This is a genomic window from Cryobacterium sp. PH31-AA6 (assembly GCF_030063195.1).
Classification (GTDB): Bacteria; Actinomycetota; Actinomycetes; order Actinomycetales; family Microbacteriaceae; genus Cryobacterium.
Genome location: NZ_JASISS010000023.1, coordinates 1 through 52,935 on the forward strand (window position 1 = coordinate 1; position 52,935 = coordinate 52,935).

Sequence of the window (52,935 nt, forward strand, 5' to 3'; positions counted from 1 at the left end):
GAACTTTCGCGGGATAGCGGGGGCGGGTCAGCGCTTGAGTTCGGGGAACTGGTCGTCGCGCCACTCGTCGGGGAGGCGGGTGCGGGTCGCCGCCGCTGCGTCCTCACGCATCCTGAGTTCGACCCGGCGGATCTTGCCCGAGCTGGTCTTGGGCAGTTCGAAGAATTCGACCCGGCGCACGCGCATATAGGGAGGGAGCCCATTGCGGGCGTGGCGCAGAACCTCGAGGGCCGTCTGGCCGTTGGACTCCCAACCGGCGGCAAGGGCAATGTACGCCTTCGCGATGTTGAGCCGGGTGTCGTCCGGCGCGGGCACCACCGCGGCCTCCGCAACGGCCGGATGCTCCAGCAGCACGCTCTCGACCTCGAACGGTGACACCTTATAGTCGGACGACTTGAAGATGTCGTCGGTGCGCCCGATGAACGTGATGTAACCGTCGCTGTCGCGGCTGGCGACGTCGCCGGTGTGGAAGTAGCCGTCGCGCACGCCCTCGGCCGTGCGCTCCGGGTCTCCGTGGTAACCCGCCATCAGGTTGACGGCGGTCTCCGAGAGGTCGAGGCAGATCTCCCCCTCGTCCATCACCTCCCCCGTGATCGGGTCGACCAGGTTGATCCGGACGCCGGGAAGCGGCAGCCCCATCGAGCCGGCCTTGAGCCGGGATCCGGGGGCGTTTCCGACGATCGCGGTGGTCTCGGTCTGGCCGTAGCCGTCTCGAATTGTCAGGCCCCAGGCGCGCTGGATCTGGCTGATCACCTCGGGGTTCAAGGGTTCACCGGCCGAGAGGATTTCGCGCAGTCCCTCCGGCTTGGCGCCCAGATCGGACTGGATCAGCATCCGCCACACGGTCGGCGGCGCACAGAAAGTGGTGACCTTGGCGCGGTGCAGCTGGTCGGCGAGGGCGAACGGGTCGAACCGGGCGTAGTTGTACACGAACACGGTCGCCTCGGCGATCCACGGCGCGAAGAAGCTGCTCCAGGCGTGTTTTCCCCAGCCGGGCGAACTGATCGCCAGGTGCACGTCGTCGGGGCGCACCCCGATCCAGAACATGGTCGTGAGGTGGCCGACCGGGTAGGAGGTCTGCGTGTGCACCACCATCTTCGGCTTGCTGGTCGTGCCCGAGGTGAAGTAGATCAGTGACGGGTCGTCGGATGCCACGGTGACGGTGGTCTTGCCCGGTGCGACCAGGTCGACATCGGCGTAATGCGCCCAGCCGTCAACCGCCTCGCCAACGCAGATGCGCGAGTAGTCGCCCTCGACCTCGGCGAATTTGCCGGCGTCGCCAGTATTGGCGATCACGTGGTCGACTCCCCCGCGCCGCACCCGGTCGGCCAGGTCACCGGCGGCCAGTACCGTGGACGTCGGCAGGATGACGGCGCCGGCCTTCATGATGCCGAGCATCAGCTCCCACAGTTCCACCTGGTTGCCCAGCATCAGCATGACGTGGTCCCCCGGCTTGACACCGCGCGCGATCAACCAGAGCGCCACCTGGTCGGATCGGGTGGACATCTGGGCGAAACTGACCTTGAGTTCGCGACCGTCCTCTTCCACGATCCAGAGCGCGGTCTTGTCGTTGCCGTCCGCGATGACGTCGAACCAATCCGTTGCCCAGTTGAAGCTGGTGCCGACCTCGGGCCAGGCGAACTCGGCCGAAGCCCGTTCATGCCCTTCGCGCAGGCGCAGGAGTTGGTCCCGGGCGTCTCGAAAGCTGCTGGTGCTCGTAGGGATGGTCACGAATTCAATCTTCCTCAACTTCGAATGCCCGGAACTGCATGAATCGGGTTGAACTGCCGTCAGGCGTTCCATTCACTCTACGACTCGGGCGCCACCGGGTCGGCCGTGGCTGTTCGGGCCGGGCTCGACACGCGCGACCACGGGGTCGGCGACCACCGGGTCGGCCGGCGGGCGGGCGGGAGCCGTAAGCAGGCCGTAAGACCTGTTTGGAGCAGCGTCGAAGACAATAGGAATGGAAGCGCAGACTCAGAGCTCGGTGAGAGCCGTGACCGAAGGATACCGATGAACATGCACAAGACCATGGCCACGGTGGCCCTGACCATCGGGCTGATCGTGGCGGTGAGCGGATGCGCCGGCGGCCAGACGAACGCCCCAGGAGGCCCGGCCGCCTCCGCGGCCGACGAACCGGCCGCCACCGCCCCGGTCACCCCGGGAACGTCCGCCGGAGCCTACGTAGAGTACTCCGACGGAATCATTGCGAAGACCGCGGGCACCAAGGTGCTCTTCTTCCACGCCTCCTGGTGCCCGAATTGCCGGGCGCTGGAGAAGGACATCATTGCGGGGCCGATTCCGGCCGGCCTGACCATCATCAAGGTCGACTTCGACAACTCCACCGACCTCCGGCAGAAGTACGGAGTCACCCTGCAGACCACCGTGGTCTACGTCGACGACGACGGCGCCGAACTAGGCAAGAAGGTGCTCTCAGAGGACCCGAGCCTCGACGCACTCGTGGCGGCGGCCCCGTAGTGGATGGTCTGCTCCTGGTCAGCCTGGCCGCGGGTGTCCTGACCGTTGCGGCACCCTGCGTGCTCCCGCTCCTGCCCGTGATCGTCGGCGGATCCATTGTCAGCGAGGATGCCGACCCACGTCGGGCACGCCTGCGCCCTCTGGTCATCGCCGCCTCGCTCGCCCTCAGCGTGATCGCGTTCACGCTGATCCTGAAGGCGACCACCGCGCTGCTGGGCGTTCCGCCGCAGGTGTGGCAGGTGATCTCCGGAGGCATCGTGATGCTCCTCGGCCTCAACCTGCTCTTTCCGGCAGTGTGGGAGCGACTCTCGGGCGCCCTCCGGCTGCAGAACCGCAGCAACCGCGCTCTGGACGCCTCGATCGGGCGCCAGTCCCTGGGCGGGGACATCGTCACCGGCGCCGCGCTCGGGCCGGTGTTCAACAGTTGCAGCCCCACCTACGCGCTGATCGTCGCGACCGTGCTGCCGGTGTCCTTCGGCGAGGGGCTGCTCTACATCACGGTCTACGCCGCCGGTCTCGCGGGCACGCTGATGCTCGTGGCGTACCTCGGCCGGTCGTTCGCCACGCGCCTGGGCTGGCTCGCCAACCCGTCGGGATGGTTCCGGAGGACCATCGGGGTTGTCTTCATTGTTGTGGGGATCGGCGTGCTGTTCGGCCTGGACAAGGCCTTACAGACGCTCGTGCTCGACCTCGGCTGGTACGACCCGGTTGCCGGGCTCGAGGGGCTCCTGCATCCCTGAGCCGGTTAGGCCGGACTCCCGGCGATGTTGACCATCCAGCTCACGCCGAACCTGTCCACGCACATGCCGAAGCTGTCGCCCCACGGCGCCTCGTTCAGCGGTAGCGTGACGGTGCCGCCGGTGGAGAGCTTGTCCCAGAAGCCGCGCAGCTCGGACTCGTCCGCCGCGTCGCCGCTCAGGGACACGGCGTAGTTCGTGCCCGGCGTGTACTCCATTCCGCTCGGTGTGTCGGCGGCCATGAGCGTCAGGCCGCCCTCGGTCGACAGCATCGCGTGCATGGTCTTGTCCTGCTCGGCCGGGTCCTCGCTGACCTCGAACTCCGCGAAGGTGCTGCGAGTCAGGGTTCCGCCGAAAACCGACTGATAGAACTCCATGGCTTCCTTGGCCGTGTCACGAAAACTCAGGTACGGGTTCAGACGCGTCGTCATGATCTGCTCTCCTCGGTCGGTGAATTCCTGCAAGGATTATCGACCACGCGGGGCGGATGCGCGAGGGCAGACCTCACCCTCGGCCGGGAGCCGGCCCCTCGTCAGCGACCGGGCGTCTTCTCGTCCTGAGCGTGCGTCATCGCCGTGATCAGCGACGCGAACCGTGTATTGCCGGGTAGGTCGTCGATCAGGACGCTCTCCCCGTCGGGTCCGGCCAGGGGAATCCGCCAGTTGGGGTATTCGTTCATGGTTCCCGGCTGGTTCTGGGTTCGACGCTCGCCCACCGCGTCGACCAGGGCCACCCCCAGCAGCGACGACGGCGTCAGCGCGGTGAACGCGTAGAGCGCTTCCACCGTCTCCTGGATGCCGGCGTCCGTCCCGGCGGCAGGCAGCAGCCCCCGCTCGCGGACGAGGGCGAGCACGGCCTCCTTCTCCTCGGCGTCCGCGGCGCGTTCCTCCTCGACCGGGCGCCCCAGCAGGCCCAGGGATTCGCGCAAGGCAACATGGTCGCCGGCGAGGTACCCGGCCGTCGGGGGCAGGTCGTGGGTGTTCACGCTGGTCAGGCACTGCTGACGGTAGCTCTCGGGGGCGAACGGCACCCCGTCGTGGCGTTCGAACCAGAGAATGGAGGTGCCGAAGATGCACCGCTCGGCCAGGTACTCGCGCACCCAACCCTCGAAGACGCCGAGGTCCTCGCCGATCACGATCGCCCCGGCGCGCTGGGCCTCCAGCGCCAGGATCCCGATCAGCGCCTCGTGGTCGTAGTGCACATAGGTGCCGTCACCCGGACCGGCCCCTTCCGGGATCCACCACAGCCGGAAAAGCCCCAGGATGTGGTCGACCCGCACACCGCCGGCGTGACGGAGCACACTACGCAGCATGTCGCGATACGCGGCGTAGCCCGATTCGGCCAGCCGACCCGGGTGCCACGGCGGCTGGGACCAGTTCTGGCCGATCTGGTTGAACATGTCCGGCGGAGCGCCGACGGTCATCCCCTGTGCCAGCACATCACGCAGGGTCCAGGCGTCGGAGCCGTGACGCTGCACCCCGACGGCGAGGTCGTGCACGATGCCGATGCCCATACCGGCATCCGTTGCCGCCCGTTGCGCGGTCTCGAGCTGATGGTCGCACACCCATTGCAGCCAGCAGTGGAACGTCACCCGATCGGCGAGCTCCTCCCGGTGCTTGCCGGCGAACGAACCCCGCGGGCCGGTCGGCTCGGTCAGCCACTCGGCTGAGTCCGCCGGGAATCGTTCGGTCAGCGCGCACCACAGAGCGAAGTCCTCGAGCCCCTGGCCCTGATCCCGGCGGTAGAGCGCGAACTGCTCTTCCCTGGCCGGGCTGCGCCGCACGAGATGGATGAGCTCGAGGGCGATCAGCTTGGCCTCGTACGACGAATCCCGGTCGAGCCGGTCGGTGGCCAGGTTCGCCGGTTGCAGGAGTGCGGCGAGGTCCTCGACGACCGTGCGGGAGTCCGCGGGCAGGTACGCGTATTCGGGGACGTCCTCGACCCGGATGTAGAGCGGGTGGAAGAACCGCCGGGTGGACGGCAGGTATGGGGACGGTTCCACCGGCGGGGCAGGCTCCGAGGCGTGCAGCGGGTTGACCAGCACAAAATCGGCGCCGTACTGGGCGCCGGAGATCGCGGCCAGGTCGGCGAGGTCGGCGAAGTCACCGATCCCCCAGGACCGGGTAGACCGCACGGAATACAGCTGGGCCATCAGACCCCAGTCCTGCTGTCCGGCGAGCGCCTGGGTGGTCTGCAGGCGCTCGGGGGTGACCACGAGGGTGCTCCTGGCCGTCTCCGCGTCGTGTTCGGCCACCAGGGTGTGCCAGCCGAGGGGAAGGGTGTCCGGCACGACGAAGGTCGACCGGCTGATCTGGCGTCCGTCAACGTCACGAGCTGCGCTCCACCCGCCGCGTTGCGCCACCGGATGCCGAGAGCCGTCCTCGGCGAGAACCGTCACCGTGACCGCCGTGCCGGCGCCGGCGTGCACCGGGACCTCGAGTTCACTGCCCTCGCGGGCGACGAGAGTGGGAGGCAGCAGCCGACGCCACGGTGCGCTCCGTTGCTCAGCCAGCGACGACTCGATCTCCTTCGGCGTGCCGACGGGAACACCCAGCGCCGTGAGCACACCGAGCAGTGTCTGCTCGGCAACGGTCCGTTCCACACCGTCCCAACCCCGGAACGAGGTGTCCACCCCGTGTGCCTGTGCCAGTTCCAGCAACGCTGATGTCTGTCCGTCGGTCTGAGCGCGCTTCATGGCCCCACTCTACGGCCCAGCGTGCGCAGCCGCGGATGCCGCCGCCGCTGCCGCTCAGTCGGGGACGGTGCCCCGAACCGCCCAAGCCCGGGCCGACAGCGGAATCGAGCCGTCCGCTTCGATCGGGAGACGCGCGCGGAGTATTTCCCGCAGGTAGTCCCGTCGATGCTCGTCGAGGGACATCAGGTAGGCGGGAGCCGCGCCCTGGCCGCCGAGGAACGGCCCCCAGTAGCCGTCGAAGTCGGCAAACGGGGTGTCGATGTCGATGGACCTCACCTCCACGTCGGCCAGCCCGGCGGAAGCGAAGAGTTCCCGCAGCCCCTCCGGCCGACACCACGGGAATCTGGTGCCCTCGTGCAACCGTTCGCCCGCCTGGTCCAACAAGGCTGCGGTGTCCCAGAAATACCGGAGCAGCTCCATCCGGTCGGAATAGTCCCACACGTATGCCGCGACGGTGCCGCCCGGCGTCGCGACCCGGCACATCTCGGCGAGCGCGGACCGCGGATCGGGGACGAAGTTGAGCACCAGGCCGGATACGACCACGTCCGCCGCCTGGTCGGGCAGAGGGATGGCCTCGGCCAGGCCGTGGAGCAGGAGAGCCCGGCCGGCGAGGTTCTCCCGTGCTGCGGCGAGGAACGGTTCCGACGGTTCGACACCCGTCACCTGGGCCGGAGACCACCGGTCGAAGATCTCGCGGCACAGGGTCCCTGTGCCGCAGCCCACGTCGAGCCAGCGTCGACCCGGTGGGAGTCCGAGCCAGTCGAGGAACTCGGGGGCGACCAGGCGACTCCAGCGGCCGACAAACCGGTCGTAGGCACCGCCCTCTTCCCACCGTTCCAGCACCGGGCCCGATTCCAGTTCCGATTCCAGTTCCGATTCCAGTTCCGGATCCATGGTCTCTTCCTTCCGCCACGCCGCTGTGACCCGGTGCGGTTCTACCCGCCGCCCTGACCGGGTCAGCCATCCGCCACCGATTGATCACAAACTACAACCGTTCCGAGCGAATGCGACAGGGACTCTACGCTGGGGTGATGGAAGCCTCAAGGCCAGCAATGGTCCAGCCGATCCTCACTCTCACGGTCAACCCGGCCCTGGACGTGAGTACGTCCACCGAACGGGTGATGAGCGAACACAAGATGCGCTGTGGTGCGTCGCGTCTCGACCCGGGTGGCGGCGGCGTCAACGTGGCACGGGTGGTGCAACGGCTGGGCGGTCGCGCTCAGGCCATCTATACGGCGGGAGGACCCACCGGCCAGGCGTACCGGCATCTGATCGAGGCCGAGCACGTTTCAACGCTTGTGGTGCCGATCCAGGGCAGCACCCGCGAGAGTTTCACCGTCGACGAGACCGGTACCGGCAATCAGTTCCGGTTCGTGCTGCAGGGCCCGGAGTTGAGCGAGCCGGAATGGCGCGCCTGCCTCGCCCTCGTCGCCGAGGCGATGCCGGCCGGCGGGTACGTGGTGGCCAGCGGCAGCCTGCCGCCCGGGGTACCGGATGACTTCTACGCCAGGGTTGCCCGGATCGCGCGCGAGCACGGCACCCGCTGCATTATTGACGCCTCGGGCCCGGCACTCGCGGCGGCGCTCGCCGAGGGCGTGTTCCTGGTCAAACCGAGCCGGAGCGAACTCGCGGCACATGTCGGGTCGGCACTCGACACCGAGCAGAGCCAGGTCGATGCGGTCGCCGCCCTCGTCGCCGAGGGTGCGGCGGAGTTCGTGGCACTGACGCTCGGCGAAGCCGGTGCCGTGCTCGCCTCGGCCGCCGGCGTCATCCGTCTGCCGGTGCCTCAGGTCACCGTGCTGAGCGCCGTCGGGGCCGGCGACAGCTTTCTCGGGGCGTTCGTGTTGCGGATGGCGCAGGGCCTGGATGCCCGAGCGGCCTTCCGCGCGGCCGTCGCCGCCGGGAGCGCGACGGCGATGACCCCGGCGACGGAGTTGTGCCGACGCGTGGACATGGAGCGACTGGAGGCCCAGTTGGCCGCACTGCCGGACTGACCCGGCGTCGGGCGGGTCACGGTTCGCGGCGCGCCCGACTCGGCTGCACCCGGGGCGGCTCCCCCGGCATCTTCGGGAATTCGGGCGGGAACGGCAGCTCGCCCAGGCCCGCCTCCCGGTCCCTGCCCCACCAGCCCAGCAGCACGTCGATCGTTCCCGGCCGGTCGTGCATCCGCTGCCAGGGGTCGCCTACGGTGCGAAGCCGCCCGGGGACCGTTGCGATGGTGTGCTCTCGCGGGTCGGCGTCGTCGAGCTCGGCCCAGTCGAGCGGGCAGGACACGGGTGCGTGGGCGAGCGGCCGCGGGCTGTAGGCGCCCGCCATCGTTCGGTCGCGGTTGGCCTGGTTGTAGTCGACGAACACCCGCTCTCCGCGCTCCTCCTTCCACCAGTTCGTCGTGACCCGGTCGGGCATCCGCCGTTCGAGTTCCCGCGCCGCCGCGATCACGGCGTGCCTCACGTCCAGGAATTCGTGGGTCGGCTCGATCGGGGCGAAGACGTGCAGCCCGCGATTCCCGGAGGTCTTCACGAACGCGGTCAGTCCCGCCTCCTCGAGCACCGATCGTAGGGCGATCGCGGCGGAGACGGCATCGGCGAAGTCGGTTCCGGGTTGCGGGTCGAGGTCGATCCGCAACTGGTCGGGGTTGTCCGGGAGGTCGGCGCGCGAGGCCCAGGGGTGGAAGACGACCGTGTTCATCTGCACCGCCCAGACGGCCGCGGCCGGCTCTTCGAGGACGAGTTGCGGATGCGATCGCCCACTCGGGAAGACGACCGTCACCGAGCGCACGTAGTCGGGGGCACCCCGCGGCGGGTTCTTCGAGAAGTAGTGTTCCCCGTCGACACCGTCGGGGAACCGTTGCAGGGTCACCGGCCGTCCACCGTTGGCCAGGATGAAGGCCGGGCCGACGTCGATGATGTAGCGGGCGAGGTCGAGCTTGGTGGTCCCGCTCTCGGGCCAGAGCACCCGACCGGGGCTGGACAGGCGCACCTCCCGTTCGACATCTCCGGGCACGGTGAGGACGATGGCTTCGCTTCCCATGCGGACAACCTAGTCAGAAACACCAGGGTCGGCATCGGCAAGCGGTCCGTCACCCTCACCGAGTTCCAGCGAGCCAAGCGGTCAGTACCAGCCGACGTTCTCGGAGTGCGCCCACGCCCCACAGGGCGCGCCGTACCGGGCCGCGATATAGCCCAGGCCCCAGTTGATCTGCGTCGCGGCGTTGGTGCGCCAGTCGCCGCCCGCCGAGGCCATCTTGCTGCCGGGAAGGGACTGTGGAATGCCGTATGCCCCGCTGCCGGCGTTGTAGGCATCGACTCGCCAGCCCGACTCCCGGTTCCAGAGCGACACCAGACAGCTGTACTCGCCCTGCCCCCAGCCGCGTGCGGACACCGCGGACGACGCGTAGGCGCGGGCACCGGCCGGATCGACGACGACTCCCGGGACCGGCGCGGTGGCGGAACCGGTGGCGGGAGCGGCGACCGATCCTCCGGACCCGGAGCCCTGCCCTGCTGCTGCGGCTGCGGCTGCCTGTGCGGCAGCGGCTTGGGCGGCTCGCGCTGCCGCCGCGGCCCGCTCGGCCTGCGCCTGTTGCTGCTTGTACGCCTCATCGGCGGCGACACCGGCCAGGTACGACCGTTCGGTCTCCGCGGTGGAGTTCTTCAGGCTGGCGAGCTGGGCGACCAGCACATCGGACGTCGCGGTCTGCGCGGCCAGTTGATCGTCGGCGGCTTGCCGGGCTGTCGCGGCGGCGGTCGCCCTGGCCGTCGCCGTCCTGGCCAGCCGATCCCGCTCGGTGGCGGCCGCGGCGGCCTGCTTCTCCATGCTCTGCACGGCATTGGCCTGCGTCAGCGCGCGCTGCTGGATGCCGGCGGTCGCCTCGCCGAGGCGGGTGGTCACGCCCAGCTGGTAGAGCAGGTCGGTGCCACCGTCGGCGGAGAAGAAGAGCCGGGTGACGATCCCGGTGGCCCCGGCCCGGTAGAGCTGCGCCCCGAGCAGTCCCAGCTGGGCATTCGCCGCGGACGCCTTCTCGGTGGCCACGGTCAGCCTCGAGGCGAGCAGGGCCGCCTGAGCGGTGGCCGTGCCGGATGCCGCCTGGGCCTCCGCGGCCGCGCCGTTGGCGACGACGGCCGCGTCGCCGAGCTCGGCGGCGGTGGCTTCCAGTCCCGACAAGAGCCCGGTGATTCGCACGACCGCGGCCTCGGTCGTCGCCGTGGTGCTCCGTGCCGCCTCGACGTCGGCCCAGCTCGGATAGGTCTCGTCGGCCCGGGCCGGAAGTGACACGGCTGCGATACAGAGGGCGAGCACGGAGGCCGCGCCCAGCATCCGCAGTGTCGTGCGCACGCGTCTCCCCCGGTTGTCGTCGAGCGGTCTTCGAGTCGAGTCTAGTTCGGCGCCGGGGCGGCGGACTGCTGCCCCGGCGCCACCCGTTACCCGACGAGCTCCATCGGTCGTTCGACCCGGAGGCCCTCGCCGTCGACGGAGACCATGACCGCGCCACCGGATTCCAGCTCGTTGGCGACCAGCAGGTCGGCGACCCGGTCGTCGAGCTCGCGCTGGATGACCCGCCGCAGGGGCCGGGCGCCGTATTCCGGCTGGTAGCCGTGGGTGGCAATCCAGTCGACGGCCTCGTCGGTCACCGTGATGACGATGCCCTGGGCCCGGAGACGATCCTCCGTCTTGCCGAGCAGCAGCCGGACGATCCGGCGCAGCTGGGTCTGGTCGAGCTTGCGGAAGAGCACGATCTCGTCGATCCGGTTGAGGAACTCCGGCCGCATGGCCTCACGGAGCTTGCTCATCACCCGGTCACGCAGCGCCTTCTCCGAGCCGAAGCCGTTGCCGGCGCCGTCGCCGTCGCCGTCGGCGGTGAATCCCAGAGCTCCGCTGCGGCTGGCGAGGAACTCCGAACCGAGGTTCGACGTCATGATCACGACCGTATTGCGGAAGTCCACCGTGCGGCCCTGGGAGTCCGTGAGGTGACCGTCATCGAGCACCTGCAGCAACAGGTTGAACACGTCGGGGTGCGCCTTCTCGATTTCGTCGAGCAGCACCACCGAGTAGGGGTTGCGTCGAACGCGCTCGGTCAGCTGGCCGGCCTCGTCGTAGCCGACATAGCCGGGAGGAGCCCCGACGAGCCGACTCACGGTGTGTCGTTCGCTGAACTCACTCATGTCGAAGCGCAGCATGGCGTTCTCGTCGCCGAAGAGAGACTCCGCGAGCGCCTTGGCCAGCTCGGTCTTGCCGACACCGGTCGGCCCGAGGAACAGAAAGCTGCCGACCGGCCGCCGGGCGTCACCCATGCCGGTGCGATTGCGCCGCACCGCCTTCGCGATCACGGTCACCGCGTCATCCTGACCGACCACCCGCTGGTGCAGGTCGTCCTCGAGCCTGGCCAGGAGTTCACGGTCGCCGGCGGTGAGTCGGCTGGCCGGGATGCCCGTGGCTCTGGCGATGATCTCGGCGATCTCGGCCTCGTCCACGACCGCCTCGTCCCCGACCGTGGCGGAGGCCCGGCCGTCGTGGGCGTTCGAGTCGATCAAGCCCTGCAGGGCTTCCGCCTCGTCTCGCAACGTCGATGCCTCCTCGTAGTGTTCGGCCGCAACGGCCTCCGCCTTGGCTGCCTCCAGGGCCGTGAGCCGCTCGGACAACCGGGCCGGATCGGGCCGGGAGCCCAGCTTCAGGCGCAGCCGCGCGCCGGCCTGGTCGATCAGGTCGATGGCCTTGTCGGGCAGGAAGCGATCGGTGATGTAGCGCGCCGACATCTCCACGGCGCTGCGGATCGCGGCCGGGGTATAGCGCACCCCGTGGTGCTCCTCATATCGGCCCTGCAGACCGGCGAGAATCTGCACGGCATCGTCGATGTTCGGTTCCCCGACGCGCACGGGCTGGAAGCGTCGCTCGAGCGCCGGGTCCTTCTCGACCGTGCGGTACTCCTTCAGGGTCGTCGCGCCGACGACGTGCAGTTCACCGCGGGCCAGGCGTGGCTTCAGGATGTTGCCGGCGTCCATCGCGCCATCGCCGGCACCGCCCGCTCCGACCACCGTGTGCAGTTCGTCGATGAACACGATCAGTTCGTCGGTGCGCGCGCTGATCTCCTCCATCGTCTTGGTCAGGCGTTCCTCGAAGTCGCCGCGGTACCGGGTTCCGGCAAGCATGCCCGGCAGGTCGAGGGCGATCACGCGCTTCTCCCTGAGCTGCTCGGGGACCGTACCGTCGACGATTGCCTGGGCCAGCCCCTCGACGATCGCGGTCTTGCCCACGCCTGCCTCGCCGATCAGCACCGGGTTGTTCTTGGTGCGACGGGAGAGGATCTCGATCGTCTGCTCGATTTCGTCGGACCGGCCGATGACCGGGTCCAGCTTTCCGTCGCGGGCGCGCTGGGTCAGGTCGGTGCCGTAGGTGTCCAACATCGGGGTGTCTGATTCCACGGCCGTCTGGGGCTGGCTTCCGGAGGTCGGGCCGGCCTCTGCCGTGCCCGCACCGGACTGGAGGGACTCCTGGGTCACCCCGGCTGCGGCGAGCACCTGACCGGCCGGTGAATCCTGGTTGACCACGAACGCGAAGAACAGGTGCTCGGGGTCGATGTAGGTCGACCCGAAGGCACGGGCCACCTGGTAGGCATCGAGCAGGGCCCGTTGAGCCGACGGCGTCAACGAGGGATCGACCTCGGCCGGCGACTCGGACTTCTCCGGAAGACGCTGCTCGGCGGCCTTCGCAATCGAGGCGGGGTCGGACCCCGCCCGGCGGATGGCGCCGGCCGCCGGTTCCTGCTCGGTCATGACCCGCAGAATGTGCAGCACGTCGACGTCGGAGTGACCGTGGTCGACCGCGAATCGGGCGGCCTGCGCGAGCACCTCGTGAGTGCGACGGCTGAGCAACCGGGTGATGTCGATGGGACGCGCGGACTGGGCGGCGCGCTGACCCTGCAGGTAGCGGGCAATGAACTCGTCGAACGACCCGCTGTCCGGCCCTGCGGGACCAAAGAATGTAGGCATGGAACCTCCTGATGGTGAAACTTGAGTGGCCTTGACTCAAGTTAACGTTGGCCTTCTGATTTCATTCCCCGGGTTTCCTCTGAATCCGTCGTGATGCCCGGGCGCGATCCCGGCGTCGGAAGAGTGTGGTGGACTGGGCACACCTGCTCGACATCGGAGAACGAGGGACACGATGAAGCTCACCGACATCCAACCGCCCGCACGGAGCTTTTCGCGCTGGCTGACCGAGGAAGAGATCGGCCAGGTGCTCGCCAGCGACCGAGGCTGGCGACTCGCGCCCGACGGCAGCGTGATCGCCGGCAAGCTTCGCAAGAGCGTCATCGCCGCCTCTCTGACCGAGCTCGGTGCCGCGGCCCTCGCCAACCGGTGGACGAGCCGGGCGGCTGCGCCGGGCAGCGACGGCAGCGGCCCGACCCACATCATGTGGGGCGTGTTCAACGCCCGCACCGACGCCGAGGTCGCCACCGCAATCGCCGGGCGGTCCTGAACGATGACCCGGCAGACCGCCGACGGTGGGCGCACCCGAACCACACTCCCCCGAACAATCGCCCGGTGGACTCTGGGCGGATTCCTGCTCCTGGCCGGGATCAGCCACCTGAGCTGGAACCGGGAGGCGTTCCTGGCGCAGGTGCCGCCGTGGCTGCCCCTCGACGGCGATTTCGTCGTCGTCGCCTCCGGCGTGGTCGAGATCCTGCTCGGGGCGGCCCTGATCGCCCTGGCCCGGCGGCGCGTGCTCGTGGGCTGGATCGTCGCCGCGTTCTTTGTCGCCGTCTTCCCCGGCAACATCTCCCAGTTCGCAACCGGCACCGATTCGTTCGGGCTCAACTCCGACCTGAGCCGGGGTATCCGCCTCGCCTTCCAGCCGCTCCTGGTGCTCTGGGCGCTCTGGTCCACCGGGGCCTGGCGCGACTGGCGGGCCCGGCGGGCGACTCCCCCGCGCTGAAATCGACATTCCCACCCGGATGTCAGGAATCCACATACCCCATGGGGTATCGTGAGGTGACAACTGAACGAGAGGGAGCATCGGATGTGCCGACAAGTGACGTGTAAGAAGTGCGGTAAGACAACGTGGGCCGGGTGCGGTCAGCACGTCAATGAGGTGATGCGGGGCGTCTCCAGCGCCCAGCGCTGCCGCGGGCACGAAAACGATGAACCGGCCAAGGGCGGGTTCTTCTCCCGGCTGTTCTCCGGCCGCTGAGCCGGCCCTGGACCGGCGTCAGAGCCAGCCTCAGACCGGCGTCAGAGCCAGCCTCAGACCGGCCTCAGACAGAGCCGGTCTCAGACAGAGTCGGCCGCGGCGTTCCCACGAGCGCCGCGGCCGGGTCAGTAGTCGCTGTCCGCCGAGCCGGTCTTCTCCTCGTGCCTGAGCCTGAGCACGGCCAGGTCGATGCTCACGAACACCTCGGTGCGGGCGGCCCGCCGGTCCTGGTATTCCGGGTCCCGGCCGTCGATGGCGAGCCTGAGCAGCTTCGCCGACACCGCCTGGCGAATCTCATCGCTGGCGGCGCGCTGCGCCCGCTCGACGAGGCGGGCGACGTGCCGATCGTCCTCGGCCACGGCCCGGAGTGCGACCGAGAGCTTCTCGTGCACCCGCCGCCGCAGCCGGAGCTGGTTGATGTCGGCGTGCTGGTCCTCGGTCAGGTCCGTGGTCCATCTGGACCGGGTGAGCGCCTTACGGAGGCGGCGCACCCGCCTGGCATAGGAGTCGTTCTGGCGAATCAACACGGCCAGTTCGCTGCGGGCCGCGTCCGCATACGTCTCGGAATCGTAGTCGGCGTGCTCCCGGAGAACACCGATGATGATCTCGTTCTTCACCGCCATGCGCACGGCGGACAGCGCGATGAAGAGGCCCTCGTCGACCATCGCCGCAACCTTCGACACGTCACTTCCTCATCAGATCAAATCGAGCCTACTGGCACCGCGGACGACAGCGGGGTGATGTAGGAGTACCCGGTGCTGTTGTTCTTGGTCATCGACAGCACGAGTTCCATGTGCGGTTCCAGCGCGGTGACCTTGTCCAACGGCGAGCCGACGATGAGCTGGAAACCCAGCCCCTTCCACGCGGCGACGGCCCGGCCCGCGAACTCCGAGTCGGACTTGACGAAGCCCTCGTCGAGGAAGACCGGCGCGAACCTCGGCCGGGTGCGGCTTTCGTCGCCGAGCTGGAAGCGCAGCGCGGCCCCGACCACGAACGCGACCAGCTCCTGCGACTCGCCACCGCTCTTGCCGCCCAGTGAGGAGTAGGTGCTGACCTCGACGCCATCCGGCGTCATCCGAACAGCGGTGATCTCAACGTGCTTTCGCACGTCCAGCAGCAGGTCACGCTGGGACTCGGCGCGGGAACCGTCTTCCGGTCGGCGGATCCGGCCCATGAAGGCCTGTAGCCGGGAGAACCGGCTCTCGGTCTGCTCGTCCGTGAACTCCTCCGTTGAACCGGAGGAGAGCAGCTTGAGCTCGGTGCGGAACGCCGTCGCATCGTCGCGGTGCAGGCGACGCAGGGAGATCTTCAGGCGGTCCCGACCTGCGCCGAACGGCAGGGTGGTGAGGATCTCGTTGATCGGCTGCAGCCGGTCCTCGATTTCCTCGATCGCGGTGTTGAACGCGCCGATGAGGGGCACCAGGTCCTGGCCGCTCCAGGCGGAGAGCCGTCGCTTCCACTCCTGCCGCCGTTCGTGCAGCCCCAGGGTGTAAACGGCGTCGAGGATGTCGCGGTAACTCGTGTAGGAGTCGAGGGACACGCCGATGTTCGGGTCCGGCCAGCGGCTCTGGAAGGTCTCGAAGATGCGTAGCAGGGAATCCCTGGCGCTCGCGGCAGTGCTTCGGTCCTGCGCGCTCTGCTCGGTGAGTCTCTCCCGCAGGCGCTTGACCGCGCCGTCGAACGCGGCGAGGTCGCCGTGGTCTCCGACCGCGGCGAACTGGGCATCGAGGTGAGCGGCGTGCTCATCCGTGAGGGTGACGGATTCCGCGGCCCCGATCCGGTCGAGCTGGTCGCTGACGGCATCCTGCCGGTCGACGATCTCGGTCTGTTCGGTGCGGAGCGTCTGGGCCCTGGCATCGGCCGCGTGCTTCTGTTTCTGCGCCGCTTCGAGTTCGAGGCTGAGGCGTTTCTCTTCGTCGCCGAGCGCGCGGAGAACGTCGCTGTCGGCGAGGACCCGGTCCGATTCGGCTTCTTTGTCCCGGATCCGGGACTCGGCGGTGGCCAGGTCGATGTCCGGCCAGGCGGTGTCGAGGATGAACTGGTGCGCGGTGCGAAGGGCGCGGTGGGTGGCCAGGCGGTCGGCCAGGGCGGCTGCCTCGGCGGCGAAGGCGTCAGCGGTTGCCGTCAAGCGGCCGAGCTCAGTCGTGATCTCGTCGAGCCGGACGCGGCTAGTGAAGCCGATGATGGGCTTCTGGTCGGCGTTCCAACCGTGAGAACCGCGCTTGCCATTGCGGTTCTGGCCGCTCATCGTGACCCGTGGTCCGTCGCCGGCCAGTTCGGCGGGGTCGGCGACGCACAGGGCGTCGAGGTTGGAGGCCCGCGCCCTGCCCTGTACAAAACCGCTGAACGGTGACTCCTTGTAGACGAGTTTGCCGGAGACGTAGCGGGCGTTACCGTCCACGTCCCGGTGGTCCTGCAGTGCCACCCCCTCGAACTGGATCCGGACCGGGATCCGCAAGGGGTCGATGGCTTCCCCGAGCGCACGGAGGCGTCTCTCGTCGACGAGCATCACCCGCACGACGGAGGCCAGGGTCACCTCGGCGGCCTGTCGCCAGGCCTCTTCGCCCGGGGCGATGTCGATGAGTTCGGCCACAAATGGCAGCTCGGCTGCCGGGATGCCGGCGGCCTCGGCGATCATCAGGCGCGCGTTGTGCAGGTGCTGGGGGACGAGGCTCTCGCGCCCGGTCAGGAAGTCGCGTTCCTGCTTCACCGCTCGGATCTGTTCCTCGACGGGGTAGGACCGGCGCTGAAGGGCGAGCCGTTCGGTGTCAAGCTCCTTCTCCCCCGCGGTGAAGCGGGCCAGGAAGTGCTCCGCAGCACCTTGCGCCCGGCTGAAGTCATCCTGGCTCTCGATTTCCGGGACCAGAGCCTGGCTGCGCTGGTCGAATTTGGCGCGGGCCGCGGCCACATCGTCTCGTTTGTCGCGGAGCAGGCCGAGGTCGTTGCGCAGGTTCACGAGCACGTCGCCGCCGTTTTCCCGCTGCTGGTGCTGGAGGCCGGCGACCCGGGCCTTGAGGAGCGTCTCGGTGTCCCTGGCCTGGGTCAGCGCCGCCTGGTTGTCGCGGCGCCTGGCGCCGTTAGCGTCGGCCGCGCCCTCGAGCAGGCCACGTTCGGTCTGGAGCTGCCAGAGCACGAACGGGCTGTCCCCGGTGCGGTGGACCCCGAATGTGTCGACGAGGTCGGCCTTTTCGGTCGAGGTTTCGTAGGTTTGGTGCAGGTCGGGCAGTCGTTCGAGCACCCGTGCCTTCTGCGCCTCGGTGACCATGGCCCCGTATGACCGTTCGAGGTCCTCGAAGTGGTCGACGGCCTTGTCGGCCGCGGCGAAGGTGGCGGGTTCCTCCAGCACCATGGATTTGTAGAGGCCGTCGACGGTCTTGACCTGCTGCCCGGCCTGGATCCGAGCGAGCAGGCGGAGGGCCTTGCCTCCCTCTCCGTTGGCGCCGATGCCGAGCCGCGTGTAGAGGGTTTGGGCGAACGCCGCGTAGGTGTCGAACACGGCCAGCTCGGGGAACCTGGCCTTCATGGCCCGTTTGTCGAATCGGGATTCGGTGACCTCAGCCAGGTCTCGCAGGTCGAGTGCGCCGTCGGTGGTGGCCATCTTCATCGTGATGTCCGCGAATTTGTTCGCGCCGCGGGGCACGAAGTAGGCCCGCAGCACGGTGAAACGGCGTTGGTTGTCGTCGACGAAGGTCATCGCCACCGCGCCCCAGGTGGACGCGTCCGCGCCGCGCAGCACCTGGTCCTGCAGCGCTCCGGTGCCGGCGATCCGGTTGGAGTCGGTCTTGCCGCGCAGGTAGGTCATCAGGTTGCGCTGGTCGACGCTGCGCGCCCGGCCGGACCCGGCATCATTGGAGGCCCCGTTGAAGGGGGTGTCCGACGGCATCATCAGCGCGAGGTACGCGTCGAGCAGGCTGCTCTTGCCGGTGCCGGACGCGCCGGAAACCAGGGTGGCTTCCCTGGCGAAGGCCACCTCGTGGTGGCCGTGGAAGCCACCCCAGTTGACCATCTGGAAGGACTCGGCGCGCCACTGGGTCGTGCCCTCGGTGAGCCCGTCGACGTAGAACAGGGGGGAATCGTTCATGAGACGGCCTCCAGGCTGGACTCGGCAACCTCGGCAGGCTCGACGGCCTCGACGGCCTCGACGGGGTCCTCGCCGTTCCGGTCGGCCAGCCACTTCAGCAGCTCGCCCAGCCGCTCGACGGGCAGGAGCACCTCGATCACCGCGGAGATGCGGAACCGGTCCGGGTCGCTGGTTTTCAGCAGCACCCGGGCCTTGGCGAGGCTCTCCACCGCGGCGGCGGCCCTCCGGGCGTCGCCGGAGCGATCGGTGGCCTGCTCCGGGCGGAAGTGGGCCACGTTGTCGACGAGGTTGTCCCTGTCCACGATCACGATCTCGTGGCCGTTCGCCCGTTCGCTGCGGAAGCGCTGGCGCAGCAGCACGAGCAGGATCGTCTCCTCCCTGGTGTACGAGACGTCGTGCAGGAGGGTCGGGAACCGGTCGCCGCCCTCGGCCACGGCCTGACGCTTGAACGCCACCTCGTAGTGCAGGTCGACGTGCAGATCGAGGAAGACATCGTTCAGGCGCGACCGCAGCAGGCCCTGCGACTCGAGCAGGATGCGCCACTCCACCGGTTGGAGCGCCGCGGAGATGTACCGATGCTTGAGCAGCAGCACGAGGGTCCTTCGCTGGCCAAGGGTGAGTCCGCCCTCGTCTCCTTCGAACAGGGAGAAGCTGTGCACGTCGCCCTCAGGCAGCGGCTCTTCTTCGGCGGCGCGGTCGTCGGTCCAGGCGTCAGTCATCTTCGGGTCCATAGTTCAGGGCGGACAGCGCCGCGGTTTCGTCGTCGCTCAGGGTGATGCGGGGCACCTGGAAGAGGCGGCGGGAGCCGTCGGGGCGCACCGTCTCGAAGCTCTCGACCGTGTCGGCCCGGTTCACCGCGTCAAGCTGGGTCGCGATCTGCAGCATGCCCAGGATCTCCACCGGGCGGCGGCGGCTGGCCGCGAGCCTGTTGAAGGCGTCGCCGACGGATGCCGCGCCCTCGTGACCGAAGGCGCTCACCAGGGTGTCGCGCATCTCGCCGAGCAACGGTCCGCCCTGCCGCCGCATCTCGTCGAGGCTCGGCGGCTCCGGTGCATCGAGCGAGACGTCCTCGAGGGCCGGCGGCGGCCGGTGGGCGACCGGGTCGTAGAAACGCTCGCGGAGGTGCTCGACCTCCAGGGTTCCCGGCATGAGTTCGGCGGTGACGGTGGCCCGCGGTCCGGCGGTCTGCATCCAGGTCGCGAGTTCCTTGTTGATCTCGCGGAGCAGCCGTTCGAGTTCACGGTCCTTCACGACGTCGTGGTTGACGATGTGCTCGCGCAGCGTGGTGGTGAGCCCGTTTCGCTGGGTCAGCACGTCGTCGATGCCCGTGCGGATCAGTCCGACGGTGCCCATCAGGCCGCGGCGCTCGGCCGGGCTGAGCTCGAGGGCGAACGGGTGCAGCAGGATGGTTTCGAGGTCGTTCTTGAGCTCGGCGAGCAGCTCATCGTCGCGCAGCAGGGTGAAGGCACCCTCGAAAGCGCGACCTTCCGCGGTCGAGGACATCAGCGCATCCGTCTTCGACAGGTATTCGTCGAGCACCTCGGCGATCGGGCGATCCTCGCTGCGGAAGTCGTTGACGATCTGCCGATGCATCCCGGCGACGGACTCCTCGACGCGTTTGAAGTCGCTCGGCAGCGCGGTGATCAGGTCGATGAGGTTGGCGTACCCCTCGTGCATGGCCGCGTTCGAAACCGGCGCGATCTCCCCGCCGGCGGCGAGCCGGTCGCGTTCGCTGCGCTTCTCGGCGATCTCCTGGTCCAGCCGGCGGATGCGTTCGGCCCGGTCCGGGTTGGCCTGGGTGGCGCGGTGACGCACCGTATCCACGATCGTGGTGAGGCGGGACTCGCTGATCAGGGCGCGGTCCCGAGACAGGCTCTCCACCAGCAGCAGCGCCTCGAGGGCGTGCGAGGTGAGCGAGTACTGCTCCTCGTCGCCCTCACCCGTCTCGCGGTAGAGCCACTGGTCGTTCATCCACTGCACGCAGAGGGCGCGCCCGCTCTTGCCCGGCACCTCGCTGCCGACCGAACGCAGGTCGGCCTGGTAGGCGTCGACCTGGGCGTGCAATCGGTCCGCCTGCACGCTGGTCCGGTCGCGACTGAACGCGCACCGGAACACGGCCAACACGAAGGGGGCCCACTTGCGGTCCAGCAGTCGGAGGGTGGGTTTGTCGAACGCTTCGCGCACCCGCGCCAATTCACCCGCAATTTCACTCATCCTGTGGATGATTATCCCATCCTTCGCTGCGGCCTCGAGGACGGCCGTTCCGCCGGGCGGGGTCTGCGCCGTTGCGCGGGTGGCGCGCCCCCCGCGCAACGGCGTGCCGCCCGCGCGGGGCTCGGACGCGGGGCGTCACAGTGGCACTGGCATGCCGCCTGATCGGTATTCTGGGGGCATGAAGATGCCAGCGCTCGCCGCCCTCACCCTGCTGGGGGCGTTGGCCCTGAGCGGCTGCGCCGCCGGAACGACCACGCCATCCGGCACAACCGTGCCCTCGAGCACCGCAACGGCCGCCGCCACCGACGCGAGCGCGAGCGCGGGCGAGAGCTGCGCCGGGGTGAGCGTCGTCGTCGACTTCGGCCCGCTCGACGAGCCCACCATCACGGACTGTGCGGCCACCGGCGACGCGAAGACCGTCCCGGCGAGCACTGTCGTCGCCGACGCCGGGGCGACCACCGAGGGCACGGCGCAGTACGGCGACCAGGTGGTCTGCCGGGTCAACGGCCGTCCGGCCGCCGACGAGACGATCACGGTCGACGGCACGGCTCCGTTCACCGAAGCGTGCCAGGGAATGCCGGCCGCGGCCGCCTATTGGGCGCTCTGGATCAGGCCCTCCGCCGACGCGGACTGGGAATACGCCCAGGAGGGCCTGGGTTCCCTGAAACTGGAGCCCGGCCAGTCCATCGGCCTCGTCTTCACGACCGGCACCGAAACGCCGACGCCCGGCGAATAGTGTTCCGCTTCCGCCTGGCTCCCCTGCGCGCCGCGGCGTTTTTCGCCGTGGGCTTCGTGGTGCTCAGGGTCGGCTACCGGGTGCTTTTTGACGGGGCATCCGGTGCTGGTTTCCCGCTGCTCGAGCTGCCCCGGATCCCGCTGGCGGGGCCGTTCAGCCACATCATCCTGCTCGGGCCGGTGACCACGGGAGGCCTGACGAATGCCGCCGTGAGCGCCCTCCCCGTCGCGGCGCTGATCCTCCTCTTCGGGGCGCTCAACGCCGTGGTTGATGTGAGCCGGCTCTTCGCCCGCGGTGCCGGGCGCGGTCCGCTGCGCGCCGTCTCCCGCGCCCTCGTGATCGCCTGGGCCACGTTCCCGGCGCTGCTCGACTCGGTGCGGCGCGTGCGCGTGGCCGGCCGGCTGCGCGGCGAGCGGTCCATTCCGGCGCTGCTCGTTCCCGTGTTCGAACAGACCGTCGAGCGCGCACTGGCGCTCGCCGCGTCGATGGAGGCCCGAGGGTTCGCCGCCACCCGCGTCGTCGACGGCGTCTGCGAGCGGCCGGTCGTGCTCAAGGATGCCGCGCTCGGCTTCGGCGACGCCACGGACTGGCATCTCGACCACGTCGATCTCGAGCTCCTCCCCGGAACCCTCACCGTGATCACCGGGTCGACCGGATCGGGCAAGTCCAGCCTGCTGTACAGCCTGAGCGGCCTGTTCCAGCACTTCATCGAGGGCGACCAGGCCGGACTGATCGAGGTAGGCGGGGCCGACCGCGCCGTGACTCCCCCGCGCGACACGGCCGGCTTCGTCGGCGTGGTGAGCCAGAACGTGCGGCTCTCCTTCGTGGCGGAGACGGTCAGGGACGAGATCGGGTTCGCGCTCTCCGTACGGGGCGTCGCCGCCGTCATCGTGGACCAGCGCGCGCGCGAGGTCGCCGGGCGACTGGGAATCGACCACCTGCTCGACCGCGGCGTGCAGGCCCTCTCCGCCGGGGAGGCCAGCCTCGTGGCCATCGGCGCCGCCCTCATCTCCCGGCCGATCCTGCTTCTCGTCGACGAGCCGCTGGCAGATCTGGACGGACCGGCCCGGCTCCGGGTCTGCGGCCTGCTCGAGCGGCTGGCACACGAGTCGGGGGTCTGCGTGGTTGTCGCCGAGCACAACACCCGGGAGTGGGCGAGGGCGGCGGATGCCTGGCTCGAGCTGCGCGGCAACCGGGTGCATCTGCTCGGGCCGGGAGAGGTTCCCGGCCCGGTGCGGTCCGGGTCAGGTCACGCCGCCACGCCGCCGGGAGCGACCGCCGGGGCAGCGCTGGCGAGCATCCGCCACCTGACCGTTCGTCGCCGAGCCGAGGTCGTGGTCGACGACGTCTCCCTCGACATCGCGGCCGGTGACATCATCGCCCTCGAGGGGCCAAATGGTGCCGGCAAGTCCAGCCTGCTCGGGGCGTTGGCGCTGGGCGCCGATCCCGGCACCGTGATCGTCGCCGGGCGGGACGTGGCCGAACTCGGCCACCGTGATCGTCGCGCGGCGGTGACGCTGGTGCCCGAGAACGTCGACGACCTGCTCTTTTCGACGACCGTCGCCGAGGAGTGCCGCCGCGCCGACCGGGCGCTGCGACACACGCCGACCGGCATTGCCGGGCCGGCCACCGCGGTGCGGTTCGCGGGCCTGCTCGGGCTCGAGGTCGACGCTGCGGGTCATCTCCTGCGTCGGCACCCGCGCGATCTCTCCGCCGGTGAACGCCTGTGCCTGGTGATGGCGATCCAGCTCGGGGCGGCGCCCGCCCTGCTGCTGGTCGACGAGCCGACCCGCGGGCTCGATCCGGTGGCCAGGACGCTCGTGGCCTCCGCGCTCCGCCGTGCGAGCGGCACGGCCTCGGCGGTGGTGTTCGCCACCCACGACCGCGAGTTCGCCCGCGACCTGGCGACGCGCACGCTCTCGATGGACGCCGCCCGCATCGCGGCCGACCCGCTGGTGGGCACCCCGTGAGCCGCACGCAGGGCCGCTGGACGGCCGGAATACTGGTGGCCGGCAGCATCCTGGCCGCCGCCGGGTTCGCCTGGCCGCTCTTTGTCGCCGCCGTGCCGCGGGATGCCCAGGCCGCCGTTCCGATCGTGGCGTTCGCCCTCGTCCCGGCGCTGGTCGTGGCGCTGGCCGTGACCCTCGACCGGGAAATGTACACCGCGAAGACCGTTGCCCTGCTCGGCGTGCTCTCGGCCGTCGGCGCCGCGGTGCGCATTGCCGGCACCGGGGTCGGCGGCGTCGAGGCCGTGTTCGTGTTGCTGGTGCTGGCCGGCCGGGTCTACGGCGCCCGGTTCGGCTTCCTGCTCGGGCTGCTGACCATCGCGGTGTCCTCGATGCTCTGGGGCGGTTTCGGCCCGTGGACGCCGTTCCAGATGTTCGCCTGCGGCTGGGTGGGGGCCGGTGCCGGCCTGCTGCCGGGCCTCGGCCGTCTCGGAACGCGCGGGGAACCGGCGAGCCGGCTGGCGGCACGCCTCGAGATCGCGCTGCTCGCCGGCTACGGCATCGCCGCGTCGTACCTGTTCGGGCTGGTGATGAACCTGTGGTTCTGGCCGTTCGCGGTGGGCAGCGGCACCGGGATCTCCTACGCCGCGGATGCCTCGCCAGGCGACAACGTCGCCTCCTTCGCCCTGTACACGCTCGTGACCTCGACCCTCACCTGGGACACCGTCAGGGCGGTCACCACGACGCTCGGCATCGTGCTGGTCGGCCCGGCCGCTCTCTCCGCGCTGCGCCGGGCCAGGCTGCCGAGGCCGGCAGCGGCCCGGCGGAGGAACGTTAGACCGAGAAGTACTTCGCTTCGGGGTGGTGAAACACGAACGCGTCCGTCGACTGCTCAGGGTGCAGCTGCAGTTCCTCAGACAGGACCACACCCATCCGCTCCGGCCTGAGCAGGTCGACCACCTTGCGGCGGTCCTCCATCTCGGGGCAGGCCGGGTAGCCGAGCGAGAAACGAGCACCGCGGTATTCGAGTTTGAACATGCCGGCGATATCCTTCGGGTCCTCGGCGCCGAGGCCGAGTTCGCCCCGCACCCTGGCGTGCCAGTACTCGGCGAGGGCCTCGGTCAGCTGCATGGTCAGGCCGTTGAGTTCCATGTAGTCGCGGTACTTGTTCTCGGCGAAGAGCTTCGCCGTGACGGAGTCGACGTTCGCCCCGGCCGTGACCAGCTGGAGGGCGACGACATCCGTCTGCCCGGATTCGCGCGGGCGCACGAAGTCGGCCAGGCACAGGTGCCGGTCGCGGCGCTGCCGCGGGAAGGAGAAGCGCAGGCGCTCGGCGCCGACGCTTCCGCCGGAGCCGCCGTCGGGCGCGAGCAGCCCCTTCACGCCCAGCACACCGGCCGGGTCGTCGCCGTGGTGCAGGATGACGAGGTCGTTTCCCTCGCTGTAGGCGGGGAAGTAGCCGTAGGCGACGGAGGCGTCGAGGATCCCCTCGGCGAGAATCCGGTCGAGCCAGTAGCGCAGCCGGGGCCGCCCCTCGGTGTCGACGAGCTCCTGGTAGCTCGCGCCGTCCTCGGCGCGGCTGGGCTTGAGCCCCCACTGGCCCATGAAGGTGGCGCGTTCATCGAGGAAAGCGGAGTACTCGGCCAGGGCGACGCCCTTGACGATCCGGGTTCCCCAGAACGGCGGCACCGGCACCGGGTTGTCGCCGGCCACGTCGGAGCGCGCGGGCATGGCCTCCGGTTCGGTGACCGTGAGCAGGTTGCGCTTGTGGATGCGTTTCTTCAGCGGCGGGAGCCCCACGGATGCCGGGTCGGCGCCGCGGGCGACGGCCACCAGCGGTTCCATCAGGGCCAGGCCCTCGAAAGCGTCGCGCGCGTAGCGGACCTGCCCGTCGAACAGAGCGGCCAGGTCTTCCTCGACGTAGGCCCTGGTGAGCGCTGCCCCGCCGAGGATCACCGGCCACTTCGTTGCCAGTCCGCGGGCGTTCAGCTCGAGCAGGTTCTCCTTCATCACGACCGTGGACTTGACCAGCAGCCCGCTCATCCCGATGACGTCGGCGTTGTGTTCGTCGGCGGCGGCGATGATCTCATTGATCGTTTTCTTGATCCCGATGTTGATCACGTCGTAGCCGTTGTTGGTGAGGATGATGTCGACGAGGTTCTTGCCGATGTCGTGCACGTCGCCGCGCACGGTGGCCAGCACCATGGTGCCCTTGCCTGCCGCCGTCGACTTTTCCATGTGTGGTTCGAGCAGAGCGACCGCGGCCTTCATCACCTCGGCAGATTGCAGCACGAACGGCAGTTGCATCTCGCCGCTGCCGAATCGGGCGCCGACGATCTGCATGCCGGCGAGCAGGTGAACGTTGACGATGTCCAGCGCGCTCATCCCGCCGGACCGGGCCAGGTCGAGGTCACCCTCGAGTCCCTTGGCCTCCCCGTCGATGATGCGGCGTTCGAGCCGCTCGCCCACGGGCAGGGCGGCGAGCTCCGCGGCGCGTTCGTCCTTCAGCGCGGCCGAGTCGACCCCGGCGAACAGGTCGAGCAGTGCGGCGAGGGGGTCATAGCTGAGGTTGCCCTCGGCGTCGTACTCCCGGCGGTCCCAGACGAGGTCGAGCGCGACCTTGCGTCGGTCGGCGGGCACGGAGGCCAGGGGGACGATCTTGGCCGAGTTGACGATCGCGGAGTCGAGACCGGCCTCGGTGGCCTCGTGCAGGAAGACCGAGTTGAGCACCGACCTGGCCGCGGGGTTCAGGCCGAAGGAGACGTTGGAGACGCCGAGGGTGGTGTGGATGCCCGGGTACCTGGCCTTGATCTGCCGGATCGCCTCGATCGTCTCGATCCCGTCCCTGCGGGTCTCCTCCTGGCCGGTGGCGATGGGGAAGGTGAGGGCGTCGACGATGATGTCCTCGACCCGCATGTCCCACTCGTTGACCAGGGTGTCGACGAGCCGGCTGGCGATGCGCACCTTGTGCTCCGCGGTGCGGGCCTGGCCCTCCTCGTCGATGGTCAGGGCGATGACTGCGGCGCCGTGCTCCTTGACCAGCGGCATGATCCGGCCGAACCGGGACTCGGGGCCCTCGCCGTCCTCGAAGTTCACGGAGTTGACGACCGGGCGACCCCCGATGAGTTCCATGCCGGCCTGCAACACGGCCGGTTCGGTCGAGTCGACGACGAGCGGGAGGGTGGAGGCGCTGGCGAGCCGGGAGACGACCTGGCGGATGTCCTCCACGCCGTCACGTCCCACGTAGTCGATGCACACGTCGAGCAGATGGGCGCCGTCACGCACCTGCGCTCGGGCGATGTCGACGCAGTCGTCCCACCGTTCCTCGAGCATGGCGTCGCGGAAGGCACGCGACCCGTTGGCGTTCGTGCGCTCGCCGATCGCGAGGAACGCGCTGTCCTGGTCGAAACTGACGTGCTGGTACAGGCTGGCGACGCCGGCGTCTTCCTCGATGGCGCGCGGCGTGACGGGCGTGCCCCGCAACCGGTCGACGACGGCCTTCATGTGTGCGGGAGTGGTGCCGCAGCACCCGCCAACGAGGCCGAGCCCGAATTCCTTGACGAACTGTTCGTGCGCGGTGGCCAGCTGGTCGGGGGTGAGCGGGTAGCTGGCGCCCGTTGCGGTGAGCATCGGCAGGCCGGCGTTGGGCATGCAGAGCACCGGAACGTGCGAGAACTTGGAGAGGTGCCGGAGGTGCTCGCTCATCTCCGTCGGCCCGGTCGCGCAGTTGAGTCCGATCGCGTCGATGCCGAGCGGTTCGAGCGCGGTCAGCGCCGCCCCGATCTCGCTGCCCATCAGCATGGTTCCGGTGGTCTCGACCGTCACCTCCACGAAGATCGGCAGCCGGATACCGGACTCGGCGATCGCCTGCTTGCACCCGTTGACGGCGGATTTGGTCTGCAGGAGGTCCTGCGAGGTCTCGATCAGGAACGCGTCCGCGCCGCCGCGGATGAGGCCGGTCGCCTGCTCGGCGAACGTCGCCTTGAGGTGCGCGTAGGTGGTGTGGCCGAGGCTCGGCAGCTTGGTTCCCGGCCCCATCGAGCCGAGCACCCAGCGCATCCGGCCATCGCGGGCCTCGTAGTCCTCGACACTCTTGCGGGCGATGGCCGCGCCGGTGCGCGCCAGTTCCTCGATCCGGTCCTCGATGTTGTAGTCGGAGAGGTTCGACCAGTTCGCCCCGAAAGTATTGCTCTCCACCGCGTCAATGCCGGTGTCGAGGTAGGCCCCGTGGATCGCCTCGATCATGTCGGGGCGGCTCACGTTCAGGATCTCATTGCAGCCCTCGAGCTGCTGGTAGTCGTCGAGGCTGGGGTTGTACTCCTGCAGCATCGTGCCCATGGCGCCGTCGGCGATGACGACCCGTTCCGACAGCGCACCGAGCAGCGCCCGGGCCCTGGCCGGGAGCACGGCCTCCGCGAAGGAGCGTGGCCGCTCGTCGGCAAGGTCACGGGTTTGCGTCATCCGGCCAGTTTAACGTCGGCTGCGCCCACCCGATTCCTTCATTACGCCGGGGGTCCCCATCGAAAGCGGACCGGGTCAATACCAGCCGGCGGACTGCGAGTGGTCCCAGGCGCCACACGGTGTGCCGTAGCGTCCCGCGATGTAACCGAGACCCCAGGTGATCTGAGTGGCCGGGTTGGTCTGCCAGTCGGCGCCGGCCGAGGCCATCTTGCTTCCGGGCACCGCCTGCGGAATACCGGTGGCCCCGCTTGAGGAGTTGTAGGCGTTCACGTTCCAGCCGGACTCCCTGTTCCAGAGGCTGACCAGGCAGCCGAACTGGTCGCCGCCCCAGCCGTACTGCGCCAACATCAGGTCCCGGGCGATCGCCTGGGCACCGCTGGGATTGCTCGGTGCGGACGGCCGGGAGGGCGCGGCGGGCGCGGCGGCGGCACTGGCGGCCTCGGCCGCTGCCGCTGCCGCTGCCGCCGCCTTCGCCGCCTCGGCCTCGGCGGCAGCCTGAGCCGCGGCGGCCGCGGCGGCCTGTTCTGCGGCGACCCGGTCGGCCTCGGACGTCGAGGCCTGCACGCTCGCCGATTCGGCTTTCGTCTGGTCGACCAGTTCAAAGATCCGTTCTGGAGCCAGGAGCGTGTAATTGGTCAGGGAGGCCACCGAGGACGCGAGCGCCGTCGCATCCGTCTTCCCCTCCGCGGCGGCCATGACGACGACCGCTTCGTGCAGGGCACCGGTCGCCCTGGCCGCGGCATGAGCCGGCATGACGTTGTCGTACGCGGCCAGTTGCTCGGGGTGCGGGCCGGAGCTCTGCGCGAGGTCGGTCGTGGCCTCGATCCGCAATTCCTCCGCCGCCGTGGTCGACTGCAGCACGAGGCCCGTTCCGACGAGGGCGGACGCGACGAAGAAGGCCCCGGTGGCAAGAATCCGTTTTCGGTCTCGACGACGTTGCGTTTCCAGGTGGCGGCTGAGGCCGTTTTCCGAAGCACTGGCGAACAGGTGGGCGAGGGTTTTGTTGATCCGGGGCATGACTTTCTCAGGGCGAATCGTTCGTGCGCAGGCACCAACGGTTCTGATTCGATGGTCCTCGGGCGGGGGTCGCCCGGGCGAAGCTGCAAGAATGCCCGCGCTTACTGGAAGAATCCTCATTTTCAACTGGCAAAGTGCTGACAACCGGTGGCGTTGGAGCCACACCCGATCGCGCCGTCGGCATCCTCGGCGTGGTGCAATGGGGTGATGTCATCCCGCACCGCGCCCCCGCACCGTTTCGTCTATTCCCCCGACGGCATGCAGATCGCTACCTACGAATTCGGCGACCCGGTCGGCCCCACGGTTGTCGTCGTGCACGGTTTCGCGTCCAGCGCTGTGGCGAACTGGCATCTGACCGGTTGGACCAGGGATCTGACCCGGGCCGGCTTCCACGTGGTCGCCATCGACCAGCGCGGGCACGGTGCCAGCGACAAACCGCATTCTCCGGCCGCGTACACCATGGAGATTCTCGTCGCGGATGTGCAGCGGGTGCTGGACGCGTATGTGCTCGATGAGGTGAACTACGTCGGCTATTCGCTCGGGGCGCGGGTCGGCTGGCAGGCCGCCCGTGAGCTGGAGGGGCGCATTGTTCGGGCGGTGCTCGGCGGCATCCCCGACGGTGACCCGCTGCGGCGATTCAAGGTTGAGGACGCCCGCGCCCACATCGAGCACGGCACCGAGGTTGACGATCGGCTCACCGGGGCCTACCTGACCATGGCTCGAGCATTGCCGGGCAATGACCTGCGGGCGCTCGTCGGCCTGGTCGAGGGGATGCGCGGCGGCTCCCAGCCTGGCCCGGAGAACGCGCCGCGGCAACCACTGCTGTTCGCCACCGGGAGCGAGGACCGCATCATCGAGGCGTCCCGGGCACTCGCCCAGGCCGCCCCGGATGCGGCGTTCTTCGAGATTCCCGGCCGGAACCACTTCAACGCGCCGACGGCGCGGGCGTTCAGGGAGGCCGCAATCGGTTTCCTCACCGCGCACGGCACGACCGCGTCGTCCTGAAGGCGCCGGGGCTCAGTACCAGCCGACGGACTGCGACTTGTCCCAGGCTGCGCACGGCGTGCCATAGCTGCCGGCGATGTAGCCGAGGCCCCAGGTGATCTGGGTGGCCGGGTTGGTCTGCCAGTCGGCGCCGGCCGAGGCCATCTTGATTCCGGGCAGCGCCTGCGGGATGCCGGTGGCTCCGCTCGAGGCGTTGTAGGCGTTGACGTTCCAACCGGATTCCTTGTTCCAGAGGCTGACGAGGCAGCCGAACTGGTCATCGCCCCAGCCGTACTGGGACAGCATCAGGTCCCGGGCGATCGCCTGGGCGCCGCTGGGATCGGTCGGCGCGGACGGGCGTGATGAGGTGCTGGTCGACGCTACGGTGGCCTGGGCCTTGGCCGCTTCCGCGGCAGCGGCGGCCTCTGCGGCGGCCGCCTGCTCGGCGGCGACCCGGTCTACCTCTGCCGTTGAGGCCTGCACGACGGCGACCTGGGATCGCGTCTCGTCGACAAGGTCGAACACGCGGTCGGGGGCGAGGAGCGTGTAGTGGGTGAGCGAGGCGACCGAGACCGTCAGAGCCGAGGCATCCGACTTGCCCTCGGCGGCCGCGATGACGACGTTGGCACCGTCGAGGGTGCCCTTCGCGGCCTGGGCCGCCTGCGCCTTGGCGATGCCGGAATAGGCACCCAGCTGCTCGTGCTGGCGGCCGGTGCTGTCCGCGAGTGCGGCCGTGGCCTCGACGCGGTCGCTGGCCGCCGATGCGGACTGGACGACCAGCCCGGTTCCGATCGTCGCTCCGACGGCGACGATCGCACCGATCAGGAGGGCGCGACTGCGGCGAGGTCGACGCTTGCGCGGCCGGGTCGAACCGGGGCCGGTGGTGTGGGTGGACGTGGGTGTATCAAGCGAGGAGGAAATAGGCAATCCCTTTGCAACACGAATCGTCTGGGCACCGGCGCGTCATCAGGCGGGTGCAGAGCCGTTCTTGTTCGGCAGCCACGGGCGGGGTGCGCGCGGGCGAAGTTCCCAGTGTGCACCCCGCGTCTGGACAAAACCTCACTTTTTGCTGGCAATGTCATGGCAACGCGCAGAGGCCCGGCCGGTGTTCCCGCCTCGATCAGACCGCGGCGGCCGAACCCACGACCACGGAGCGACGGTCCAGGTGGATGCCTGCGACCATGCATCGCACCGAGCCGCCCGCGAGTTCGATCGTCGGCACGGAGAGCGGCACAATCTCGCAACTGCGCTCGATGATCCGCCGCTGGGGTGCGGTCAGGCTCGCCAGGGCACGCTCGGAGAGCGCCAGGATCCGGCCGTTTTTTCCGTGCAATTCGATGGCGTTCCCGGCGAAGTCACGGATCTGCCCCTGGTCAAGGTCGATCACCTCTCGGTCCTGCGAGGAGAGCCGCTCGACGACCTGGCCACGCCGGGCGGACGACTGGATCAGCCCCAGCCCGACGAGGGCGAAATCGGTGGCGATGCACATCATCACATTGGTGTGGTAGATGGCGGTTCCGCCGTCGTCGACGGCGTCGAAGACCATCGGCTCGTAGCCGAAGTTGGTACAGAATCGCTCGAGTGCGATCGGGTCCGCGCGCCTGGACCGGGCGACGTAGGCGATGCGCGCCCCGTGGTCGAGCACCATCGCCCCGGTGCCCTCGAGGAAGACGTCGTCGAGTTCGAGCCCCGAGTAGTCGACGACGTCCTGCACACGGTAGGTCTGCTTGAGCATCTCGACGATGTCTCCGCGGCGTTCCGTGCGACGGTTCGGTGTGTGCATGGGGTAAAGCCCCACGTGTCCCCCGGCGTGGGTGGAGATCCAGTTGTTGGGAAACACACTGTCGGGGCGGCCGGGGCCGTCGTCGTCGAAGAGGTGAACGGTGATCCCGTGCGCGTCCAGCGTCGCGGCGACCTCGGACACCTCGGCGTACGCGGCCGCGGCCAGCGCATCCGCATCGTCGCCGACCGCACGCGACTGGAACGCGTTGTCGAGTGCCGTCTCAGGGTTGGGCGTGAAGAACCGCGGCCTGATCAGGAGAGCGGCCGACGGCGCCTGAACCGACACCTGGCTAGACGAGCGCGGGCGAGCCCGCGGTGACGAGGCCGAACAGGTCTTTGGGGTCGTCGGGATCGGCCACGAGGTCGATGTCGGTATAGAAGGAGGTGCGGTCGACGGCATCCTGCAGGAAGCGGAGGGCGGAGAAATCCTCGATCGCGAAACCGACCGAGTCGAAGATGGTGATCTGGCGCTCATCCTGACGTCCGACGGCCTGGCCGGCGAGCACCTGCCAGATCTCCGTGACCGGGAAGTCGGGATCCATCTGCTGGATCTCGCCCTCGATCCGGGTCTGCGGCGTGAACTCAACGAAGACGTCGCCGCGAAGGAGGATGGCGGCGGCCAGTTCGGTCTTGCCGGGGCAGTCTCCGCCGATCGCGTTGATATGGACGCCGGGCTGGACCATCTCGTCGGTGAGTACGGTCGCGTTCGCCTTGTCGGCGGTGCAGGTGGTGATGATGTCGGCTCCGGCTACGGCATCAGCCGCGCTCGTCGCGACGACGATCTCGAAGCCGAGAGGCGCCAGGTTGCGCAGGAACTTGTCCATGGCCGCCGGGTCGGTGTCCCAGACCCGGAGCCGCTCGATCCCGAGCAGCCCGCGGAAGGCCAGGGCCTGGAACTCGGACTGAGTGCCGGTGCCGAGCATCGCCATGGTGTGTGAGGCGGGACGGGCCAGCGCCCTGGCGACCATGGCGCTGGTCGCGGCGGTGCGGAGCGCGGTGAGTACGGTCATTTCCGACCAAAAGGTGGGGTAGCCGCTCTGCACGTCGGCGAGAACGCCGAACGCGGTGACGGTCTGCAGGCCGCGGGACGGGTTGGAGGGGTGGCCGTTGACGTACTTGAAGCCGTAGGTTTCACCGTCACTGGTGGGCATCAACTCGATCACGCCGAGCGGGGAGTGACTGGCCACCCGGGGCGCCTTGTCGAAGGAGGGCCAGCGCCGGAAGTCACGCTCGATGTACTCGACCATGTCGGTGAGGATGCGCTCGACCCCGGTTTCGGTGGCCCAGCGGTTGATGTTTCCCACGTCTACAAATCGCACCATGTGCGTCTCCCTTCGATCAGGATCCAACCGTACGAGGGATCGTTGTGAGCCCGCCATTCCCTATCCGCGTCATTCTGCCCAGACAATCCCACAATCTGCACAGTCCTGAGCTACACTCTGTCTAATGGCTCTTCTTGACGACCTCGACCGACGCCTTCTCGCCGCGCTCCGCGTGAACGGGCGGGAACCCGTGGCCAGCCTGGCCAGAGAACTCGGGGTCACCCGATCCACGATCAACAGCCGACTCAATCGACTGACCAGCTCCGGCACGATCGTCGGCTTCGGCGTGCGGGTCCGCGAGGACCGGGACCCGAACGAGATCCGGGCGATCACATTGATCGAGGTGGAGGGCCGGGCGACCGATCGGGTAATCCACTCCCTCCGTGGTTTCCCCGAGGTGGAGGCCCTGCATTCCACGAACGGCGGCTGGGACCTGGTTGCCGAGCTCCGCACGGACAGCCTGGCCGACTTCGACCGATTGCTCGGGCAGGTGCGCTCGGTCGAGGGCGTGGTGAACAGCGAGACCAGCCTCCTGCTCAGCTCGGTCGCCCACGACGACCTCCCGACGACTCCGCCGCGCCCACCGCGTCCCTGACCCGGCACCCCCAGCCAACCCGAGGCCGGCCCGCCCTAAGCTGGAACGAATATGCGACTCTTCCTGATCCGCCACGGCCAGACTCCCGGCAACGTTCTCGGCCAGTTGGACACGGCCCACCCCGGGCCCGGCCTGACCGATCTCGGCAGCCGACAGGCCGCCGTGCTCCCGGACGCCCTCCGGCACGAACCGATAGACGCCATCTTCGCGTCGACCCTGGTACGCACCCAGCTCACCGCCCTGCCGCTGGCCGAGGACCGCGGACTCGAGGTCCAGGTCTCCGGCGGACTGCACGAAATTGAGGCCGGTTCCCTCGAGGGACGCAGCGACCGGGCATCCATTCACTCCTACCTCAGGACGGTCTTCGCCTGGGGTGCCGGCGACCTCGGCGCTGTCATGCCCGGGGCCTCGGACGGGCACGCCTTCTTCAGTCGTTTCGACGCCGACATCGAAGCGGCAACAGCGGGAACGGACGCGGTCGCCGTATTCAGCCACGGCGCGGCGATCCGGGTCTGGACCGCGGCCAGGGCCCAGAACGTGACTTCGGTCTTCGCCGGCACCACCGAACTCGCCAACACGGGCATGGTCGAGCTGACCGGTTCGGCAACGGACGGCTGGACGCTCGTTTCCTGGGCCGGGCTCCCGGCCGGCGGCTCCCCGCTGCTCGGCGTCTCGGCCGACGACCCGATGGGCGAGGCGCTTGGCCAGGTGCTGGGCGGAACCGGCGGCGCTTCCTAGCCGGCCTGGGCCGTCGCGGCGGCGCGGCCGATGGGGCTCCGGGTGCATCCCCGTGTTATGTTCAGCCTCTACTAAAGGAGTGCTGTGTTCACAGCTTCGTCTTCCCCTGTTGCAGCAGGCACCCCGCGTTACCCGGCCTCGATCGTACGGACCCTGGCCCTGACGGCGTCGCTGGCCATCGCGGTTCTCGCCCTCACCTTCGGTCCGGCCGGTGCCAACGCGTTCGCGGCGACGCAGGACCTGACCCAGTGCAACGGCCTCCTGGGCGGCGGCGGCCAGGAACTCGACTGCACCATCGATGTCGTCAACAACCTGGACCTCGCGACCGGCACGGAAAGCTCGACGGTGACGACCACGGTCTGCCAGGGGCCGAACAGCGCCCCCATCTGCGGCCAGCCGGTGACCACGTCGTACAACCTGCTCACCAAGTCGGTCGACCAGTGCAACGGCTCCGTGAACGGCGGCGGTTCCACCCTGACCTGCCGCGTGACTGTGGTCAACAACATCACGGGCGCCCCCGAAAACTCGGGCACGACCGGCGCAACGGTGAACCAGTGCAACTACGCCGGCACCGGCGGCGGCACCGCCCCGACCCTGAACTGCGATCCCTTCCCCGCCTCCGTGTCCGGCGCGACGATCACGCAGTGCAACTACTCCGTCAACGGCGGCGGAGCCCCCGACCGAGTCACCTGCACCGTGGTCGACCCGTCCACGGTGAGCGCGCTGCTGCCCGTGACGGTCAACCAGTGCAACGACTCCGCCAACGGCGGCGGGTCCCTCGTGACCTGCAGTGTGAAGCTGACCAACACCATCACCACCGTCGCCGCGAGCACGACGCCGACCCCGGTGGCGACCACCCCCGCGAAGAACGTGCTGCACGACTCCAAGACCGATGGGTTCGACCTGGTTGCCGCGCACGACGCAGGCACCTTCGGCGGAACGGCATTCCTCGGCGCCGGTATCCTCGTTCTGCTGGCCTCCGGCCTGCTGACCCTGGGCATCGCAACCCGCAAGGCAGACGCCCGTCGCTAGGATAAAGCTGCTCATCGGGGCCGCCGTTCTGCTCAGTCTGAGCGCCGGCGGCCTCATTGCAGTCGCTGTAGCCGGCTCGGATTCCGGTCCCCCGGCTACCCTCCAGCGCACCCCGGATGCGGCTGCCTCGGTGCCGTCCCCGATCGCGCCGTCGCCGGAGCCGCTCGCCCACGTCGTCGTCGCGGCCTCGGCACCGCTCCGCCTCCGGATCCCGGCGATCTCCCTCGACGGCGCGGTGTCCGAGTACGACCAGCAGATGATCGACGATCGAGGCGGATTCGATCCGCCCGCCCTGACGACCATTGCCTGGGACACCACCATCCTGGGCGGGCTGGCCGGCACCGACTCGACCAACACGGTCTACCTGTACGGTCATTCCTGGGTCGACGACGCGGTCTTCAACGGCCTCAAGGAAATGCGATCCGGCGACCTGGCGGCCGTCGACACCGCAAACGGCACTCTCTGCTACACGGCCCAGAAGACACTCAAGCTCGACAAGGCGGAGTACAAGACCAACGACGAGCTGACGAACGCGATCCCCAACCGTCTGGTCCTGGTCAGCTGCTATCGACCGGTCGGCTACGATCCGGACTCGGCCACGGTCAAGAACATCGTCGTGGTGCTGCAACTCGACCAGGGAGCCACCGACTCCGGCTGTTGACCGAGCGCGGTCACTGGGCTCCGGCCCGCGGCACCCTCGGCCGGACGAGCGCGTGGCTGTCCCTGAGCAATTGCTCGACCAGCGCGTCCTCGACCTGCCCGTCCAGAACGACCGTGATCCAGTGTTTCTTGTTCAGGTGGTAGCCCGGCGTGATCCGGTCAGGGAACTCCTCGCGGAGCGCACGGCTCTCCTCGGGGTCGCATTTCAGCGACACGGTCAGCGGGTCGCCGGCCAGGGCGCTGAGCGCGAAGATCTTCCCGTTGCCCTGGGTCTTGAACACGCTCGTCTCTGCACCGAACGGGAACGTCTCCACCGCCTGGGGCAGGCTGAGGCAGAACTCAACGAGGGCATCCGGGGTCATGGGTTGAGACTAGACCGTCACCGCGTTCATCGCTCCGGCCGTCAGGGCGACCGAGCGCAGCCGGTCGGTGATGTCGCGCGACGCGTGCGCGATGATGAGCTCGTCGGCCTGGGTGGCCGCGGCGAAGTCCTCAAGGAACTCACGCACGACGTCGGGCGTACCGACGGCGGAGTACCGCATCATGTTGGCGATCTGGCGACCCTCGTTCGTCGTGAGGAAGGCGTCGATCTGCGCGTCGGAGTAGTCGGGTGCGGCCGGGCCACGGGCGATCATGCCGCGCACCCTGGCGCGGCGGGTCGTCTCGAACTGGAGCGTCGCATCCGCCTGGTCGTCGGCTGCGATCACGTTGACCCCGACGATCACGTGCGGAGCGGCGAGCTGGCGTGAGGGGACGAAGTCACGCCGGTAGCTGGCGACGGCGTCGAAGAGGGAGTCCGGCGCGAAGTGCGAAGCGAACGCATACGGCAGACCGAGCCTGGCCGCCAGTTGGGCTCCGAAGAGCGACGAACCGAGGATGTAGAGGGGCACGTCGGTGCCGGCGCCGGGCACGGCCTGCACGCCGGGGATGACGGACTCGCCGCGCAGGTAGGCCTGCAGCTCCACCACGTCCTGCGGGAACTGGTCGGAGGCCCTCGGGTCCCGGCGCATCGCCCGCGCGGTGGTCTGATCACTGCCGGGCGCGCGGCCGAGGCCCAGGTCGATCCGGCCGGGGTAGAGCTCCGCGAGGGTGCCGTACTGTTCCGCGATCGTGAGCGGTGAATGATTGGGCAACATGACCCCACCGGCGCCCAGCCGGATCGCCCGGGTGTGTTCCGCGACGTGACCGATCAGAATGCCCGTCGCCGACGACGCGATCGTCGGCATGTTGTGGTGCTCGGCATACCAGACCCTCGTGTAGCCGTGCTCTTCGGCGGTCTGGGCGAGCGCGACGCTGCCCGCGAAGCTCTCCCTCGCGGTCTGTCCGGGTGCGATGGGGGCGAGGTCGAGAATGGAGAGCGGAATCGTCATACTCACGGCAACGGGATTCACCTCCGATTCGTTACCGGGTTCCCGGAAATCAGATCGGCGCGGGTTCAGGCGGGCGGACGCAACCTGCCGATCCCCGGCAGGAAGCGACCCACCCGGGCGCCGTAGCCGGCGTAGTCCGGATGCTCGGCCAGCAGCATCCGTTCCTCCCAGCGAGCCTTCCCGGCCAGCAGCAACACCAGGGCCAGCCAGACGACGCCGTGCCAGAGGGATCCGCCGAACAACGCGAGCCCCAACCCGCCGGTCATCAGGCCGGTGTAGATCGGGCTGCGCACGAGTCCGAACACTCCGGTGGTGACCAGGGGCGCGTGCTCCCGCGGGATCGGGCTCGCCGTCAGCGCCGGCCCCAGGCCCGCAACGCCGAGCACCGCGAGGAGCGCCCCGCCGACGCCGAGAACGATCGCGGCGGCCAGCACGGCCGCGTTGACGGTCCACAGTGCCCCGTGGGGAAGCACCGCCAGCGCTGCGAGCAGCACGAATTGCGCGGAGACCAGGCCGAACGCGAGCGCACGTTTCATGACTCGAGGCTACGCCCGCGTCGGCAGTGCAGACGAGCACCCCGCGCCGCAGACCTTGACCGCAGGGTCCGACTGTCACACACTGAGACCTCCGGCACCGGCTGGACGAGAAAGGACAGACCGATGGAAAACGACGGCTCATTCCTGGTCGTGGTCGGCGTCGATGGCTCCCCCGAGTCCATCTCGGCACTTCGCTGGGCCATCGAGGAGGCGCGGCTCCGTCACGGCCGGGTGCGCCTGATCACATCCTGGTCGTATCCGCCGCGCACGACCCAGCTGGACGGTGAGTTCATCGACGAACGGTCGGAGCGGGGCGCGGAGCGGATCCAGGCCATCGCATTGGACGCCGTTCCCTCGGAGGGGGTTGAGGTATCCGGCCGTCTGGTCCAGGGACCGCCGGCGTCCGTTCTGCTCGACGCCGCCACCGGTGCGGACCTGCTCGTCGTCGGATCCCGCGGGCTCGGCGGTTTCAGCGGCCTGCTCCTCGGCTCGGTTTCCAGCCAGCTCGTGCACCACGCTGCGTGCCCGGTGTTGATCATTCGGGCGTAGCTCGAACCGGTCGCGTCCTCGAGCGCGCGGGCGTGATCGACAAGCACCGGGCGACCTGCCCGATCGGTCAGCCGATCGATCCACCGGCGATCTCGTAGGACCACAGTTCGCTGCTGACTCCGACGGGGCGCGCGGCGGGCTCGCCGTCCTTGGGTGCCTCGCTGCGGTGACCGTGTCCGAAGGCCGGCGAGTTCAGCCAGGCCTGGAACGACTCGTCGTCGGCCCAGCGGGTGACGACGAGCCAGGTCTTGCGGTCGTCGGTGGGCTTGAGCAGCTCGAAACCCTCAAAGCCCGGGCGGTCGTCGACCGCACCGGCCCGGGCGGCGAACCGGCGGGCCAGCTCGTCGCCACCATCGTCGGGAACGGTGATCGCGTTGATCTTGATGATCGTCATCGGGTCTTCTTCCTGTCGTGACTGCCGAGGCTCCCCATGCTGGCACGACCGGCTGGGCCGAAGCTGCGCGGGCGCCGGGTCACCTCGGTTGGGAGAATGATGCCATGAGCGAGCCCGCCGACTTCGTGGACAGGACCCTGCGATACGAGGGCGACCCCGGCCGGGCGAGCGCCGAGCGAGCAAGGACGCGCAGCGAGCTGCGTTTCTACGGCGCGTCCGTCGGCGCGGTTCGAGGGACTATCCGCGACGCGCTCCGCCGCCACCCGGAACTCACCCACGACGAGATCACCGCGCTGAGTTCGGAGCTGTGGGCGGCGCCGGTGTTCGAGCGCCGCCTCGCGGCAGTCGTGCTGCTGCAATCGAGGGTGTCCCTGCTCGACAACTCGGACCTCACCCGGATCGAAGGCTTCGTGCGTGAGGCCGACCTGGCGGCGCTGGTTGACCTGCTCGCCGTCGGCGTGGTCGGACCGCTCGTGCAGCGGCTCGACCCGCCAGGCCGCGCCAGAGCAGAACGTGTTCTCGGCCGCTGGGCGATTGATGACGATGCCCGGCTGCGTCGTGCCGCCAGGCTGGCGCTGCCGGCAGCGCGCAGGGTCTGAGGCCCACCAGGGCCGGGTCAGAGTTGCGGCAGCACCTGCTCGCGCACCTGCTTGCGGAGTACCTTGCCGAGCATCGACCGCGGCATGTCCTCGATCTGCGCGATCCGGCGCGGGATCTTGTACGCGGCGAGGTGCTCGCGGCAATGCGACCGGAGGGCCTCCTCGTCGAGGTCGACCCCGCCCTTCAACTCCACGGCCGCGACGACCAGTTCGCCGCCTCGCTCGAGCGGCTTGCCGAACACCGCCGCATCGACGACATCCGCGTGCAGGCGCAACACCGCCTCCACCTCGGAGGGCGACACGTTGAACCCGCCCGTGATGACGAGTTCCTTGGCCCGGTCGACGATCGTCGTGAAGCCGTCTTCGTCCACCGTCACAATGTCGCCCGTGCGCAGCCATCCTCCCGGCAACAGGGTCTTCGCCGTCTCCTCCGGGTTGTTCCAGTACCCCTGGAAGACCTGCGGCCCCTTGAGCAACAGCTCCCCCGGCTGCCCCTGCGGCACCTCCACGGTCGGGTCGTCGAGATCGACCACCTTCATCAAGGTGGAGGGGAACGGCACGCCGATCGTGCCGGGACGCCGACTCGGATGGAACGGGTTGCCCAGCGCCACCGGGGAGGATTCGGTCATGCCGTAGCCCTCCACGAGCAGCCCGCCGGAAACCGACTCCCACAGTTCGACGACATGCTCGGGCAGATTCATCGCACCCGAGATGCAGTACTTGCAGGAGCGCAGCGAGATCCCGCGCTCCTTCGCGGCGAGCGCGGTGCGCTCGTAGATCGGCGGCACCGCGCAGTACACCGTCGCGGGCGACTTCTTCATGGCGTCGAGGATGAGGTCGGGATCGAACTTGGGGAACAGCACAAGCAGGGCCTGCTTGCGCACCCCGTACGTCAGGTACAGCGTCATACCGAAGGCGTGGAACATCGGCAGGATCGCGTAGAAGATCTCCTTGCGGTACTCGGCCCCGTGCATCCAGGCCTCGCCCTGCAGGGCGTTCGCGTAGAGGTTGAAATGGGTGAGCTGGGCGCCCTTCGGCTGCCCCGTCGTGCCCGAGGTGTACTGGATCGCGGCGAGGTCACCCACCGACGGTCGCGGATGCTCCGGGTCGAGGTGACCGTGCGCCAGCAGGTCCTTCCAGGCCATCGTTCCCGGCGCGCGTCCGGTCAGCGCCTCCCTGGACTCGCGCAGGCTCTTCACCGGCAGGTACAGGGCGAGCCGTTTGACGGCGGGAAAGGCGGCGAGCAGGTTGACCGAGACCACGTGGTCGATTTCGATGTCGGCCGGGAACGCGCGAACGGATGCCGCAACCTTGTCCCAGGCGATCACGACGCGAGCCTGGTGGTCCTCGAACTGGTGCCGGAGTTCGCGGGAGGTGTACAGGGGGTTGTGTTCGACAACGACGGCGCCCAGGCGCAACACCGCGTAGAACGCCACCACGTGCTGGGGGCAGTTCGGCAGGATGAGGGCGACCCGGTCCCCTGCTCCCACGCCGAGGTGTCGGAGCCCCTCCGCGGCCCGGTCGACCTGGTCGCCGAGCTCGGTGTACGTCGTGCGCCGGCCGAAGAATTCCAGTGCGGGGTGATCGCCGGCCTCCGCCACCGAGTGTTCGAACATCGCCACCAGCGACTCCGTGGGCAACTCGATCTCGGCCGGGACGCCGGGCTGGTAGTTCTTCAGCCAGGGTTGTTGCTCAATGTTCACCATCTACCCATCTTCCCGTGAATCCCGGATCGTGCGATCGCTGGCCGACCGCGCCCCGCCCAGGCCCGGAAAAGCAGAAATCGCTCCTGGGGGGCCAGGAGCGATTTCTTTCGGGCGGTTCCCTGAGAAGTTCAGATCCGCGTGGCCGGGAGCCGGCCTGACTCAGCCGCCGGTGTACCGGAAGATGTAGAGCCCGGAGTCACGGTCACTCGCGGCAACATACTCGATGCCGTTGCTCTCGAACACCTGCACACCCCAGAAGTTGTTGCCGCCCTGGTCAATGAATCGCCCGGTTTCGACGAGTTTGTCGTCGACGATCTTCGCCACCCGGAAACCACCGGAGTAATAGGAGAAGTAGGCCAGGTCCGCCCGCTGCTTGGACGTGGCCACCTCGTGCACCGAAAGATCGCCGAAGCCCTCGGCGTAGGCCGGGTTCTGCGCTTCGGGAATGGCATAGGTGTCCAGCTCGGCCATCTTCCCCGTCGAGTTGTCGAAGAGGTGGACGTAGCCCCAGCCGTCGAAGAACGCGCGAACCGAAACGAGGTCTCCGACATCGCCCAGGCTCAGGCCGGGAATCAGGCTTGCCGTCCCCGCCAGGCAGGCCGTGTTGTCATACGAAGCCTCCCGGTCGAAGAACCCGAACCCGGTCTTGCGGTCGACCGAGAAGGTCGGGATGTTGCCGGCAACGCTCATCCCGAAGGCGCCGCATCCGTCGGAACCCTCGCGGTTGACGATGACGATGCCCTCATAGCCGCCGGCCGCCTGCACACTGGCCACCTTCTCCGTGAACGTGCAGAGACCGCGGGTGACGACCGCGATCTGTTTGCCGCTTGCGGTGGTCGGGGCCGGCAGCACGAGCGGATCACCGGAACAGGCCCGGCCCGCATAGACGGCGTCACCGGTCAGCGATTCTCCGCCCTGCAGCTGCGGGGTGTCGCTGCCCTGCGAGATCTGGAACGGCGTCGCCGTGTCATCCGTGCTGCCCTCCGAGCCGTTGGGGGCGAAGTCCTCGTCGGCACCGATAACGTACCTGTTGTCCAGGGTGAACTCGCCCTGGTGGCCGTTGCCCTCCGGTTTCTCGATCAGGCCGGTCGATTCCTGGAGTTGCGGGTCAGGGTTGGTGAAGTCCGTGTCGCCCAGATAGATCGGGTTGTGCACGTTGGTCATGTCAACGGAGACATAGCCGGCGTCCCAATAGGACAGCAGCATGACCTGCTTGCCCCCGATCTGCTTCACAATCAGGTCGTGCAGGAACACCTCGGTCAGGTTCGACGGTGCGCTCTGCAGGATCTGCGGAAACGTCACGTCCAGGTCGTACTCGGCCGTGAGGAAGGGTTTCTTCGGGTTGGTGATGTCCATGACGTCGACGTCGGTGCCCTCTTCGTTGTCAACGATGACCGCGTAGGCCTTGTCGCCGGCGTCCCACGCGAAGACGCTGTGGGTCTCGTTGGAGGTCTTCTTGCCCTGACCGTTCGCGGTGGAATCGCCGATGCCTTCGGCGAGCGGCGTGGGGTGGCTCGGGTTCGTCACGTCATAGAGGTTCATGCCGCCGAATCCTGCCTTGTCCTTGCACTTCTCGTTGTTGCTGACCAGCACGTCGCCCGTGAAGGCCGGTGTGTCGATCCGCAGGGCCTGGATGCCCTCGCCCGGGTAGCTGCCCTCCTTGGACTGGATGAACGCGACCTCCTTCGGCTTCGCGGGATCCTTGATATCGACGACATGCACCCCGTTGTAGGTGCACGACACGGCGCCCCACGCTGCAAGATAGGCATAGTTTTTGAAGACGCCGACATCGGCGATTTTTTCCGGGACCGCGTTCTTCAACTTCAATTTCGAGATGAGGTCCACATTGGACTGGGTGGCCGGCAGATGACCGGCCGTGCCGCCGTGCTGGCTGGCGTCACGGGCACCGTCGGCGATCGAGGCCCCGCCGTCTGCTCCGGGTTGCGCCGAGGCAACGGATGTGGTGCCGAGGATCAACGCGGTGACCGACAACAGCGTCAGTGCACCTCGTAGGGCAGAAGACTGGACCATGACACTCCTTCGGGTCTGGATCCCTGGGTTGCTCAGGGCGAATATCGGAATTTTAGCCCGAACGCGCGCTCCTGGGAAGGTTGAGTACGTCGTTCCCGAAGCGACGCCCGGTTCAGCCGACCGGCGGATGCGACCGCGTTCGGACCTGGCATCGGCCGATTTCGGGGCAGATCCCCGCTGAGGAACCGGTCGCCCACCCGGACGCGATACCGTTGGTAGTATGACGCCCCCTGATACCACCACGCCACGTGAGGCAGACACTGCCCCCGTAGCGAAGACTTTCTCCGACCTCGGGCTCAATGATGCAATGCTCAAGGCACTCAAAGACGTCGGATACGAAACCCCCTCGGCCATCCAGGCCGCTACCATCCCCCCGCTCCTGTCCGGTCGCGACGTCGTCGGACTCGCCCAGACCGGAACCGGCAAGACGGCCGCCTTCGCGCTGCCGATCCTCTCCCGGCTCGACCTGGCCCAGAAGACCCCGCAGGCGCTTGTGCTCTCCCCGACCCGTGAGCTCGCCCTGCAGGTGTGCGAGGCGTTCGAGAAGTACGCCGCCCACATGCGCGGCGTGCACGTGCTGCCCGTCTACGGCGGACAGGGCTATGGCGTTCAGCTTTCCGCGCTGCGCCGCGGGGTGCACATCGTCGTCGGCACGCCCGGTCGCATCATGGACCACCTCGAAAAAGGCACGCTCGACCTGTCCCAGCTGAAGTACCTGGTGCTCGACGAGGCCGACGAGATGCTCAAGATGGGCTTCGCCGAGGACGTCGAGACCATCCTCGCCGACACCCCCGACGACAAGCAGGTGGCCCTGTTCTCGGCTACCATGCCGGCGCAGATCAGGCGGATCTCGAAGAAGTACCTGAACGACCCCGAAGAGATCACGATCAAGAACAAGACCACGACGTCCGCGAACACGACCCAGCGCTACCTGATGGTGTCGTACCCGCAGAAGGTCGACGCGCTCACCCGCATCCTCGAGGTGGAGAACTTCGAGGGCATGATCGTGTTCACCCGCACCAAGAACGAGACGGAACTGCTCGCCGAGAAGCTCCGCGCGCGGGGCTACTCCGCGGCGGCCATCAACGGCGACGTTGCCCAGGTGCAGCGCGAGCGCACGGTGAACCAGCTCAAATCGGGCAAGCTCGACATCCTGGTGGCAACGGATGTCGCGGCGCGCGGCCTCGACGTCGAGCGGATCAGCCACGTCGTCAACTACGACATCCCGATCGACACGGAATCGTACGTGCACCGGATCGGCCGCACCGGCCGCGCGGGCCGCAGCGGCGCCGCGATCAGTTTCGTCACGCCGCGTGAACGTCACCTGCTGAACGCGATCGAGCGGGCCACCCGCCAGCCGCTGACGCAGATGCAGCTGCCGAGCTTCGAGGATGTCAACGTCACCCGCCTGACGCGCTTCGATGATGCGATCACCGAGGCTCTCGGCCAGTCCGAACGGATCAGTGCCTTCCGCGACATCATCGGTCACTACGTCTCGCACCACGACGTGCCCGAGACGGACGTGGCTGCCGCCCTCGCGGTCGTCGCCCAGGGCGAGACGCCCTTGCTCCTCACCGCCGCGGATGCCCGCGCGCAGCGGCCCGAGCGTGCCGACCGCGGCGACCGCGCCGAGCGCGCCCGTGCCGATCACGATCGGGGCGACCGCGGCGACCGGGGCGACCGGGGCGACCGGGCTGAACGCCCGGAACGCCGCCCACGCGACAACACCCGGTCCATGGCGTCCTACCGCATCGAGGTAGGCAAACGCCACAAGGTTGAGCCGCGCCAGATCGTCGGAGCGCTCGCCAACGAGGGTGGACTGAGCCGCGAAGACTTCGGCCACATCCAGATCAACCCCGAGTACTCGCTCGTCGAGTTGCCGGCCGACCTGCCCGGCGACCTCCTCGACCGGCTGGCGAACACGCGAATCAGCGGCAAGCTGATCGAGATCCACGCCGACAAGGGCGGTCCGGTCCGACGCGAGGACCGGGGCGACCGGCCCCCGCGCAGGCCGCGCCGCGACTAGCGCCCCGCGCCGCACCTCGCGGCATCGAGACGGGCGTCGGCTCGGCTGTTCTGGACCTCGGTCCAACACCGAGCCGCCGCCCGTCTTTTTTTCATAACTCCTGCAATTTCGGCCGGAATGCCCAAAAATCCGCCGGATCCGGGCTTGGGCAATAAATTGCAGGAGTTATGCACGTCGCCCGTAGCATGGGAGGCGATGACTGACACAGCGACTCAACCGGCACCGACCCGCCCGGCATTGAACAAGGACACCAAGCTCTGCATCTCCCTGGCAGCGCGGCCGAGCAACTTCGGCACCCGCTTCCACAACTATCTTTACGAACAGTTCGGGCTGGACTTCGTCTACAAGGCGTTCACCACCACCGACCTGGCCGGCGCCATCGGCGGGGTGCGGGCGCTCGGCATCCGCGGATGCTCGGTGTCGATGCCGTTCAAGGAAGACGTGATCGCCCTCGTCGACGAGCTTGACGCCTCGGCAACGGCCATTCAGTCGGTGAACACGATCGTGAACGACGACGGTTTCCTCCGGGCCTACAACACGGACTACATCGCCGCGGCCGAGCTGCTGCGCAGCAACGCCCTCGATCCGGCGACCCCGTTCCTGCTCCGCGGCAGCGGCGGCATGGCCAAGGCCGTCGCCGCGGCGCTGCGTGATTCCGGATTCGCGGACGGCACCATCATTGCCCGCAACGAGCGGAGCGGGCGCGCCCTGGCCGATGAGCTCGGTTACGGCTGGCTCGCCGAGCCGGGCACCGCGACGGCGCCCCTGCTCGTGAACGTCACACCGATCGGCATGGCCGGCGGCGCCCAGGCGGCCGAATCCGCCTTCACCGCCGGGGCGGTGGCCGCATCCGACACTGTCTTCGACGTGGTGGCGCTTCCGGCCGAGACCCCGCTGATCCTGGCCGCCCGGGCTGCCGGGAAGACCGTCATCACGGGTGCCGAGGTCATCGCCCTGCAGGCCGCCGAACAGTTCGAGCGTTACACCGGTCTGCGGCCGACGCCGGAGCGGGTGCTCGCCGCGTCGGCGTTCGCGCGCGCGTGACCGACCGGTGACATCCGGTCGGCTTCGACGGTGCCCTGGCGTTCGCCCGGGGTGAGGCGGCGGCCCCTGATCAGCAGCCAAAAGATCAGCGCCACCTCGCCGACGAACAGGAACTGGCCGAAGACGGCGGTGAAGCCGGCCACGAAGACCGTTCCGGCGGCGTCCAGGAGGTAACCGAGGCCCGCAATCCCGAGCAGGATGCCGAAGATTCGCGGCATGAACCCGGATCGGTAGGCCAGGTAGCCGACCAACACCAGGTGAATCCCGAACAGACCGAGGCCGGTCACCCAGATGGCGGTGAACGCCTCGATCTCGCGGAGGGCCTCCTCCGGGCGGTCCAGGAGTGTGAAAGCACTCACGAGTCGGCCGATAGCCACCATGAACACGAGCGCGAAAATGACCCTGGTCCACGCGGTCGCGGCGGAGAGGACCGGATTCACCGGCCGGAACAGCGCGTAGAGCGCAGCGGCAACGAGGAGATCGAGGATCGTCACGACGTACAGGCTGCCCACACCGGTCAAGAACAGGGGTGCGGAGGCGGCGATGGCCTCGGCGGTCTGCTCCGCATCGTGGGGAGTGACGAGAGTCACGATGGCGCCGAAGTTACCGAAGCCGGCCAGCACGGCCATCAGCGCCAGCGCGATCCCCGCGACCAGGCTGGCGGTGCGCGGCGGCCAGGTCCTGAAGTCCAGGGTGGTCGGTCGCGGCTCCCCCACGGTCTCGTGCGTGGTCGGTCGGACTGCACTCATCATGATCTCCTTACGTCGTAAGCTTATGCTGTAAGTAAATTAGCTTTACGCAGTAAGCTTGTCAAGGAGAAGGCAGGAGACCCCATGGCATCGACAGCAAAAGCGGCTGCCCCGCCCAGGGTGCGCCTGAACCGGGACCGCGTGCTCCATACCGCAATCGCCCTGGCCGACACGGCCGGGATTGACGCGCTCACCATGCGCAGGCTCGGCGAGGAACTCGGCGTCGAGGCCATGTCGCTGTACAACCACGTCGCCAACAAGGACGACCTCCTCTACGGCATGATCGACCGGGTCTACAGCGAGATCGACCTCCCGTCCGACGAAGAGGAGTGGAAAACGGCCCTGCGCAAACGGTCGATCTCTTTTCGAGACGCGCTGTCTCGCCACCCCTGGGCCACCGGGCTGAAGGATTCCGGCACGCAACCCGGACCGTCCACGCTCCGGCACCACGACCGCGTGATCGGCACCCTCCGGAACGGCGGGTTCTCGGTCGCCCTGGCAGCCCACGCGTTCTCGGCCGTCGACAGCTACATCTACGGCTTCGCGATGCAGGAGAAGTCCTTGCCATTCACGACGGAAGCGGAGTCCGCCGCGATGGCGCAGGTCTTCCTGGCCAATCTGCCCGGCGACGAGTACCCCTATCTCGCCGAACTCACGACACAACACGTTCTCCAGCCCGGCTATCGATACGCCGACGAGTTCCCATTCGGCCTCGATCTCCTCCTCGATGCCCTCGAGCGTCGCCTCGCCGGGCCGTGAACTCCGGGGTCGGCGCAGCGGCAATCCGACTTCAGCGGCAGAATGGGGGCATGAAGGCAGAAATTCTCTACATCGCTGACTGCCCGAACTCGGCGGCCGCCGGCGTCGTGCTCAGGGACGCGCTGAATCAGACCGGGCATTTCGAGGTCGTGATCGACTTTCGCCTACTCACCTCGGGCGAGGAAGCCGCCGCGTCACCGTTCGCCGGGTCACCCACCATCCTGCTGGACGGTGTGGATGCGTTCCCGACGAGCGAGCGAGTCACGGATTTGGCCTGCCGGGTCTATCGAAGCGGCCAGGGACCGGCCGGAGTGCCCTCGACCGGCGACCTCGTCGAGGTCATCCGCGAACGATCGGGCACGTCGACCTGACCCGGACCTGCCACGCCCGGCCGCACCCGGCCGCGCCCGCCGACCGACATCACTGGCGGCGCAGAAGTTCCAGGAACTCATCGGCCATGGCGAGCTGTTCCTCCAGCTTCGCCCGGCGCTCCACGGCCTGCGCGATGAAGGTCTCCAGTTCGGAGCGGACGACCGCATCACGGGCACCCTCGCCGTCGAGCACGTCGATGATCCGCAGCAGATCGGTCATCTCCTCGAGCGAGAACCCGAGCGGTTTCATCCGGCGAATCAGGATCAGCCGGGACAGGTCGTCCCGGCTGTAGATCCGGAATCCGCCCTCGGTGCGGCCGGACGCCTTGAGCAGGCCGACCTCGTCGTAGTGCCGAATCGTGCGCAGCGACAGCCCGGTCTTGTCGGCGAGCTCGCCGATGTGCATCGTCGGGTCCGATGTCCTTGCCGTCATTCTTCGTACCAATCGTCGGAACTGCACTTAACCCTAACGTTAGGGTAGTGTTGCACGGTCGGCTGACCTTCGCCGCCTCCCCTCCCTGTGCGACAGCGCCGGGAAGCGCATCGCAGCGCCCACCCTCGCACCCACACTCCACACCGGCTCCTTCTGGAATGCCGCCTGCCGGAAGGCCCCCATCACAATTCTGACCACTCCCCCCACGCCCAATCGCTACAAGGCCGAACCATCGGTCCTGACCGCGCTGCGCTCCCCGCGCCTGCTCACCCGTGAGGTTCTCGCCGGCCTCGTCGTCGCCATGGCGCTCATTCCCGAGGCGATCTCGTTCTCGATCATCGCCGGCGTCGACCCGCGGGTCGGGTTGTTCTCTTCGTTCATCATGGCCGTCTCGATCGCGTTCCTCGGCGGCCGGCCCGCGATGATCACCGCGGCGACCGGCGCCGTCGCGCTCGTCATCGCCCCGGTTGCCCGCGACTACGGCATGGAGTACTTCATCGCAACGGTGATTCTCGCCGGCGTGTTCCAGGTCGTCCTCGGCGTCCTCGGCGTGGCCAGGCTCATGCGCTTCATCCCCCGTAGCGTGATGGTCGGTTTCGTCAACGCCCTCGCCATCCTCATTTTCATCGCGCAGCTCCCCCACCTTCTCGGCGTGACCTGGCTGGTCTACCCGCTCGTCGCCGTCGGGCTGGTGATCATGGTCGTGATGCCCCGCATCACCAGGGTCATTCCCGCGCCTCTCGTCGCGATCGTGCTCCTCACCATCGCCACCGTCGTCACGGCCATCAACGTGCCCACCGTCGGCGACCAGGGCGCCCTGCCCAAGAGTCTGCCGGAGTTGTTCATTCCCAATGTTCCGCTCACCTGGGAGACCTTCGCGATCATCGCCCCCTTCTCCATCGCGATGGCCCTCGTCGGGCTGCTCGAGTCCCTGATGACCGCGAAACTGGTCGACGACATCACCGACACCCACTCCCGGAAGACCCGCGAGGCCTGGGGCCAGGGCGTCGCCAACATGCTCTCCGGCCTGTTCGGCGGCATGGGCGGCTGCGCCATGATCGGGCAGACCATGATCAACGTGAAGGCCTCCGGCGCCCGCACCCGCATCTCCACCTTCCTCGCCGGCGTGTTCCTGCTCATCCTCGTCGTCGGCCTCGGCGACCTGGTCGCGATCATCCCGATGGCCGCGCTGGTCGCCGTGATGATCATGGTCTCCGTGCTCACCTTCGACTGGCACAGCATCCGGCTGTCGACACTGAAGCGGATGCCGAAGAGCGAGACGACCGTCATGGTCGCCACCGTGGTGGTCGTCGTGCTCACCCACAACCTCGCGATCGGCGTCATCGTCGGCGTCATCGTCGCCATGGTCGCCTTCGCCCGCCGCGTTGCGCACTTCGTCAGCGTCGAACGCACCCTCCCGCTCGACGAGACCACCCCGACCGCGTACTACACGGTCACCGGAGAGCTGTTCTTCGCCTCCAGCAACGACCTCACCACCCAGTTCGAGTACGCGGTCGACCCCGACCGCATCGTGATCGACATGTCCAACTCCCACATCTGGGATGCCTCGACCGTCGCCGCCCTCGACGCGATCACCAACAAGTACGAACGTCACGGCAAGCGCGTGGTCCTGCTGGGCATGAACGAGGCCAGCACGACCATGCACAACCGCCTCGCCGGAAACCTGGGCGGCGAACACTGACCCACGCGGGCCCGGTCCGCGGGTGAACGGCAGGTGAACCCGTCCGCCCAACCTCCCACGATCCATAGATGAACGTCTATGCTTTGGGTAGCCCCGATCAAAGGACCCCGCAATGACCATCAAGCCCACCGTCCTCTTCGTCTGCGTGCACAACGCGGGCCGCTCGCAGATGGCCGCCGGCTACATGACGGCGCTCTCCGAGGGGCGCGTCGAGGTGCTCTCCGCCGGCTCCGCCCCGAAAGACCAGATCAACCCCGTCGCGATCCAGGCCATGGCCGAGGAGGGCATCGACATCGCGAACAACGTGCCGAAGATCCTCACCACCGAGGCCGTCAAGGAATCGGATGTCGTCATCACCATGGGCTGCGGCGACACCTGCCCGATCTTCCCCGGCAAACGCTACGAGGACTGGGAACTCGCCGACCCGGCCGGCCAGGGCATCGAGTCCGTGCGCCCGATCCGCGACGAGATCAAGGCCCGCATAACGGCCCTGCTCGCCGAGATTCTGCCCGCGACGGTCTAGGTTCCGCCGCCTCCGGTTCGACGAGCCGGTCGCCGTCCCACGGCACCGCCCAGCCCAGCTCATCGAACATGCGCGACAGGACGATGGCCGTGAAACCCCAGACGAGCCGGCCGTCGACCGGGAAGGCCGGTGAGCGGTAGGTGCGGCCCTCAACCGAATGCTCGGTGCTCGCCCGGTTGGCCGGGTCGAGCAGATCAGCCACCGGCATCCGGAACACCTCCACCGTCTCGTCGTGGTCGACGGCCGCCACCTCGGAGGGACGCGTCCACCACGCCGGCACGGGCGTGACCAGGTGATTGCTCACCGGGACCGAAAGGGCGGGCAGCGTTCCGAGGGGCTCGAGGGCGGCCGGGTCCAGGCCTGTCTCCTCGACGGCTTCCCGGAGCGCCGCGGCGATCGGGCCGTCATCGGATGCCTCGAGCCGGCCGCCGGGGAATGCGATCTGTCCGGGGTGGCTCGCCAGGGTCGCGGCACGCCGCAGCAGGAGCACGTCGAGATCGGGCGCGAGAATACCCTGCCGACGCGCCGGCACGGAGTCCAGCACGCCGAAGAGCACGAGCACGGCGGCGGGGCGCGCGCCCGAGGAATCGGGCAGCATGCGCGACAGGTCGACGTGCCAGTCGAGGCCGCGCTTGCACAGCGCCGCAAGCTCGGCGCGAGGGTCAGGGTGAACGGGCGGCATGCCTCCAGCCTACGTATTCCCCCTGCTTACCCGGCGGGCGCCGTTCTCCGCCCGGGCACACTGCGTTCAGGTCGCCGTTACCGGGCGGCAACCTCGGGCGACTTGTCTGGTCTGCGGGTCGGGCGCCGGCCCCCATAAGGAGGACACGATGAAGTACACGAAGATCGGTGTGACCACCGCAATGGGACTGGGCCTGGGCCTGGCCTTCCTCAGCGCGGCAACGCTTCCCGCGGCCGCGACCCCGGATCAGGGCAGTGCCGGCGTGGCAGCGAACTCCGCCTTCGGCATCCAGAACAATGTTCTCGCCGCGGGCCTCGAGCAGAGCCCCGTTGCCTGGGGTCAGCTCCCGCTGGCCAACCCGAACGGTGGAATCACGCACTACGGCTACAACACCGCCAACGGCGGCCCTCTCACTCAGGATGCGAACGAGGCCTTCAAGACCGAGCCGGACAAGAACGTCTACCTCACTTTCGGCGGAAAGCACTACCTGTTCCAGGGCCACGAGGGCGGACCCCAGGGATACGTCACCCGGGTCAACCTCGACGAAACGGATCTGACCAAGCGGGTCACCCTGATTGCGGACACCCGGTCCGACGGTGCCGCAGTTCCCACCTTCGACGGCATCACCTGGGATCCGTTCACGCACCAGCTCCTCCTGGCCGCCGAGGCCGCGGCGCCGAAGGGCGGCGTCTTCGGCGTCACGCTCGACGACAACGGCGACCCGGTCGACGGCAAGATCGTCCCGCTTCCCGCGCTCGGTTCCGGTGGCTATGAGGGAATCCAGAACGACTCGGCCGGTAATGTCTGGCTGGTCGAGGACATCGGCGGTGCCAAGACCTCCGGCGGCAAGGTGCCCAACAGCTACGTCTACCGGTTCACCCCGACGGAGAAGGGCGACCTGTCCACCGGAACGCTGGAGGCACTGCAGGTGAGCCGCGGCGACGGTTCCGCGGTCACGGCCAAGCAGCTCGCGGACAACCCGTCGGACCAGTTCGTCACCGACCTGCACACGTACGGCGCGTCATTCAACACGAAGTGGGTCGCGGTCACCCTCGGCGCCGACAACGGGTCGACCGCCGCCGCAGCGGCAGCCGGTGCAACCCCGTTCAAGCGCCCCGAGAACGGTGTCTTCCGCCCGGGCACCAAGTTCGGGGAGTTCTACTTCACCGAGACCGGTGACACCAACGAGAACAGCACCCTCCCCGGCGCGTACGGCGGCGTCTTCCGCCTGAGCCAGTCGTCCCCGACCGCCGCGACCGGCAAACTGTCCCCCGTATTCCTCGGCGACCTGGAGCACACGGGTCTGGACAACATCCAGTTCGCGACCAAGGACAAACTGCTCGTGGTCGAGGATGCCGGCGACTCGCTTCACGCCCAGCGCGACGCGCTCGACTCCGGCTACCAGCTCGACCTCTCCAAGAAGAACAAGAAGGCTCCAGAGGCCGTGCGCTGGCTGGCCGAAGGCCGCGACGCGTCCGCGACCTACGACCACAACACCAGCCCCGGCTACAACGACGGGGACAATGAGATCACCGGCATCCACGTGTCCAACGGCGACCCGACGGCCGCCGGCATCCTCGGCGCTGCGGACCCGCAGATAATGACGGGCGACTGGCGCACGTTCTGGACCCAGCAGCACGGTGACAATGTCACGTGGGAGCTGCACACCGCGGCCGCCGCAGACTCACACGGCGACGGTCGGCACGACGGCAAGGACGACCGGGACTAGGACCCGGCCCTGCAGTCCGCCCCGGGCTGCTCCGCGCGGGTGATTCACCCATTGCCGTCGGCAAACCGGGCAT

General features: G+C 68.6%; 48 protein-coding genes. 23 read left to right on the top strand and 25 right to left on the bottom strand.

What is annotated here, in order from left to right; all coding sequences use genetic code 11:
* Window positions 1-27 precede the first annotated feature (27 nt).
* Entirely contained in the window at window positions 28-1,725 is a 1,698-nt protein-coding gene (locus QMG61_RS13750; RefSeq protein ID WP_283494941.1) for an AMP-binding protein, read from the bottom strand.
* 288 nt (window positions 1,726-2,013) lie between these two features.
* Here QMG61_RS13750 and QMG61_RS13755 point away from each other — a divergent pair, with 288 nt between their 5' ends.
* Together QMG61_RS13755 and QMG61_RS13760 are read left to right on the top strand one after the other, a co-directional pair.
* Complete coding sequence (locus tag QMG61_RS13755) at window positions 2,014-2,478, top strand: thioredoxin (protein WP_283494897.1); 465 nt, start codon at window positions 2,014-2,016, stop codon at window positions 2,476-2,478.
* Window positions 2,478-3,218, top strand: coding sequence for a cytochrome c biogenesis CcdA family protein (locus QMG61_RS13760; protein ID WP_283494898.1), 741 nt, complete (start codon window positions 2,478-2,480; stop codon window positions 3,216-3,218). Before QMG61_RS13755 ends, QMG61_RS13760 begins: the two co-directional genes overlap by 1 nt.
* Window positions 3,219-3,223: 5 nt before the next feature.
* Here the strand turns inward: QMG61_RS13760 and QMG61_RS13765 are convergent, their stop codons facing one another.
* The 3 genes from QMG61_RS13765 to QMG61_RS13775 all read right to left on the bottom strand — a co-directional run bounded on the left by QMG61_RS13765 (window position 3,224) and on the right by QMG61_RS13775 (window position 6,804).
* Window positions 3,224-3,646, bottom strand: coding sequence for a VOC family protein (locus QMG61_RS13765; protein ID WP_283494899.1), 423 nt, complete (start codon window positions 3,644-3,646; stop codon window positions 3,224-3,226).
* 101 nt (window positions 3,647-3,747) lie between these two features.
* Complete coding sequence (gene malQ, locus QMG61_RS13770; protein WP_283494900.1) at window positions 3,748-5,910, bottom strand: 4-alpha-glucanotransferase; 2,163 nt, start codon at window positions 5,908-5,910, stop codon at window positions 3,748-3,750.
* A 54-nt stretch (window positions 5,911-5,964) separates the two neighbouring features.
* Window positions 5,965-6,804: a class I SAM-dependent methyltransferase gene (locus tag QMG61_RS13775; RefSeq protein ID WP_283494901.1), complete on the bottom strand. Its 840-nt coding sequence runs from the start codon at window positions 6,802-6,804 to the stop codon at window positions 5,965-5,967.
* Between the two features lie 158 nt (window positions 6,805-6,962).
* Between QMG61_RS13775 and QMG61_RS13780 the strand changes: the two genes are divergently transcribed.
* Entirely contained in the window at window positions 6,963-7,904 is a 942-nt protein-coding gene (locus QMG61_RS13780; RefSeq protein ID WP_283494902.1) for a 1-phosphofructokinase family hexose kinase, read from the top strand.
* A 16-nt stretch (window positions 7,905-7,920) separates the two neighbouring features.
* On the opposite strand, the gene ligD is transcribed toward QMG61_RS13780, so the two are convergent.
* The 3 genes from ligD to QMG61_RS13795 form a co-directional block, all read right to left on the bottom strand.
* Window positions 7,921-8,940 carry a non-homologous end-joining DNA ligase gene (gene ligD / locus QMG61_RS13785; protein WP_283494903.1) on the bottom strand — a complete coding sequence of 340 codons (1,020 nt, stop codon included), beginning with the start codon at window positions 8,938-8,940 and terminating at the stop codon, window positions 7,921-7,923.
* An 81-nt stretch (window positions 8,941-9,021) separates the two neighbouring features.
* Window positions 9,022-10,242, bottom strand: coding sequence for an aggregation-promoting factor C-terminal-like domain-containing protein (locus tag QMG61_RS13790; protein ID WP_283494904.1), 1,221 nt, complete (start codon window positions 10,240-10,242; stop codon window positions 9,022-9,024).
* Between the two features lie 86 nt (window positions 10,243-10,328).
* The gene (locus tag QMG61_RS13795; RefSeq protein ID WP_283494905.1) at window positions 10,329-12,893 is read right to left on the bottom strand and encodes an ATP-dependent Clp protease ATP-binding subunit; all 2,565 of its coding nucleotides are present in this window, start codon (window positions 12,891-12,893) and stop codon (window positions 10,329-10,331) included.
* A 172-nt stretch (window positions 12,894-13,065) separates the two neighbouring features.
* Here QMG61_RS13795 and QMG61_RS13800 point away from each other — a divergent pair, with 172 nt between their 5' ends.
* The 3 genes from QMG61_RS13800 (at window position 13,066) to QMG61_RS17545 (ending at window position 14,091) form a co-directional block, all read left to right on the top strand.
* Window positions 13,066-13,380, top strand: a complete 315-nt coding sequence (locus QMG61_RS13800; RefSeq protein ID WP_283494906.1) for a hypothetical protein — start codon at window positions 13,066-13,068, stop codon at window positions 13,378-13,380.
* Window positions 13,381-13,383: 3 nt separating this feature from the next.
* Window positions 13,384-13,836, top strand: a complete 453-nt coding sequence (locus QMG61_RS13805) for a DoxX family protein (RefSeq protein WP_283494907.1) — start codon at window positions 13,384-13,386, stop codon at window positions 13,834-13,836.
* Window positions 13,837-13,920: 84 nt separating this feature from the next.
* Window positions 13,921-14,091, top strand: a complete 171-nt coding sequence (locus tag QMG61_RS17545) for a DUF8730 family Cys-rich protein (RefSeq protein WP_502847044.1) — start codon at window positions 13,921-13,923, stop codon at window positions 14,089-14,091.
* 125 nt (window positions 14,092-14,216) lie between these two features.
* Here the strand turns inward: QMG61_RS17545 and QMG61_RS13810 are convergent, their stop codons facing one another.
* The 4 genes from QMG61_RS13810 to QMG61_RS13825 are packed head-to-tail and all read right to left on the bottom strand — an operon-like array spanning window position 14,217 to window position 20,386.
* Window positions 14,217-14,774 carry a hypothetical protein gene (locus tag QMG61_RS13810; protein WP_283494908.1) on the bottom strand — a complete coding sequence of 186 codons (558 nt, stop codon included), beginning with the start codon at window positions 14,772-14,774 and terminating at the stop codon, window positions 14,217-14,219.
* A gap of 17 nt (window positions 14,775-14,791) precedes the next feature.
* Window positions 14,792-18,172: an ATP-binding protein gene (locus QMG61_RS13815; RefSeq protein ID WP_283494909.1), complete on the bottom strand. Its 3,381-nt coding sequence runs from the start codon at window positions 18,170-18,172 to the stop codon at window positions 14,792-14,794.
* Complete coding sequence (locus tag QMG61_RS13820; RefSeq protein ID WP_283494910.1) at window positions 18,169-18,891, bottom strand: DUF4194 domain-containing protein; 723 nt, start codon at window positions 18,889-18,891, stop codon at window positions 18,169-18,171. The genes QMG61_RS13815 and QMG61_RS13820 overlap by 4 nt, the downstream gene beginning before the upstream one ends.
* A complete protein-coding gene (locus tag QMG61_RS13825) occupies window positions 18,884-20,386 on the bottom strand; it encodes a DUF3375 domain-containing protein (RefSeq protein ID WP_283494911.1) in 1,503 nt (500 codons plus the stop codon). Before QMG61_RS13825 ends, QMG61_RS13820 begins: the two co-directional genes overlap by 8 nt.
* A gap of 178 nt (window positions 20,387-20,564) precedes the next feature.
* Here QMG61_RS13825 and QMG61_RS13830 point away from each other — a divergent pair, with 178 nt between their 5' ends.
* From QMG61_RS13830 to QMG61_RS13840, 3 genes are read left to right on the top strand one after another with little or no spacing between them, the layout of a single operon-like run.
* Entirely contained in the window at window positions 20,565-21,122 is a 558-nt protein-coding gene (locus QMG61_RS13830) for a hypothetical protein (RefSeq protein ID WP_283494912.1), read from the top strand.
* Window positions 21,122-23,092, top strand: coding sequence for an ATP-binding cassette domain-containing protein (locus QMG61_RS13835; protein WP_283494913.1), 1,971 nt, complete (start codon window positions 21,122-21,124; stop codon window positions 23,090-23,092). The genes QMG61_RS13830 and QMG61_RS13835 overlap by 1 nt, the downstream gene beginning before the upstream one ends.
* Window positions 23,089-24,015 carry an ECF transporter S component gene (locus QMG61_RS13840; protein WP_283494914.1) on the top strand — a complete coding sequence of 309 codons (927 nt, stop codon included), beginning with the start codon at window positions 23,089-23,091 and terminating at the stop codon, window positions 24,013-24,015. The genes QMG61_RS13835 and QMG61_RS13840 overlap by 4 nt, the downstream gene beginning before the upstream one ends.
* Here QMG61_RS13840 and metH read toward each other — a convergent pair.
* A complete protein-coding gene (metH, locus tag QMG61_RS13845) occupies window positions 23,903-27,529 on the bottom strand; it encodes a methionine synthase (protein ID WP_283494915.1) in 3,627 nt (1,208 codons plus the stop codon). The two genes, QMG61_RS13840 and metH, sit on opposite strands and share 113 nt — an antisense overlap.
* A 75-nt stretch (window positions 27,530-27,604) precedes the next feature.
* Entirely contained in the window at window positions 27,605-28,546 is a 942-nt protein-coding gene (locus QMG61_RS13850) for an aggregation-promoting factor C-terminal-like domain-containing protein (RefSeq protein ID WP_283494916.1), read from the bottom strand.
* Window positions 28,547-28,753: 207 nt separating this feature from the next.
* Between QMG61_RS13850 and QMG61_RS13855 the strand changes: the two genes are divergently transcribed.
* Complete coding sequence (locus QMG61_RS13855; RefSeq protein ID WP_283494917.1) at window positions 28,754-29,551, top strand: alpha/beta fold hydrolase; 798 nt, start codon at window positions 28,754-28,756, stop codon at window positions 29,549-29,551.
* A gap of 12 nt (window positions 29,552-29,563) precedes the next feature.
* On the opposite strand, the gene QMG61_RS13860 is transcribed toward QMG61_RS13855, so the two are convergent.
* The 3 genes from QMG61_RS13860 to ocd form a co-directional block, all read right to left on the bottom strand.
* Window positions 29,564-30,457: an aggregation-promoting factor C-terminal-like domain-containing protein gene (locus QMG61_RS13860; protein WP_283494918.1), complete on the bottom strand. Its 894-nt coding sequence runs from the start codon at window positions 30,455-30,457 to the stop codon at window positions 29,564-29,566.
* 193 nt (window positions 30,458-30,650) lie between these two features.
* A complete protein-coding gene (gene ctlX, locus QMG61_RS13865) occupies window positions 30,651-31,598 on the bottom strand; it encodes a citrulline utilization hydrolase CtlX (protein ID WP_283494919.1) in 948 nt (315 codons plus the stop codon).
* 4 nt (window positions 31,599-31,602) lie between these two features.
* Window positions 31,603-32,634, bottom strand: coding sequence for an ornithine cyclodeaminase (gene ocd, locus QMG61_RS13870; RefSeq protein ID WP_283494920.1), 1,032 nt, complete (start codon window positions 32,632-32,634; stop codon window positions 31,603-31,605).
* Between the two features lie 124 nt (window positions 32,635-32,758).
* On the opposite strand from ocd, the gene QMG61_RS13875 reads away from it, so the two are divergent.
* The 4 genes from QMG61_RS13875 (at window position 32,759) to QMG61_RS13890 (ending at window position 35,660) form a co-directional block, all read left to right on the top strand.
* Entirely contained in the window at window positions 32,759-33,229 is a 471-nt protein-coding gene (locus QMG61_RS13875) for an Lrp/AsnC family transcriptional regulator (protein ID WP_283494921.1), read from the top strand.
* Window positions 33,230-33,280: 51 nt separating this feature from the next.
* On the top strand, window positions 33,281-33,967 hold the full coding sequence (locus QMG61_RS13880) for a histidine phosphatase family protein (protein WP_283494922.1): 687 nt from the start codon (window positions 33,281-33,283) through the stop codon (window positions 33,965-33,967).
* An 84-nt stretch (window positions 33,968-34,051) separates the two neighbouring features.
* Window positions 34,052-34,999, top strand: a complete 948-nt coding sequence (locus QMG61_RS13885) for a hypothetical protein (protein ID WP_283494923.1) — start codon at window positions 34,052-34,054, stop codon at window positions 34,997-34,999.
* A 130-nt stretch (window positions 35,000-35,129) separates the two neighbouring features.
* Window positions 35,130-35,660, top strand: a complete 531-nt coding sequence (locus QMG61_RS13890; protein ID WP_283494924.1) for a class F sortase — start codon at window positions 35,130-35,132, stop codon at window positions 35,658-35,660.
* 10 nt (window positions 35,661-35,670) lie between these two features.
* Here the strand turns inward: QMG61_RS13890 and QMG61_RS13895 are convergent, their stop codons facing one another.
* From QMG61_RS13895 to QMG61_RS13905, 3 genes are all read right to left on the bottom strand, one after another.
* Complete coding sequence (locus tag QMG61_RS13895) at window positions 35,671-36,021, bottom strand: MmcQ/YjbR family DNA-binding protein (RefSeq protein WP_283494925.1); 351 nt, start codon at window positions 36,019-36,021, stop codon at window positions 35,671-35,673.
* A gap of 9 nt (window positions 36,022-36,030) precedes the next feature.
* Window positions 36,031-37,029, bottom strand: a complete 999-nt coding sequence (locus QMG61_RS13900; protein ID WP_283494942.1) for an LLM class flavin-dependent oxidoreductase — start codon at window positions 37,027-37,029, stop codon at window positions 36,031-36,033.
* A gap of 65 nt (window positions 37,030-37,094) precedes the next feature.
* Window positions 37,095-37,565 (bottom strand): methyltransferase family protein, encoded by a 471-nt coding sequence (locus QMG61_RS13905; RefSeq protein ID WP_283494926.1) that lies wholly within the window; start codon window positions 37,563-37,565, stop codon window positions 37,095-37,097.
* 123 nt (window positions 37,566-37,688) lie between these two features.
* Here QMG61_RS13905 and QMG61_RS13910 point away from each other — a divergent pair, with 123 nt between their 5' ends.
* The gene (locus tag QMG61_RS13910) at window positions 37,689-38,114 is read left to right on the top strand and encodes a universal stress protein (RefSeq protein WP_283494927.1); all 426 of its coding nucleotides are present in this window, start codon (window positions 37,689-37,691) and stop codon (window positions 38,112-38,114) included.
* 67 nt (window positions 38,115-38,181) lie between these two features.
* On the opposite strand, the gene QMG61_RS13915 is transcribed toward QMG61_RS13910, so the two are convergent.
* On the bottom strand, window positions 38,182-38,508 hold the full coding sequence (locus QMG61_RS13915; RefSeq protein WP_283494928.1) for an antibiotic biosynthesis monooxygenase family protein: 327 nt from the start codon (window positions 38,506-38,508) through the stop codon (window positions 38,182-38,184).
* Window positions 38,509-38,612: 104 nt separating this feature from the next.
* Between QMG61_RS13915 and QMG61_RS13920 the strand changes: the two genes are divergently transcribed.
* Window positions 38,613-39,107 (top strand): DNA alkylation repair protein, encoded by a 495-nt coding sequence (locus tag QMG61_RS13920; RefSeq protein ID WP_283494929.1) that lies wholly within the window; start codon window positions 38,613-38,615, stop codon window positions 39,105-39,107.
* Between the two features lie 17 nt (window positions 39,108-39,124).
* On the opposite strand, the gene QMG61_RS13925 is transcribed toward QMG61_RS13920, so the two are convergent.
* Window positions 39,125-40,813 carry a long-chain-fatty-acid--CoA ligase gene (locus QMG61_RS13925; RefSeq protein WP_283494930.1) on the bottom strand — a complete coding sequence of 563 codons (1,689 nt, stop codon included), beginning with the start codon at window positions 40,811-40,813 and terminating at the stop codon, window positions 39,125-39,127.
* Window positions 40,814-40,972: 159 nt separating this feature from the next.
* Window positions 40,973-42,844, bottom strand: a complete 1,872-nt coding sequence (locus tag QMG61_RS13930) for a PA domain-containing protein (protein ID WP_283494931.1) — start codon at window positions 42,842-42,844, stop codon at window positions 40,973-40,975.
* A 220-nt stretch (window positions 42,845-43,064) separates the two neighbouring features.
* Here QMG61_RS13930 and QMG61_RS13935 point away from each other — a divergent pair, with 220 nt between their 5' ends.
* Both QMG61_RS13935 and QMG61_RS13940 read left to right on the top strand, forming a co-directional pair.
* Window positions 43,065-44,870 (top strand): DEAD/DEAH box helicase, encoded by a 1,806-nt coding sequence (locus QMG61_RS13935; protein ID WP_283494932.1) that lies wholly within the window; start codon window positions 43,065-43,067, stop codon window positions 44,868-44,870.
* A 195-nt stretch (window positions 44,871-45,065) separates the two neighbouring features.
* Window positions 45,066-45,914 (top strand): shikimate 5-dehydrogenase, encoded by an 849-nt coding sequence (locus tag QMG61_RS13940; RefSeq protein WP_283494933.1) that lies wholly within the window; start codon window positions 45,066-45,068, stop codon window positions 45,912-45,914.
* Here the strand turns inward: QMG61_RS13940 and QMG61_RS13945 are convergent.
* Window positions 45,851-46,663, bottom strand: coding sequence for a DUF4386 domain-containing protein (locus QMG61_RS13945; RefSeq protein WP_283494934.1), 813 nt, complete (start codon window positions 46,661-46,663; stop codon window positions 45,851-45,853). The genes QMG61_RS13940 and QMG61_RS13945 overlap by 64 nt on opposite strands.
* A gap of 84 nt (window positions 46,664-46,747) precedes the next feature.
* Here QMG61_RS13945 and QMG61_RS13950 point away from each other — a divergent pair, with 84 nt between their 5' ends.
* A complete protein-coding gene (locus tag QMG61_RS13950; protein ID WP_283494935.1) occupies window positions 46,748-47,422 on the top strand; it encodes a TetR/AcrR family transcriptional regulator C-terminal domain-containing protein in 675 nt (224 codons plus the stop codon).
* A 50-nt stretch (window positions 47,423-47,472) separates the two neighbouring features.
* Window positions 47,473-47,793, top strand: a complete 321-nt coding sequence (locus QMG61_RS13955) for a thioredoxin family protein (RefSeq protein WP_283494936.1) — start codon at window positions 47,473-47,475, stop codon at window positions 47,791-47,793.
* Between the two features lie 49 nt (window positions 47,794-47,842).
* Here the strand turns inward: QMG61_RS13955 and QMG61_RS13960 are convergent, their stop codons facing one another.
* Window positions 47,843-48,226 (bottom strand): MerR family transcriptional regulator, encoded by a 384-nt coding sequence (locus QMG61_RS13960; RefSeq protein WP_283494937.1) that lies wholly within the window; start codon window positions 48,224-48,226, stop codon window positions 47,843-47,845.
* Window positions 48,227-48,407: 181 nt separating this feature from the next.
* Here QMG61_RS13960 and QMG61_RS13965 point away from each other — a divergent pair, with 181 nt between their 5' ends.
* Together QMG61_RS13965 and QMG61_RS13970 are read left to right on the top strand one after the other, a co-directional pair.
* On the top strand, window positions 48,408-49,928 hold the full coding sequence (locus tag QMG61_RS13965) for a SulP family inorganic anion transporter (RefSeq protein WP_283494943.1): 1,521 nt from the start codon (window positions 48,408-48,410) through the stop codon (window positions 49,926-49,928).
* Between the two features lie 112 nt (window positions 49,929-50,040).
* Window positions 50,041-50,451, top strand: a complete 411-nt coding sequence (locus QMG61_RS13970) for an arsenate reductase ArsC (protein WP_283494938.1) — start codon at window positions 50,041-50,043, stop codon at window positions 50,449-50,451.
* Here the strand turns inward: QMG61_RS13970 and QMG61_RS13975 are convergent.
* Window positions 50,399-51,133 carry an NUDIX hydrolase gene (locus QMG61_RS13975; RefSeq protein WP_283494939.1) on the bottom strand — a complete coding sequence of 245 codons (735 nt, stop codon included), beginning with the start codon at window positions 51,131-51,133 and terminating at the stop codon, window positions 50,399-50,401. The genes QMG61_RS13970 and QMG61_RS13975 overlap by 53 nt on opposite strands.
* Window positions 51,134-51,281: 148 nt before the next feature.
* Between QMG61_RS13975 and QMG61_RS13980 the strand changes: the two genes are divergently transcribed.
* Window positions 51,282-52,862 carry an alkaline phosphatase PhoX gene (locus QMG61_RS13980; RefSeq protein WP_283494940.1) on the top strand — a complete coding sequence of 527 codons (1,581 nt, stop codon included), beginning with the start codon at window positions 51,282-51,284 and terminating at the stop codon, window positions 52,860-52,862.
* The last annotated feature ends 73 nt before the right edge of the window (window positions 52,863-52,935 follow it).

Bases quoted from the DNA above. Each gene is read 5' to 3' on its own strand.
- QMG61_RS13960 (WP_283494937.1), bottom strand. From the start codon at position 48,226: ATGACGGCAAGGACATCGGACCCGACGATGCACATCGGCGAGCTCGCC.
- QMG61_RS13765 (WP_283494899.1), bottom strand. From the start codon at position 3,646: ATGACGACGCGTCTGAACCCGTACCTGAGTTTTCGTGACACGGCCAAG.
- QMG61_RS13830 (WP_283494912.1), top strand. From the start codon at position 20,565: ATGAAGATGCCAGCGCTCGCCGCCCTCACCCTGCTGGGGGCGTTGGCC.
- QMG61_RS13910 (WP_283494927.1), top strand. From the start codon at position 37,689: ATGGAAAACGACGGCTCATTCCTGGTCGTGGTCGGCGTCGATGGCTCC.
- QMG61_RS13955 (WP_283494936.1), top strand. From the start codon at position 47,473: ATGAAGGCAGAAATTCTCTACATCGCTGACTGCCCGAACTCGGCGGCC.
- QMG61_RS13775 (WP_283494901.1), bottom strand. From the start codon at position 6,804: ATGGATCCGGAACTGGAATCGGAACTGGAATCGGAACTGGAATCGGGC.
- QMG61_RS13945 (WP_283494934.1), bottom strand. From the start codon at position 46,663: ATGAGTGCAGTCCGACCGACCACGCACGAGACCGTGGGGGAGCCGCGA.
- QMG61_RS13780 (WP_283494902.1), top strand. From the start codon at position 6,963: ATGGTCCAGCCGATCCTCACTCTCACGGTCAACCCGGCCCTGGACGTG.
- malQ (WP_283494900.1), bottom strand. From the start codon at position 5,910: ATGAAGCGCGCTCAGACCGACGGACAGACATCAGCGTTGCTGGAACTG.
- QMG61_RS13920 (WP_283494929.1), top strand. From the start codon at position 38,613: ATGAGCGAGCCCGCCGACTTCGTGGACAGGACCCTGCGATACGAGGGC.
- QMG61_RS13900 (WP_283494942.1), bottom strand. From the start codon at position 37,029: ATGACGATTCCGCTCTCCATTCTCGACCTCGCCCCCATCGCACCCGGA.
- QMG61_RS13805 (WP_283494907.1), top strand. From the start codon at position 13,384: ATGACCCGGCAGACCGCCGACGGTGGGCGCACCCGAACCACACTCCCC.
- QMG61_RS13925 (WP_283494930.1), bottom strand. From the start codon at position 40,813: ATGGTGAACATTGAGCAACAACCCTGGCTGAAGAACTACCAGCCCGGC.
- ligD (WP_283494903.1), bottom strand. From the start codon at position 8,940: ATGGGAAGCGAAGCCATCGTCCTCACCGTGCCCGGAGATGTCGAACGG.
- QMG61_RS13795 (WP_283494905.1), bottom strand. From the start codon at position 12,893: ATGCCTACATTCTTTGGTCCCGCAGGGCCGGACAGCGGGTCGTTCGAC.
- QMG61_RS13855 (WP_283494917.1), top strand. From the start codon at position 28,754: ATGTCATCCCGCACCGCGCCCCCGCACCGTTTCGTCTATTCCCCCGAC.
- QMG61_RS13980 (WP_283494940.1), top strand. From the start codon at position 51,282: ATGAAGTACACGAAGATCGGTGTGACCACCGCAATGGGACTGGGCCTG.
- QMG61_RS17545 (WP_502847044.1), top strand. From the start codon at position 13,921: ATGTGCCGACAAGTGACGTGTAAGAAGTGCGGTAAGACAACGTGGGCC.
- QMG61_RS13880 (WP_283494922.1), top strand. From the start codon at position 33,281: ATGCGACTCTTCCTGATCCGCCACGGCCAGACTCCCGGCAACGTTCTC.
- QMG61_RS13970 (WP_283494938.1), top strand. From the start codon at position 50,041: ATGACCATCAAGCCCACCGTCCTCTTCGTCTGCGTGCACAACGCGGGC.
- QMG61_RS13825 (WP_283494911.1), bottom strand. From the start codon at position 20,386: ATGAGTGAAATTGCGGGTGAATTGGCGCGGGTGCGCGAAGCGTTCGAC.
- QMG61_RS13935 (WP_283494932.1), top strand. From the start codon at position 43,065: ATGACGCCCCCTGATACCACCACGCCACGTGAGGCAGACACTGCCCCC.
- QMG61_RS13905 (WP_283494926.1), bottom strand. From the start codon at position 37,565: ATGAAACGTGCGCTCGCGTTCGGCCTGGTCTCCGCGCAATTCGTGCTG.
- QMG61_RS13940 (WP_283494933.1), top strand. From the start codon at position 45,066: ATGACTGACACAGCGACTCAACCGGCACCGACCCGCCCGGCATTGAAC.
- QMG61_RS13755 (WP_283494897.1), top strand. From the start codon at position 2,014: ATGAACATGCACAAGACCATGGCCACGGTGGCCCTGACCATCGGGCTG.
- QMG61_RS13950 (WP_283494935.1), top strand. From the start codon at position 46,748: ATGGCATCGACAGCAAAAGCGGCTGCCCCGCCCAGGGTGCGCCTGAAC.
- QMG61_RS13820 (WP_283494910.1), bottom strand. From the start codon at position 18,891: ATGACTGACGCCTGGACCGACGACCGCGCCGCCGAAGAAGAGCCGCTG.
- QMG61_RS13975 (WP_283494939.1), bottom strand. From the start codon at position 51,133: ATGCCGCCCGTTCACCCTGACCCTCGCGCCGAGCTTGCGGCGCTGTGC.
- metH (WP_283494915.1), bottom strand. From the start codon at position 27,529: ATGACGCAAACCCGTGACCTTGCCGACGAGCGGCCACGCTCCTTCGCG.
- QMG61_RS13875 (WP_283494921.1), top strand. From the start codon at position 32,759: ATGGCTCTTCTTGACGACCTCGACCGACGCCTTCTCGCCGCGCTCCGC.
- QMG61_RS13930 (WP_283494931.1), bottom strand. From the start codon at position 42,844: ATGGTCCAGTCTTCTGCCCTACGAGGTGCACTGACGCTGTTGTCGGTC.
- QMG61_RS13915 (WP_283494928.1), bottom strand. From the start codon at position 38,508: ATGACGATCATCAAGATCAACGCGATCACCGTTCCCGACGATGGTGGC.
- QMG61_RS13850 (WP_283494916.1), bottom strand. From the start codon at position 28,546: ATGCCCCGGATCAACAAAACCCTCGCCCACCTGTTCGCCAGTGCTTCG.
- QMG61_RS13895 (WP_283494925.1), bottom strand. From the start codon at position 36,021: ATGACCCCGGATGCCCTCGTTGAGTTCTGCCTCAGCCTGCCCCAGGCG.
- QMG61_RS13800 (WP_283494906.1), top strand. From the start codon at position 13,066: ATGAAGCTCACCGACATCCAACCGCCCGCACGGAGCTTTTCGCGCTGG.
- QMG61_RS13815 (WP_283494909.1), bottom strand. From the start codon at position 18,172: ATGAACGATTCCCCCCTGTTCTACGTCGACGGGCTCACCGAGGGCACG.
- ocd (WP_283494920.1), bottom strand. From the start codon at position 32,634: ATGGTGCGATTTGTAGACGTGGGAAACATCAACCGCTGGGCCACCGAA.